General features: G+C 59.7%; 47 protein-coding genes, 1 other RNA gene and 1 riboswitch (2 of these 49 cut by a window edge). Of the genes, 19 read left to right on the top strand and 29 right to left on the bottom strand.

The genetic code is table 11. From position 1 onward, the window contains the following. The 9 genes from aroA to MU551_RS08895 form a co-directional block, all read left to right on the top strand. A protein-coding gene (gene aroA / locus MU551_RS08935) for a 3-phosphoshikimate 1-carboxyvinyltransferase (RefSeq protein WP_247042742.1) crosses the window boundary here: on the top strand, positions 1-349 show its 3' portion. Its footprint begins 1,076 nt before the window's first position; the window shows 349 of its 1,425 coding nt (coding positions 1,077-1,425); the start codon falls outside the window, past its left edge; its stop codon occupies positions 347-349. Next, on the top strand, positions 333-1,448 hold the full coding sequence (gene rsgA / locus MU551_RS08930; protein ID WP_247042735.1) for a ribosome small subunit-dependent GTPase A: 1,116 nt from the start codon (positions 333-335) through the stop codon (positions 1,446-1,448). Before aroA ends, rsgA begins: the two co-directional genes overlap by 17 nt. A gap of 78 nt (positions 1,449-1,526) precedes the next feature. Next, complete coding sequence (hisN, locus tag MU551_RS08925) at positions 1,527-2,339, top strand: histidinol-phosphatase (protein WP_247042733.1); 813 nt, start codon at positions 1,527-1,529, stop codon at positions 2,337-2,339. Positions 2,340-2,501: 162 nt separating this feature from the next. Then, positions 2,502-2,615, top strand: a riboswitch (SAM riboswitch). A gap of 33 nt (positions 2,616-2,648) precedes the next feature. Beyond that, positions 2,649-4,070, top strand: a complete 1,422-nt coding sequence (locus MU551_RS08920) for an aminotransferase class V-fold PLP-dependent enzyme (RefSeq protein ID WP_247042731.1) — start codon at positions 2,649-2,651, stop codon at positions 4,068-4,070. A gap of 58 nt (positions 4,071-4,128) precedes the next feature. Continuing rightward, positions 4,129-4,887, top strand: a complete 759-nt coding sequence (locus tag MU551_RS08915) for a class I SAM-dependent methyltransferase (RefSeq protein WP_247042730.1) — start codon at positions 4,129-4,131, stop codon at positions 4,885-4,887. A gap of 31 nt (positions 4,888-4,918) precedes the next feature. Further along, the gene (locus MU551_RS08910) at positions 4,919-5,632 is read left to right on the top strand and encodes a metal-dependent transcriptional regulator (RefSeq protein ID WP_247042727.1); all 714 of its coding nucleotides are present in this window, start codon (positions 4,919-4,921) and stop codon (positions 5,630-5,632) included. Then, complete coding sequence (locus MU551_RS08905) at positions 5,633-6,067, top strand: fluoride efflux transporter FluC (protein WP_247042726.1); 435 nt, start codon at positions 5,633-5,635, stop codon at positions 6,065-6,067. Further along, entirely contained in the window at positions 6,064-6,435 is a 372-nt protein-coding gene (locus MU551_RS08900) for a fluoride efflux transporter FluC (protein ID WP_247042722.1), read from the top strand. Before MU551_RS08905 ends, MU551_RS08900 begins: the two co-directional genes overlap by 4 nt. Before the next feature lie 42 nt (positions 6,436-6,477). Continuing rightward, positions 6,478-6,846: a hypothetical protein gene (locus MU551_RS08895; protein ID WP_247042720.1), complete on the top strand. Its 369-nt coding sequence runs from the start codon at positions 6,478-6,480 to the stop codon at positions 6,844-6,846. 12 nt (positions 6,847-6,858) lie between these two features. On the opposite strand, the gene MU551_RS08890 is transcribed toward MU551_RS08895, so the two are convergent. The 15 genes from MU551_RS08890 to galE form a co-directional block, all read right to left on the bottom strand. Continuing rightward, complete coding sequence (locus tag MU551_RS08890) at positions 6,859-7,845, bottom strand: S1C family serine protease (protein ID WP_247042718.1); 987 nt, start codon at positions 7,843-7,845, stop codon at positions 6,859-6,861. 229 nt (positions 7,846-8,074) lie between these two features. After that, positions 8,075-8,443, bottom strand: a transfer-messenger RNA (tmRNA) gene (gene ssrA / locus MU551_RS08885). 146 nt (positions 8,444-8,589) lie between these two features. Further along, complete coding sequence (smpB, locus tag MU551_RS08880; protein WP_247042716.1) at positions 8,590-9,060, bottom strand: SsrA-binding protein SmpB; 471 nt, start codon at positions 9,058-9,060, stop codon at positions 8,590-8,592. Positions 9,061-9,198: 138 nt separating this feature from the next. Beyond that, complete coding sequence (locus tag MU551_RS08875; RefSeq protein WP_247042714.1) at positions 9,199-10,584, bottom strand: peptidoglycan DD-metalloendopeptidase family protein; 1,386 nt, start codon at positions 10,582-10,584, stop codon at positions 9,199-9,201. A gap of 26 nt (positions 10,585-10,610) precedes the next feature. Next, entirely contained in the window at positions 10,611-11,522 is a 912-nt protein-coding gene (gene ftsX, locus MU551_RS08870; protein ID WP_247042706.1) for a permease-like cell division protein FtsX, read from the bottom strand. Further along, positions 11,519-12,316, bottom strand: coding sequence for a cell division ATP-binding protein FtsE (gene ftsE / locus MU551_RS08865; protein WP_247042700.1), 798 nt, complete (start codon positions 12,314-12,316; stop codon positions 11,519-11,521). Before ftsE ends, ftsX begins: the two co-directional genes overlap by 4 nt. 187 nt (positions 12,317-12,503) lie before the next feature. Then, on the bottom strand, positions 12,504-13,619 hold the full coding sequence (gene prfB / locus MU551_RS08860) for a peptide chain release factor 2 (protein WP_247042698.1): 1,116 nt from the start codon (positions 13,617-13,619) through the stop codon (positions 12,504-12,506). Positions 13,620-13,683: 64 nt separating this feature from the next. After that, positions 13,684-14,163 carry a pilus assembly protein TadG-related protein gene (locus tag MU551_RS08855; RefSeq protein WP_247042696.1) on the bottom strand — a complete coding sequence of 160 codons (480 nt, stop codon included), beginning with the start codon at positions 14,161-14,163 and terminating at the stop codon, positions 13,684-13,686. Continuing rightward, entirely contained in the window at positions 14,160-14,621 is a 462-nt protein-coding gene (locus MU551_RS08850; protein ID WP_247043162.1) for a hypothetical protein, read from the bottom strand. Before MU551_RS08850 ends, MU551_RS08855 begins: the two co-directional genes overlap by 4 nt. 58 nt (positions 14,622-14,679) lie before the next feature. After that, on the bottom strand, positions 14,680-15,024 hold the full coding sequence (locus tag MU551_RS08845; RefSeq protein WP_247043161.1) for a TadE family protein: 345 nt from the start codon (positions 15,022-15,024) through the stop codon (positions 14,680-14,682). A 104-nt stretch (positions 15,025-15,128) separates the two neighbouring features. After that, on the bottom strand, positions 15,129-15,347 hold the full coding sequence (locus MU551_RS08840; RefSeq protein ID WP_372489833.1) for a hypothetical protein: 219 nt from the start codon (positions 15,345-15,347) through the stop codon (positions 15,129-15,131). Between the two features lie 76 nt (positions 15,348-15,423). Then, positions 15,424-16,365 (bottom strand): type II secretion system F family protein, encoded by a 942-nt coding sequence (locus MU551_RS08835; RefSeq protein WP_247042686.1) that lies wholly within the window; start codon positions 16,363-16,365, stop codon positions 15,424-15,426. Beyond that, positions 16,362-17,219 (bottom strand): type II secretion system F family protein, encoded by an 858-nt coding sequence (locus MU551_RS08830; protein WP_247042685.1) that lies wholly within the window; start codon positions 17,217-17,219, stop codon positions 16,362-16,364. Before MU551_RS08830 ends, MU551_RS08835 begins: the two co-directional genes overlap by 4 nt. Next, positions 17,219-18,442, bottom strand: coding sequence for a TadA family conjugal transfer-associated ATPase (locus MU551_RS08825; protein ID WP_247042683.1), 1,224 nt, complete (start codon positions 18,440-18,442; stop codon positions 17,219-17,221). Before MU551_RS08825 ends, MU551_RS08830 begins: the two co-directional genes overlap by 1 nt. A 156-nt stretch (positions 18,443-18,598) precedes the next feature. Further along, on the bottom strand, positions 18,599-19,618 hold the full coding sequence (gene galE, locus MU551_RS08820) for a UDP-glucose 4-epimerase GalE (protein ID WP_247042681.1): 1,020 nt from the start codon (positions 19,616-19,618) through the stop codon (positions 18,599-18,601). 217 nt (positions 19,619-19,835) lie between these two features. On the opposite strand from galE, the gene MU551_RS08815 reads away from it, so the two are divergent. The 3 genes from MU551_RS08815 (at position 19,836) to MU551_RS08805 (ending at position 24,872) form a co-directional block, all read left to right on the top strand. Continuing rightward, positions 19,836-22,460 carry a GH25 family lysozyme gene (locus tag MU551_RS08815; protein WP_247042680.1) on the top strand — a complete coding sequence of 875 codons (2,625 nt, stop codon included), beginning with the start codon at positions 19,836-19,838 and terminating at the stop codon, positions 22,458-22,460. Between the two features lie 66 nt (positions 22,461-22,526). Next, positions 22,527-23,678 carry a glycosyltransferase family 4 protein gene (locus tag MU551_RS08810; protein WP_247042678.1) on the top strand — a complete coding sequence of 384 codons (1,152 nt, stop codon included), beginning with the start codon at positions 22,527-22,529 and terminating at the stop codon, positions 23,676-23,678. 6 nt (positions 23,679-23,684) lie between these two features. After that, the gene (locus tag MU551_RS08805) at positions 23,685-24,872 is read left to right on the top strand and encodes an MATE family efflux transporter (protein ID WP_247042677.1); all 1,188 of its coding nucleotides are present in this window, start codon (positions 23,685-23,687) and stop codon (positions 24,870-24,872) included. On the opposite strand, the gene MU551_RS08800 is transcribed toward MU551_RS08805, so the two are convergent. From MU551_RS08800 to rfbB, 5 genes are all read right to left on the bottom strand, one after another. Further along, positions 24,862-25,899 carry a glycosyltransferase family protein gene (locus tag MU551_RS08800; protein WP_247042675.1) on the bottom strand — a complete coding sequence of 346 codons (1,038 nt, stop codon included), beginning with the start codon at positions 25,897-25,899 and terminating at the stop codon, positions 24,862-24,864. The two genes, MU551_RS08805 and MU551_RS08800, sit on opposite strands and share 11 nt — an antisense overlap. Next, a complete protein-coding gene (locus MU551_RS08795) occupies positions 25,896-26,252 on the bottom strand; it encodes a DUF2304 domain-containing protein (RefSeq protein ID WP_247042667.1) in 357 nt (118 codons plus the stop codon). The genes MU551_RS08800 and MU551_RS08795 overlap by 4 nt, the downstream gene beginning before the upstream one ends. Before the next feature lie 12 nt (positions 26,253-26,264). Further along, on the bottom strand, positions 26,265-26,903 hold the full coding sequence (locus MU551_RS08790; RefSeq protein ID WP_247042665.1) for a glycosyltransferase family 2 protein: 639 nt from the start codon (positions 26,901-26,903) through the stop codon (positions 26,265-26,267). 75 nt (positions 26,904-26,978) lie between these two features. Then, entirely contained in the window at positions 26,979-28,394 is a 1,416-nt protein-coding gene (locus MU551_RS08785) for a sugar nucleotide-binding protein (protein WP_247042657.1), read from the bottom strand. A 1-nt stretch (position 28,395) separates the two neighbouring features. After that, entirely contained in the window at positions 28,396-29,394 is a 999-nt protein-coding gene (gene rfbB / locus MU551_RS08780) for a dTDP-glucose 4,6-dehydratase (RefSeq protein ID WP_247042655.1), read from the bottom strand. A gap of 57 nt (positions 29,395-29,451) precedes the next feature. On the opposite strand from rfbB, the gene rfbA reads away from it, so the two are divergent. The 5 genes from rfbA (at position 29,452) to MU551_RS08755 (ending at position 37,153) form a co-directional block, all read left to right on the top strand. After that, positions 29,452-30,312, top strand: coding sequence for a glucose-1-phosphate thymidylyltransferase RfbA (gene rfbA, locus MU551_RS08775; protein WP_247042653.1), 861 nt, complete (start codon positions 29,452-29,454; stop codon positions 30,310-30,312). Positions 30,313-30,383: 71 nt separating this feature from the next. After that, positions 30,384-32,384, top strand: coding sequence for a DUF6541 family protein (locus tag MU551_RS08770; RefSeq protein ID WP_247042642.1), 2,001 nt, complete (start codon positions 30,384-30,386; stop codon positions 32,382-32,384). 28 nt (positions 32,385-32,412) lie between these two features. Next, positions 32,413-34,407 carry a DUF6541 family protein gene (locus MU551_RS08765; RefSeq protein WP_247042640.1) on the top strand — a complete coding sequence of 665 codons (1,995 nt, stop codon included), beginning with the start codon at positions 32,413-32,415 and terminating at the stop codon, positions 34,405-34,407. Between the two features lie 363 nt (positions 34,408-34,770). After that, a complete protein-coding gene (locus tag MU551_RS08760; RefSeq protein ID WP_247042638.1) occupies positions 34,771-36,543 on the top strand; it encodes a L,D-transpeptidase family protein in 1,773 nt (590 codons plus the stop codon). A gap of 151 nt (positions 36,544-36,694) precedes the next feature. Next, positions 36,695-37,153, top strand: coding sequence for a hypothetical protein (locus MU551_RS08755; RefSeq protein ID WP_247042631.1), 459 nt, complete (start codon positions 36,695-36,697; stop codon positions 37,151-37,153). A gap of 50 nt (positions 37,154-37,203) precedes the next feature. On the opposite strand, the gene MU551_RS08750 is transcribed toward MU551_RS08755, so the two are convergent. The 5 genes from MU551_RS08750 to glf are packed head-to-tail and all read right to left on the bottom strand — an operon-like array spanning position 37,204 to position 45,320. Then, positions 37,204-40,461 (bottom strand): family 78 glycoside hydrolase catalytic domain, encoded by a 3,258-nt coding sequence (locus tag MU551_RS08750; RefSeq protein WP_247042623.1) that lies wholly within the window; start codon positions 40,459-40,461, stop codon positions 37,204-37,206. A 47-nt stretch (positions 40,462-40,508) separates the two neighbouring features. Further along, on the bottom strand, positions 40,509-41,264 hold the full coding sequence (locus tag MU551_RS08745; protein WP_247042621.1) for an ABC transporter ATP-binding protein: 756 nt from the start codon (positions 41,262-41,264) through the stop codon (positions 40,509-40,511). Between the two features lies 1 nt (position 41,265). After that, positions 41,266-42,147, bottom strand: coding sequence for an ABC transporter permease (locus MU551_RS08740; RefSeq protein ID WP_247042620.1), 882 nt, complete (start codon positions 42,145-42,147; stop codon positions 41,266-41,268). Next, positions 42,148-44,136 (bottom strand): glycosyltransferase, encoded by a 1,989-nt coding sequence (locus MU551_RS08735; RefSeq protein ID WP_247042611.1) that lies wholly within the window; start codon positions 44,134-44,136, stop codon positions 42,148-42,150. Next, entirely contained in the window at positions 44,133-45,320 is a 1,188-nt protein-coding gene (glf, locus tag MU551_RS08730) for a UDP-galactopyranose mutase (protein ID WP_247042609.1), read from the bottom strand. The genes MU551_RS08735 and glf overlap by 4 nt, the downstream gene beginning before the upstream one ends. A gap of 272 nt (positions 45,321-45,592) precedes the next feature. Here glf and MU551_RS08725 point away from each other — a divergent pair, with 272 nt between their 5' ends. Beyond that, complete coding sequence (locus MU551_RS08725; protein WP_247042607.1) at positions 45,593-49,603, top strand: type VII secretion EssC family protein; 4,011 nt, start codon at positions 45,593-45,595, stop codon at positions 49,601-49,603. On the opposite strand, the gene MU551_RS08720 is transcribed toward MU551_RS08725, so the two are convergent. After that, entirely contained in the window at positions 49,598-50,140 is a 543-nt protein-coding gene (locus MU551_RS08720) for a hypothetical protein (protein WP_308198298.1), read from the bottom strand. The two genes, MU551_RS08725 and MU551_RS08720, sit on opposite strands and share 6 nt — an antisense overlap. A gap of 238 nt (positions 50,141-50,378) precedes the next feature. On the opposite strand from MU551_RS08720, the gene MU551_RS08715 reads away from it, so the two are divergent. Then, positions 50,379-50,627, top strand: coding sequence for a WhiB family transcriptional regulator (locus MU551_RS08715; RefSeq protein ID WP_003804966.1), 249 nt, complete (start codon positions 50,379-50,381; stop codon positions 50,625-50,627). Positions 50,628-50,762: 135 nt separating this feature from the next. Here MU551_RS08715 and MU551_RS08710 read toward each other — a convergent pair whose 3' ends face one another. The 3 genes in view from MU551_RS08710 to MU551_RS08700 are tightly spaced (at most 58 nt apart) and all read right to left on the bottom strand, a layout consistent with a single transcriptional unit that may run on beyond the window. Beyond that, a complete protein-coding gene (locus MU551_RS08710) occupies positions 50,763-52,232 on the bottom strand; it encodes a sensor histidine kinase (RefSeq protein ID WP_247042598.1) in 1,470 nt (489 codons plus the stop codon). A gap of 34 nt (positions 52,233-52,266) precedes the next feature. Further along, a complete protein-coding gene (locus MU551_RS08705) occupies positions 52,267-57,114 on the bottom strand; it encodes an NAD-glutamate dehydrogenase (protein ID WP_247042596.1) in 4,848 nt (1,615 codons plus the stop codon). A 58-nt stretch (positions 57,115-57,172) separates the two neighbouring features. After that, positions 57,173-57,671, bottom strand: partial view of a CpaE/TadZ family protein gene (locus MU551_RS08700; RefSeq protein WP_247042594.1) — the end only. 815 nt of this gene lie beyond the right edge of the window; only the last 499 of its 1,314 coding nucleotides appear in the window; its start codon lies off the right edge, out of view — the gene reads right to left on this strand; it ends in the stop codon at positions 57,173-57,175.

Genomic DNA, 57,671 nt, shown 5'->3' with positions numbered 1-57,671 from the left:
CCTGCGGGGCCATGAAACGGATCGCCTTGCTGCCCTGGTCAGCGAGATTAACCGCCTTGGTGGGGACGTAGAGGAAACACCGGACGGTCTGCTCATCCGGCCCGTCCCGCTCCATCCGGGTGTCTTCCACAGTTACGCTGACCACCGCATGGCGACGGCCGGGGCAATTTTGGGCCTCGCAGTACGTGGTGTGGAAGTCGAAGATATAGCCACCACGGCAAAGACCATGCCTGAATTTCCGCAGATGTGGACCGATATGCTGGCACAGGGACCTGACTCCGGCTCCGGCGCGAGCCGTCGACCACGGCACGCCCGAGAAGAGGCTTCCAACGGTGGCACGCAGCACTGAGTCCTGGGATGAGTCCGATGTCCGGATCCGTCCGTCCAAAAAGGGCTCCCGCCCCCGCACCAAGGACCGTCCCAGCCACGACGACGCCGTGACCGGGAGGATCATCACTGTAGACCGGGGCAGGTACACGGCAGTCGTGGGCGAAGATTCCGGGGATGAACGGACAGTGGTGGCCGCCCGCGCCAGGGAGCTTCGCCGCTCCCCGGTGGTGGCTGGCGACTTTGTCTCCCTCGTGGGAGACGTTTCAGGAGAGCCGGATACGCTTGCACGACTCGTCAGGATTCAAGACCGCAAAACCCTGCTGCGCCGGAGTGCGGACGACACCGATCCTATTGAGCGCGCCGTGGTGGCCAATGCGGATCAGCTTGTCATCGTGGTTGCAGCGGCCAATCCGGAGCCGCGGACTGGTTTCATTGATCGCGCGCTCGTTGCAGCGTACGACGCCGGCATCGACCCCCTGCTGCTGGTAACCAAGGCGGACGTCAAGGACCCGGCAGAACTGCTGGCCAACTACCGCCATCTGGATTTTCCCGTCATTATCAGTCGAACCGCGGACTCAGCGGCCTCAGGTATTGATGCCCGCTCGGATGATGGACTGTCGGCCCGGCTGGACCGCGAAGCAGTCGCGCAGCTGCGCCATCACCTTGATGGCAAGGTCACCGTTATGCTCGGTCACTCGGGCGTCGGCAAGTCCACGATGGTGAACGCCCTCACCGGCGCTGAGCGGGCGACGGGAGGAGTGAATGCGGTGACGGGCCGCGGCCGCCACACGTCGTCGTCGGCCCTTGCCTTGAAAGTCACCGGCGCTCCCACGGGGAGCTGGATCATCGACACACCCGGAATCCGGTCCTTCGGCCTCGCCCACGTGGATCCGGACAGGATCCTGCACTCCTTCCCGGACCTAGAGCCTGGGACCGAGGCTTGTGAACGCGGCTGCAAGCACGACACCACAGCCGTCAACTGCGGAGTGGATGCCTGGGTGGCCGAAGGGCATGCCGGTGCTTCGGGCGCCGCACGGCTCGCTTCGCTCCGACGCCTCCTCGGCACAGATCCGCGCATGGAAGCCCAAGAGACCAAGGAGCTCGGCAGCGTCTCCTAAGGACCCGCTGCGGTCATATTGGCGGCGTTGCCACACGGCTTCCCGGCCTGAAGGCCGCCGAGACGGTAGTTTGGAACCATGACCCAACCCGCTTCGAGCTACAACGATGACCTGCGCCTCGCCCACGTCCTGGCAGACTCCGTGGACGACCAGACCATGAGCCGCTTTAAGGCGCTTGACCTTCAGATCGAAACGAAGCCTGATCTGACACCGGTTACAGACGCTGACAAGGCTGCCGAGGAATCCATCCGAGGACAGCTGTCCCGCTCGCGCCCCCGTGACGCCGTCCTCGGTGAGGAGTTCGGAAGCTCAGGGCACGGTTCCCGTCGCTGGATCATCGATCCCATCGACGGAACCAAAAACTTCGTTAGAGGTGTGCCGGTGTGGGCCACCCTCATCGCCCTCGTGGATGAAGGCGAACCCGTCGTTGGCCTTGTCAGTGCGCCCGCGCTGGGCAAACGTTGGTGGGCGGCCAAAGGTGCCGGGGCATACATGGGCCGGTCCCTGGCTGCGGCCACCAGGCTGCGGGTCTCAAACGTTTCGGAACTCTCGGACGCTTCGTTGTCCTACTCCAGCCTTGGTGGCTGGAAGGAGCGTGGGAACCTCAATGAGTTCCTGGGACTGACTGAAGAGGTCTGGAGGACGCGGGCATACGGAGATTTCTGGTCCTATTGCCTCGTTGCAGAGGGGGCAGTGGATATAGCCTGCGAACCCGAACTGAATCTTTACGACATGGCAGCGCTGGTTCCCATCGTGACCGAGGCGGGCGGACGGTTCACGTCGCTGGAGGGGGCCGACGGTCCCTTCGGAGGCAATGCCCTGGCAACCAACTCGATCCTCCACTCCGAAGTGCTCAAGCGGCTCAACCCCGATTTGGACGACCTCTTGTAGGCTAAGCCAGCTGACGAATTATTGACGGCGGAACATCCCACCACGGGTGTTCCGCCGTCGTTTTGTTCGACCAAACGGCCTTTTCTCTACCCGCCGTAACAATCGGCTTAACATTCGGATCAACTTTTTCATGACTCACTGAATGTCTTAAGCTCGATAACAGGTCACGAGTGCCAGCGCTAAACCCCGGTTTGCTGGCCGGCAACCCTCCATTCGCGGTGGGGTGCCCCGGGTGACGACCAGGCCGGTCCGGAACGGACCCGGCAAGCGCGGATCCCTGCTAAGGGGTCCTGTCCCAGTGAGGTCCTCTTGACTACTGCCATTTACTCCCCCGATGCCGCCCCTGACGCTTCTTTTGGCGAACCGCACGCCGGCCTCTCCGTTTCCCGTCGTCCGCTTGCAGCCGTTACGGGTGCGGAAATCCAGGCACCCCTCATCCAGGGCGGACACATCCGCTACGCCAACCTCGACTATGGCGCGTCGGCTCCGGCTCTCTCGGTTGTCTCGGCCTACCTGAACGAGATCCTGCCGTATTACGCGAGTGTCCACCGCGGCGCTGGTTACGCCTCACAGATCAGCACCTCCGTTTATGAGAACTCACGCAGCATTGTGCGCGACTTCGTAGGCGGCCGCTCCGACGATTCCGTGATTTTTACGCGCAACACCACTGATTCCCTGAATCTCCTGGCCGGATGCCTCCCCGTAGCAGCTGGCCAGCACATCGGTGAGGTGCTGTACCTCGACATCGAACACCACGCCAACCTTCTGCCGTGGCAGGGAGTCCCGCACCGCAGTGTCGTCGCAGAGGGCACCCTCGCCGGCACCATCGCGAACCTTCGCGCAGAGCTGGAGCAAGGTGATATCAGCCTGCTTGCCGTCACCGGAGCTTCAAACGTCACCGGTGAAATCCTGCCCATTCGCGAACTGGCCGCGCTGGCGCACGAATTCGGCGCCCGGATCGTCGTTGACGCAGCCCAGCTTGCTCCGCACCGCCGCATCAACATCGCAGCGGACGACGTCGATTACCTCGCCTTTTCGGGTCACAAGCTCTATGCGCCGTTTGGTTCCGGCGTTCTGGTGGGCCGCCCTGACTGGCTCGACGCCGGCACACCCCACCTCGCCGGCGGCGGCGCGGTCCGCGAAGCCAGGCTGGACAGCGTCAGCTGGACAACTGGCCCGGCGCGCCATGAGGGCGGCTCCCCGAACGTTCTGGGCGCCGCGACGCTTGCCAGGGCCACCCAGGTCATTGCTGCTCTGGACCAGGACCTGTGGCACGCCCACGAGTCCGCCATCCGCTCCTTCCTGGTCGAAGGGTTGCAGAAAATTGAAGGCGTCACCGTTCACCAGATCTTCAGTGACACCGATTCCTCCACGGGCACCATCGGGGTCGTGAACTTCTCGGTGGAGGGCTACGACGCGGGCCTTGTGGCGGCGTACTTGTCCGCGGAGCACGGCGTCGGGCTCCGCGACGGCCGTTTCTGCGCCCATCCGCTCCTCAAACGTCTGGGCCTGCCCTCAGGATCGTTGCGGGCGAGCTTCGGCTTGGGCTCCCGTCTCGAGGATGCCCAGCGTCTGCTGGCGGGCATCGAGGAGCTTCGTCGTACGGGCCTCGGCTGGGACTACGTAGTGGATGCCGGACGCTGGGTGCCGGCAAACGACACCCGCACCTACCCGGAATGGGCACCAAACACTCCGGGGACCGCCGGAGCCGCGCCCTGCACGGAAGACTGACCGGCGCTGAAGAGGTAAATTCAAGGGGTAACCAACAGCCGGCCAGAGGAGAGTACGCGTGGCGCGGGGAGGCCCCAAACTTCATCAGCAACGCCGCCGCGAACTGGGAATGGCTTTCCAGGACGGCGGCGAGCACTATGACCGTGTCCGCCCGGATTACCCTCTCGACTCCGTGGACTGGCTGGTGCCGGCCACGGCGCGTGACGTTGCCGACGTCGGGGCCGGAACGGGGAAGTACACCGCGCTGCTGGTCCAACGCGGGCTGCAGGTGACCGCCGTCGATCCTTCCCCGGACATGCTTGAGCAGCTGCGCACGGCGCTGCCGGGAGTCACTGCAATTGAGGCCGCCGCGGAGTCCACCGGCCTCGGGGACGCCGCGTTCGACGTCGTAACTGTCGCCCAGGCATGGCACTGGTGCGATCCCCTGCGCGCCAGCACAGAGGCTGCCCGGATCCTCCGTCCGGAGGGAGTGCTGGGGCTCATCTGGAACCAACTGGACACCTCAGTGCCTTGGGTGCACAGGCTTTCCCGCATCATGCATGCCGGCGACGTCCTCAAACCGCACTTTCGGCCCGTGGTGGGGCCCGAATTCGTCGGGCTGGAAAGCCATCTCACGCGCTGGGAAGACCGGCTGACGCCCGAAGACATCCTCGAACTCACCAAGTCCCGCAGCTATTACCTTGCCGCCTCGAGTGCTGTCCGTGCGAAAGTCACAGCAAATCTCGAGTGGTACCTTCATGAGCACCTGGGCCACCGCCCTGGCGCGGCCGTCGGTCTCCCCTATCTGACCCAGTCCTGGAAGGCTTTTAAGGCGTGAGGCTAGGGGACATAGCGGTAGGCTTGGTTCCGTGAAGACCAGCGCGCCATCCTCCTCCATCGAGGACTACGTCAAGGTCATCTACTCCTTTACGGAGTGGCAGGACAAGCCCATCACTTCCTCGCAACTGGCCCAGCGCCTGGGCGTTGCAAACTCCTCCGTTTCGGAGATGGTCCGGAAGCTCAAGGAACAAGGGCTGGTTGACCATAAGCCCTATAGCGCCATCACCTTGACAGACGATGGGATCCGCCTGGCCCTTTCCATGGTCCGGCGGCACCGGCTGATCGAAACCTACCTCGTGCAGGAGCTGGGCTACAGCTGGGACGAAGTCCATGATGAAGCGGAGCACCTGGAACACGCGGTTTCGGACACCTTTATCGAGCGCATGGCCGAGAAGTTAGGGAACCCGCTCCGCGATCCCCACGGAGATCCCATTCCCGCTGCGGACGGTTCGGTCAAAATGCCGCCAGCCCACCGGCTGAGTGAGCTGGACGAGGGCCACACCGGGAAAATTACCAGGATCAGCGATGAAAACCCTGACCTCCTGCGCTATCTCTCTGCTGAGGAGATTGATCTTGACGCCAACGTCGAAGTAGTCGGCCGGAAACCCTTCGGCGGGCCGCTCGTCGTGAGGATAGGTTCCGGTGACGTGCGCCGCGAGTTTGACCTCGCCGACGAAATCACCTCGGCCCTGTGGGTCCACAGCGAGACCGCTCACGCCGGCTGCCGGCTCCCGGTCCTCTGAATGGGTTCCTATTGGATAAACGCCCTCAAGGCTCCGGGTTGGAAAGCATGGCTCGCAGTCGCTGTCGGAGGCCTGGCAGGAACTGAACTCCGGTACGGGCTGGGTCTGCTGTTCCCCGAGCACCCGGGATCCCTTCCTTGGACAACCCTGGCCATCAATGTAGGCGGCAGCTTTATCCTGGCCCTCCTGACTACATTGTGGATAGCCCGTCCGCGGACATCTTTTTGGCTCAGGGCAGGGCTAGGTCCGGGCATCCTGGGTTCCTTCACCACGTTCTCCGCTGTTGTTTTCGCCCTCGACAGGCAGATCCGCGACGGGCAGCATTCACTGTGGGTTCTCTACCTCGGGCTGTCCCTTATCCTCGGGCTTGGCGCCGCCGCGGCCGGATGGAAGGCCGGTAAGGCCGCCGCTGACTTCACCGGAGGGGCGCAATGACCGCTGCGCTGCTCGTTGGGTTTTTCGGTGTAGCGGGCGCCCTTCTCCGCTTCGCTGTTGACACTTTGTTTGCCCACCGCGCCGCTTCCCGCTCCCATTGGCCCTGGGCTACCTTCCTGGTAAATGTGACGGGCTCCCTCATCATCGGCCTGTCCCTGGGAATCAGCGGCCGGCTGGGGTTGGGTCCCGAGCTGCAGACAGGCTTGGCCACTGGCCTTGCAGGGGGCTTGACCACTTTCAGTTCATGGACGACGGCGACCGTCCGGTTGGTGAGCGAACAGCGCTTTGGAGCTGCTTTCCTGAACATAACCGCCAATCTGCTCGCCGGACTGGCTGCTGCCGGGGTCGGGATTGTCCTGGCTGGCTGAGAAGTGATCGGGACACCCCGGACTCACGTAAAGTTGACTGTGATGATGAGCAGACGCGACGCCGCAATAGCCCTGGACGTTCCCCTTGAAATGGCCCAGCGCCACGGCATTCCCTCCCGGCTTTCGGAGGCGGAGCTGCGTGAAATACTCGACAACCCGCCGCCGTGGCTGGTGCAATCCCGAGCCAACCGAACAGGAAAGCGGCCGGTGTGGGTTCATCTTCAGTGCGATGTCTGTGGATATTCCGAGGCCGCGCGGCCCAAGAAATGGTGGCCGGACTTCACATACGTCAGCTGCGCCCACCACAGCCCGGGTGAGGTGCCGCCACCCGCGCCCGGTTTCGTAAGGAGCGAGTTCGATGGCATCGGGACGCGCTTCGTCGGCATTGCCGACGTCAACCCGTCTGAATAGAACCGAACGGCATCAGCCGGCGTCGGTCATTTCCTCTGGCACCGCAACGAGATGCTGTTCCCTTCCATCCCGGAGTACCACCAGGTCCAGCGGCGCCCCGATCGCCTCAGCAAACATCAGCTTTTGAAGGCTTTCGGCATTGGACACAGACTTCTTGCCCACACTGAGGAGCACGTCAGAGGGCTGCACCCCCGCGCGTTCGGCCGGTGAGTCCGGGAGTACTTCGACGATTCGCAAGCCTTCCCGTTTACCGGTCCTCATGACCGCGCTCACGGGAAGCTGTACGGGCGTGCTGACCAGGCCCAGGTATGCGCGGCGAACCCGGCCATCCGTGAGCAGGGACGAAATGATGCGCCGGGACGTGGCGTTGATCGGGATCGCCAGTCCCAGGCCCGCACCGGCTACGGCGGTATTGATGCCCACAATCCTGCTGTGCGCGTCAGCCAGCGCGCCTCCCGAACTTCCGGAGTTGAGTGCGGCATCTGTCTGAATGACATCTTCAATCACTCGGCGGTTGCGCCCCGCCCAGATGGGTATGGACCGTCCCAGTCCGCTCACGACCCCTGCAGTCACGGAGCCTGCCAAACCCAACGGGTTTCCGACAGCCACTACGAGCTGTCCGACCTTCAAGGTCTCTGCATCCCCGAAATCCGCCGGTGGAGCGGCCGGCGCCCTGCCTCTCACGATGGCGAGGTCGGAGAGACGGTCTGCTCCCACTATTTCGATCTCCGTTTTGCTGCCATCCGTAAAGACTGCCTGGCCAGTCTGCGTGCCGCTGACCACATGGGCATTGGTTAGCAAATACCCGTCCGAGGTGAAGAGGACTGCAGAACCGGCACCGACCCGGAACCTGCCGGATCTTCCTTTACCTGTCATTTCAATGGCGGCCACATGGGGTGTCACTGTCTCTGCCACGCGGATCACAGTGGCGGAGTAGGAATCGAGCGGATCCTCCGATCCCTCGCCCGTGTCCGGATTTGGATGGATAACCGATGCCACAGCGCACCTCCCTAAGACTCGCCTTATCTAATTCAACGACGATCAGGGCTTGCGTAGTCCAGCCCGTTCTACGCCCAAAGTGAAACTCTCCGAAGTGGGCGCTCTCACCGGCGCGCGACCATCCGCAGCATGTATGTCTGCTATCCGGGCAAACAAAAACACCCCGGTCCGAAGACCGGGGTGTTAGCGATGACCCGACGTCCGTAAAGAACGTCTCGACTCATCACATATGTGGAGATGGGGGGAATTGAACCCCCGTCCGATGTCGTGTTGTCAGGGCTTCTCCGGGCGCAGTTTGCGGCGGATTTTCTCGGCCCCAGCTCTCTTGCAAACAAGTAGCTGATCCGGGCCCAGTCATCTAAGAGTCCCGTTTACCCCGATGACGGAGGCAAACAGCAGTGGCTATCTAAATGACGCCAGCATCCGGGGCAATAGCAACCTCGGGCTGACGGACTGTCTTACTGCTTAGGCAGCAAGAGCGAAGTCAGTGCGTTTTGATTCGGCACTTATTGGTTTGCAGACAGCGTTTACGAGATAATTCTGCATCCTCGGCCCGCTTCACCTGTCGCGACTAACATCGTCGAAACCGATCATCCCCATATTTTGTTTTCAAACCCGGTCAGGTTCTTCGCGGAATCCGCTCCGATCTTCCCGGACTACCAATAGTAACGCACCTTTCGTCCGAATGATTCCCGACGGCGGTGCAACGCACCACTGCCTCGGACGAAGCATCCAAGACCAGGACTAGCGGCGGTTCCTGGAGCGCATTTCCCGCAGTGCCTCACGCGTGTCCTGCTGTTCGCGGAGGGTCTGACGCTTGTCGTATTCCTTTTTACCCTTGGCGATAGCAATCTCCACCTTTGCCCGGCCGTCCAGGAAGTACAGCTGGAGCGGCACAATGGTGAACCCCGACTCGCGGATCTTGTGGGAGATCTTGACGAGTTCCTCGCGATGCAACAGGAGCTTACGGCGCCTGCGCGCGGCATGGTTGGTCCAGCTGCCCTGGTGGTACTCCGGGATGTGGATGCCCTCCATCCAGAGTTCGTCGTTATAGAACGTACAGAACCCGTCCACCATGGAGGCATGGCCCTCCCGTAGGGACTTAACCTCTGTTCCCATCAGGGCAATCCCGGCCTCATAGGTATCCAGGACATGGTAATCGTGCCGGGCCTTGCGGTTGGTGGCCACTATCTTGCGGCCACTTTCTTTAGGCACGGTAGAACTCCTCAGATCTAGTATTTTGCACAAACTTCACGGGGTGGGCTGCGGCCCGGGCACCGGCTGCGTAGCGGGCGTGAAGTCCTTCCAGTGTACGGCAGAGCGGACGGGCATTTCAGGTGACGGGATTTGAGCCTAGAGCAGGTTCATGGGGTCCACTGCTGCGCCGTTCAACCACGTTTCGAAGTGCGAATGGCAGCCGGTTGAATTGCCTGTGGTGCCCGAGTAAGCAATGAGCTGACCCTGGCTGACTTGCTGGCCTTCTGACACAACCACGCTGCTGTTGTGGTAATAGATCGTTGTTAGTGAGTTGCCCTGCACCACACCATGCGAAATCTTGACGTGATTGCCGCCGCCGTCGTTTCCCCAGCCGGCTGCAAAAACTGTACCGCCAGCCGCTGCGTACACGGGGGTGCCGCAGCCGGCCCCGAAGTCGATTCCGGTGTGCATATAGCCGCCGGTTCCGTAGAAGTCGACCGTTCCAGGAGGAGTGGCCCGCCAACCAAATCCTGAGGTGATGGGTACTCCCCCGGAGAAAGGAGACCTGAGACCAAAGGCTGACGGTGATCCCTGGACGGGGACGTAGGGCTGGACTACCTGACCCTGGGCCCGCGCAGCAGCGGCAGCGGCTTCGGCGATCCGGCGCTGTTCAGCCTCCCAGGCCTCGCGCAGCTTCCGGTCCCGCTCGGCGATTTCGTTGGCTACTGCGTTCTGTTGGGCCTGTACCTTCGACAACTGCTGCTGGATACCTGGCTTTGCCGCCTGCAGCTCAGCATTGAGCCGCGTGGTGTCAGCGATGAGCTTGTCCACCTGTTCCTTCTTGGCGGCAGCCTCGTCACGGGCAGCTTTTTCCCGCTCCAGGGCAGCGTCTGCCTTGGCTTTAAGATCTTTGATCTCAGCTTCGACCGCTTGCAGGCGCGCTTGCGAATTCACGTTGGTGGCGTTCTGCTGGCTGAGCTTGTCCATAGCGGAGTTTTGACTCCGCATGGCCTGGTCGGCCAGGTCGATCGTGTCGGTCAGGCTTGTCCCGCTGTTCGCGCCCAACAGCAGGGTGAGGTTTGAGGGCACACCGCCCGATTTATAGGCCTGCGTTGCGATCTGTCCGATGAGCTTCTTTGTGTCGGCGATCTTTTTCTTATCGCTCTCCAGTTGCTCAGTGATCTTCGCCTTGTTTTGCTGGGCGAGATCCACCCTCGCGGCAAGTGCCTCAACCTCTTTTACCGCGCTTGCTACCCTGCCCTGTGCTTCAAGCAAGGCCTGCTGCGCCCCCGGAAGCTGTCCTTGATAAATAACCAGTTCTCCAGCTGCCTGCGCTATGCGCGCGTCAACGAACTCCAGCGATTGTTGAACACGGGCCGCCTCAGCTTCCAACGCTGCCTGCTGGTCCTCAAGGTTGTCAGCCAAGGCTGCGGGTGCAGACGTCGCCAGGCTCGAGCACAGTACCAGGGCCAGGGCAGCGCTTATGACGCGAGCTCGGTATCGGGCCTTGGCCGGGATTGAGATTCTGTTCATTGACGTCATGAGCTTTCCTTTGGAGTACGCACAGCCTAAACGCGCAAATATCTGCGTAGGGTCAAGAGAGACGAAATTCCCGCCAAGATTACACCCAGTGCGAAAAGCGCGGGAACCAGGACAAGGGTCTGACCCGGTGAAATGAAAGGCGTGTCCTGAAATTGCTTTGATAAGTCGCCAAGGAAGAAATAGGAGACGGCCCAAAGCGTCCCGGAAGCCAACGCGGCCCCAATAAGGGCCGCGATGACTCCCTCCAGAATGAAGGGAAGTTGGATGACTGTCTTGGAAGCTCCAACCAACCGCATGATTCCCGTTTCACGGCGACGGCTGAAGGCGGACAGCCTGATAGTGGTGGCGATCAGCAGGATGGCGCAAACGATCATAACGGCCGCGATGACGACGGCAACCACGGATGCCCCGTTCATGACCGAGAAAAGCTGCTCGAGGATCTTACGCTGATCGATGACGCTTTCCACCCCTGGTTGGGAGGCAAATGTCTCGCTGATAATTTGATATTTCTCCGGATCCTTCATATTGATCCGGAAAGACGCAGGAAGCTGGTCTGGAGCCACTGAATCGACGATGGGAGAGTTGGAAAACTGCTCTTTGAAATGCCCGTAGGCGTCTTCTTTAGATTCAAACTGGAATTCATTGATGTACTGGGCTACGGCCGGGGACCGAAGCAAAGCTTCCAGGTTTTTCTGTTGCTCGTCAGTCACTGGACCGGAGGCACAGCCCGCAGCGGCGGAACCCTCGTTACACAGAAAGATGGCCACCTGGACTTTGTCGTACCAGTAGCCCTTCATCTGGTTGATCTGTAGTTGCAGCATGCCTGCGGCGCCAACAAAAGTCAGGGATATGAAGGTCACCAGGATGACAGAAATGACCATCGTGAGGTTACGCCGGAGGCCGCTGCCGATTTCGCTGAGGATGAATGCGAGCCTCACTGCATCGCCTCCCCTGAGGATGTGCCATCCGGGCTTACGCGTCCGGGTCCGGCCAGATCATCAATACCGCTGGCGTCCTTGAGCCGCCGCGATTGCCCGACAATCGGAATCATGGAGGTGTACAACGCCTTGGCCTCATCACGGATCACCACGCCGTTCCGGAGTTCCACCACACGCTTACGCATCTCGTTGACGATGTCGTCATCGTGAGTGGCCATCACTACCGTTGTGCCGTTCTGGTTGATCTTGTCCAGAACTCCCATGATTCCCATGGACGTCGTAGGGTCCAGGTTTCCGGTGGGCTCATCGGCCAGCAGGATCCCTGGGCGATTGACGACGGCGCGGGCGATGGCCACGCGCTGCTGCTCACCGCCGGAGAGTTCGTGGGGCATACGGCGCTCTTTGCCTTCCAGGCCCACAGTCTTGAGCACTTCGGGAACAGTCGCCCTGATGACGCTCCTGCTCTTACCGATGACCTGCATGGCAAACGCCACATTGGCGAAGACGTTCTTCTGGGGCAGAAGCCGGAAATCCTGGAAAACGACACCGATCCCGCGGCGAAGCCGGGGAACGCGCCAGCTGGAGATGTTGGCGACGTTCTGGCCCGCCACGTAGACGGCTCCTGACGTCGCACGGTCCTCTTTGAGGACAAGACGCAGGAACGTCGATTTCCCCGATCCGGAGGCGCCTACCAGGAACGCAAATTCACCGCGGTCGATTTCGAGCGTGATCGAATCCAGCGCGGGTCGCGCCTTTTGGTCGTACACCTTGGTGACATTTTCGAATCGGATCATGGCCCTAATTGCCCCGCAGCGCGTGGGCACACGGCTCACTTCTGCCGCCGGTGCACGGGCTTTCGGTTTGGGGGAAGTAGGGCTCCGGCTTCTCGACTATACGCACGGATATTCTGGAATTCCCGGGAATAGCGGGGCGTGTCGCTCGATTCCGACAAGCGGAGGGCCCCGATTGACGGCGGTTAGCCTACTTTTCTGCGTTGCGGTTGTCGGTACGCCAACGGATGCCGGCGTCAATGAAATCGTCGATCTCGCCGTCGAACACGGCAGAGGTGTTGCCCACCTCGTGCTCGGTCCGGAGGTCTTTGACCATCTGGTACGGGTTCAGGACATAGGAGCGCATCTGATCGCCCCACGAGGCCTTGACGTCGCCGGCGAGGGCCTTCTTTTCCGCATCCTCCTGAACCTTCTTCAAGAGGAGCAGCCGCGACTGCAAAACCCGTAGGGCCGCTGCCCGGTTCTGCAGCTGCGACTTTTCGTTCTGCATGGAAACCACGGTGCCGGTAGGAATGTGAGTGAGCCGAACGGCTGAGTCTGTCGTATTAACTGACTGCCCACCTGGACCAGAGGACCGGAAGACGTCGACGCGGATCTCGTTGTCCGGAATCTCGATCGAATCCGTTTGCTCGATCAGGGGGATGACTTCGACTGCTGCAAAGGAGGTCTGCCGGCGGCCCTGGTTATCGAAGGGACTGATGCGCACCAGCCTGTGTGTGCCGGCCTCCACGCTCAGGGTTCCAAACGCATAGGGAGCCTTCACTTCAAAGGTGGCCGACTTCAGGCCTGCTTCCTCCGCATAGGACGTGTCCATGACTGTCGTGGGGTATCCGTGGCGCTCCGCCCAGCGAAGGTACATGCGAAGGAGCATTTCGGCAAAGTCTGCGGCGTCCACTCCCCCCGCGCCGGAGCGAATGGTGACAACAGCTTCACGTTCGTCGTACTCACCCGAGAGGAGGGTGACCACTTCGAGTTCCTTGAGTGCTTTGCGGATGGATTCGAGTTCGGCGGCGGCTTCACCCATCGAGTCGGCGTCGTCCTCGTCCTGTCCCAGCTCTACCAGGACTTCAAGGTCGTCGATTCTGGAAGCCAGCGAGTTCAACCGTTCCAGCTCGGACTGCCGGTGGGAAAGCTTTGAGGTGATCACCTGGGCTGCAGCGGGATCGTCCCACAGATCAGGCTCACCTGCACGTTCACTGAGTTCAGCGATGTCTTCCTTGAGTGCTTCAATATCCGTGACATTCTCAATGGACGTGTAAATGGCGCGAAGAGCGCGGATTTCTGCAGAAAAATCAATTTGAGCCATGGTTCCTCCAGCCTACGCTATCGGCCTCGTCCACCAGCTTTGTGTTGCCTCAGCTCTGCTCTGCTTACCGGGCCAGTCTTGCCCGTGCAGTGGATTCGGCCTGGATTGCAATGCCATCGGGAACCAGGAAGTTGACTATGGGCGGATGGACAGCAGCACTCAGCACGACGACGGCGGTGGACCCGTCAGCGCTCCCGGTTGGCGGCTCGATGGCAAGACCGTCAAACCGGGTGAAGGCGTCATTTTGTGTCAGGTAGTCCATGACGACAGTCCGCACCCTTCCGCCGTTCAGCACGGCTGACGGCGTTCCCGCTTTGGTTTCCATCTGGCCCAGTGTGTAGCTGTCCGCAGCCGCCACCGAAGCCCCGTCAGCCATGGACAGCAGTTTCTTGTGTTCGATGTAAACGGTGGACACTGCCATGACAACCGAGGTGAGGAGAAGCGCCAGCAGGACGTAGCCGATGGTCAGCACCGTAATTTGACCGTCTTCAGGGTCAGGGGAGACGGGGTGCGTGCACTGGTGCTTCCGGCGCTGCCCATTCATCTGAACCTGCCGACGATTTGGGTAGCAGAGCCACTGAGCTCGCTGACAGTAAGCCCGAGTGAGTCGTTGAAGGGAACAAAAGGCAACGGGACGCTCAAATGGACGGTGACCGTAACGGCAGATCCGGCGGCCGAACAGTCGGCTGGTTGGCAAACAGTTTCCATGTGGGCGTTTGCCGCAGGATGTCCATGATCTGCGAGCGCCAGCATCACCGCTTGCTCAGCGGCAATGCGACCGCTTTCCGGATCAGCCTGCGCGACGAACACTTTCGCGGCCTGGTCTGCAGCACCCACTACGGCGAAGGATCCGCCCTGAATCTGGCCGACCGTGATGATGAAGTAGACCAGGGGCACCATCAGAAGTACGGCGAGGAACGTGAACTCGACCACCGCGCTCCCGCGTTCGGTGTCGTCATTTTGTCCGCCGTCGAGCGCCGAATCTTTAATGCACCAGTCCATGATGTACCGGACCGCACGGTCGCTCCGCCTCAGGAAATTCCGTACGTCATTGCTGGTTTCAGGGCTGCAGGGCTGCATGTCCTTTCACCTCCAGTGCTTCCCGGGGTCCGATCAGACCGATCACCGGAAGTGGTGCCTTGACCGTGACTTCAAGTGTCCGCAGCCCTTGGAAAGTGACTTCTGCCGTCGTCACGTCCTGCGCGAAATCCTCGTTTAATGCGCCCTCGATAAGGCTCCCCGTACGGTTTCGTGCATCATCAGCGTTTCTGTCTGCGAGCGTCCCGTATCTTGCTCCCGACGCGGCCGCATCGATGAGAGTGTTACGAACGTGGAGTATCAGTGCCAGTTGAATGATGGCCAGGAAAAACACCGTCAGCAGTCCACCGACCAGGACGAAATCAATCACAGCAGATCCCCGTTCCCGCCAGGAACTGTCCGCGCTCCTGGTGGCGTCCCCGGGCGGAGCGTCCGCAGGCACCAGGCTCCGCAGCCTCAACCCGGGCATCGCTACTTGGCGACCGTGTCCATCGCCTGATTGAACAGGCCTTCAAGCGCGGGTCCGGCGAGCGCCAAAAGCGCGGCCACCAGGACAGCAGACATGAGTGTGATCATCACCCAACCAGGGACGTCGCCGCGTTCCGGATTGTCCACGGCGGGAACTGACCGACGTCGGGATGGTTTCCGGTTGCTGAAGCCGTAACTTGCCACCAGCAGATTCCGGCGCATTTTATCGAGGCTCATAAGGTTTCCATTCTGTGCTGTCTCCGATTGACCCGGGGATCCGGCTCTTTTCCAAACATCCTCAAAGGCCCAGGCTGATTGCTGCGAGGCCTGGGAAAACTGCAAAAACCACTGTCAGCGGAAGCACGCCGAAGACCACCGGGACCATCATGGCGATCTCCTTTTTACCTGCCGCCTCCATCAGGTTGCGTTTGGCAGTGTCGCGTACGTCCTGGGCTTGGGCGCGCAGCACATCAGCCAGTGGCGTGCCCCGCTCCACCGCCACCACGATGCCATCCACGAACCGCACGAGGGGCCCCAAATCGGTTCGGGCCGAAAATTCCTGCAGCGCTTCGACCAGGGGCTTGCCTGCCCTCGTTTCGGCAAGTACCCGGCTGAATTCCTTGGACAATTCCCCGCTGGAGCTGCGGCAAACCCTGTCGAGCGCTCCGGAAGCGCTCTCCCCAGCGCTCACTGCAAGCGCCATCAACTCTGCAAGGCTGGGAAATTCCGCCATCATGCGGGACTCGCGGCTTTTGATTTGGACGCCGAGCCAATAGTCACGAAAAAGGAAGGCGCAAAGAGCGCTTCCCAGAACAGCAACAACGGAAAGGAAAGGAGAAAAGCTGCCATTCACAGCCACCGCGGCCACAAGGCCTGTGGCAATAAGGAACCCGCAGATAGCCCACAGCACCTGCTCCGCCCGAAAGTCCACAGTGGATTTATTGATACCGGCCTGCGTCATTCGACGGCTCAAGACGGACGAAGCCATGTTGAGCCTGTTGAGAGAAGCCAGGCCATCATGAACAAGCGGGCGGAAAATGCGATCCAATAATCCGAACGGAGAGATGCGCTGGCTGTCCGCCAGCAAAAGCCTGGACTCGACATTCTGGGATCTCAGCTGCGGCTCAATGCGTTCCAGAAACGTCGGCGGCCGCATAAAGGGAAGACGAGCCAAAAGCAACCACAGCCCGGCACCAAGCACCGATCCACAAACGAGCGCACTCGCTGACAGCACCGTCATCTCAGAACGCGTTCGTCTTGAGGCAGTGCCCCGATCCGCAGCATGATCGAATAACACACCACAGATACGACGAGGCCGCCTAAAAGCACCGCCGCGCCGAGCGGCGTGTTGTAGGCGGCGACAGCTTCGGGCCGGCTTGCCAACAGCACCATAACAATCCAGGGTGCGGCCACGGCCAACCGTGCCGCATTCACAGTCCAGGATTGTCTGGCTTCCAGCTCGCTGCGCGTTCGCGCACTCTCACGCAGGAACTCGGACAAAGTCCCCAGGAGCCGGCCGAGGTCCGATCCTCCCACGTCGCGTGTGAGCCTGAGGGCCTCAACTATCCGATCTGCGACCGGGTCGGCGAGCCTGTCTTTCAGCCGGTTAAGTGCAGGATCAAACTGGCCACCCGAACGATAATCGGCTCCGAAGTCACGGAAAAGGTGACGGAGTTCTTCGGGTCCCTTATCGCCTAGCTGGATCAAGGCCTCGGGGAGCGACAGTCCTGCCCGGATGGCCGAGCGCAAGTGGTCAACTACATCCGGCCAAAGCTGTCGCAGGACAGCCGTTCGCTTGAGCGCCCGCCACCTGACCAGGGCAACGGGAAACCATCCTCCGAAAAGGCCAAAGCAGCACGAGATCGGCATCGAGCGCGTCACAACGAAGAACACCAAAGCAACGAAAACCGCAAGTCCAAAACAGGTCGTTATCAGCCCAAGCCCTGACACCTTCTCAATCCCTGCATTTCTGAGCAGGTCGTCTAAACGGCTGGCCCTGGGCAGACGTGCCGCCCGCCCTCCGGATTCTTCCCATGCAGACCACCAGACAAGGAACAAACCAGCACCGGCCAGCACCCCCAGAAGCGGTGCCATCAGCTCGCCTCCAACAATGCCGAGACATCGTAGCCGGCACGAGCAAACTTTTCCGCAGAAGGTATCGAGTTGGGCCGCGGCTGAAGCTGGCCGTCGACCACTGCGAAAACCATGGAGGACTCTATGACTCCGTTTTCCACCCTCCGGCCCAAAGACAATATCTCCGTGACCTGCCTCCGGCCATTGGCCTGGCGGCTGCAGTGCACAACAAGGTCGATACAGGACGCCACTGTCGGAACCACAAATGCGCTGGAAATGTTTTCGCCCGCTAATAGTGGCAGCGTGCAGATCTTAGTTACAGCGTCGTGAGCTGAGTTGGCATGGACTGTGCACATTCCAGGAAGCCCTGAATTGAGTGCTATGAGCATGTCCAGGCTTTCTGCCTCCCTGACCTCGCCGACGACCAGCCTGTCCGGCCGCATACGAAGTGCTTCCTTTACCAGACGGCGCAAAGGAATTTCGCCCTCCCCTTCAAGGTTCGGTTGACGGCATTGCAGTCCAACAACATCCCGGAGCGGGAACTGCAGCTCGAAGATCTCCTCCACGGTGATCACGCGTTCACGTGTTCCAATGCTTGCAGCGAGACAGTTGAGCATAGTTGTCTTGCCCGCTTGCGTTGCGCCCGAGACGAGAATGTTCAAGCCGCTTGAAACTGCGGCGCCAAGAAAACGTGCTGACTGGGGAGTCAGGGTGCCAAGATCAACCAGATGCTCCAGTCTGCTTGCCTTGACGATGAACTTTCGGATATTGATAGCCCAATGCCTTCGAGTCACGTCAGGAATTACGACGTGGAGTCGGGATCCATCAGGAAGCGCGGCATCAACAAACGGTGACGACATGTCCAGTCGTCGGCCGGAGCTCTTCAACATCCGCTCGACAAGGTCCTTGACCTGCTGGTCGGAGAGGCTGAGGGATGTCAGCTCCGATTCACCATTGCGCGCCACGAAAATCTCGTTAGGGGCATTGAGCCAGATTTCCTCGATGGTGGGATCGTCCAGCAATGGCTGCAACGTCCCGAAACCGGCTACTGCATCAAATACAAAACGCCTGGCCGTATCCAGAGACCCAATCGGTGGCAACGGTCCCATGAGCGCCCGCTCGTCATAATCAGAGACAGCCGCCTCTACGAGCCTGCGGACTTCGCCCGCCTGCCGCAGCGGGTCCAGTCCCCTTCGGCGAATAAGCTCCCGTACTTCATCCTCGACGATCTGGACCGCGTCCATATATTCCCCAATACGTCTGCCACCCCCGGCTGAGGCAGTGCAATTGGCTTAAAGCTAGAGGAGGCTACACCTGTCAGCCAAGTCACAAGCCGCATCTGTGGAAAACCTCCTCGAAAGGTGCAGTCCCAGAAGGAAGAAGATTTGTCGATTCGGGCGTTAGCCGGCGTCGGAATAGCCCTGAGGATTGTTGCTTTGCCAGCGCCAGTGGTCTTCGCACATATTTTGAAGATTGCGCCGCGCTGACCAGCCCAGATCGGCCAGAGCTGCGGACGGGTCTGCATAGCTGACGGCAGAATCACCGGGGCGCCGTGCGGCGAATTCGTAAGGCACCTGATGCCCGGCTGCCAGGCCGAAGGCCTCAATCACCTCAAGTACAGAAGAGCCTTTGCCGGTCCCGAGGTTCCAGCGGAAAACACCCTTCTTTCCGTCGAGGTAACCGAGGGCAGCCAGGTGCCCGGCGGCCAGGTCCATGACATGAATATAATCCCGCACTCCAGTGCCATCCGGTGTTGAATAGTCGTTGCCGAATACCAGCACTTTCTCCCGGCGGCCAACGGCGACCTGGGCAACAAAAGGCAGCAGATTGTTTGGAACACCTTGCGGGTCTTCCCCTATCAGCCCGGATTCATGCGCACCAACGGGATTGAAGTAACGGAGCAAGGCAATGCTCCATCTCCCGTCCGCGGCGCCCAGATCAGCGAGGATATCCTCAATCTGCTCTTTTGTGCGGCCATATGGATTTGTCGCATCGAGCGGAGCCTTTTCAACGAGCGGAACATCCTCGGAGGCCCCGTAAACCGTCGCTGACGAGCTGAAAACGAGGGTACGCACTCCGGCGGCGTCCATGCTGTGGAGCAGGTTGAGAGTGCCCACAACGTTGTTTTGGTAATACATCAGCGGCTTCTCAACAGACTCGCCCACGGCTTTCAGACCCGCAAAGTGGATAACGGCGTCGAACGCGCCTTCAGCAAAGATCCGGTCGACGGCGCCCGCATCAAGCAAGTCAATCTGCCTGAAGTCGACCGTTTTTCCGGTCAGCTTTTCAACCCTCCTGATCGACTCCGGATTCGAATTCACAAGGTTGTCGAGCACGACGACCTCATGGCCCTCCTCAAGAAGACAGAGCGTCGTGTGGGATCCTATGTACCCGGCGCCGCCGGTAACCAATACCTTCATAGTGACTAGCATAGGTGGCGCCGTCGACGGCCACGAAAACCTCTCGGCGGACAGCAAATGACAAAGCTGAATAGGCCCCAACCCCAACTGCAACTCTGGCACCATAGGGCACAGCAGTGTTAGGGTGAGCGTCCGGACATCACTCGCCCGGGATAGACACTAGAGGCCGGATCCAGCATCCGTGCCTGAAGAGTACGGCGTTGATCCGGAGTAAAGCATGAAATGGATCCCAGTCAGGGCGCAGGATAACCGCAGGGCAGCGACAACGGCCTTCCTCTTGTCGATTGCGCTGTTAGCCGGGGCCTTCACCATGCAGCCGGCTGCCGCCGTCGAACCGGAACCCTCAGCTGCAACTGCCACGCCGACACCAACACCAAGTCCAACATCCACGGCGACACTGAGCGATCCTTCGGCTTCGGGCCCGCCCGATGCATCTCAAACCACCCTGGCCGAGGTGGTCGCCAACGGCGGCGCTGAGATGGGACAACGTTCTGCCCGCGTAACCGGCGCTGTTGTCGATCCGACTGGCCCGAAAAGTACCTTATCGACGGAATCATTGGTCACACAGGGCACCTGGAGTCCGACCTTTGGCGTGCAGGGCCTGGACGTTAGTGCCCACCAGCCCAGCGTCGACTGGCAACATCAATGGAACCTGGGGTCTCGATTCGCGTACGTCAAAGCGACTGAGGGCAACTACTACGCCAGTGAGACGTACGGATCACAATACGCGGGATCACGGAACGTAGGGATGATCCGGGGCGCCTACCATTTCGCCATCCCCAACTGGTCTTCAGGGGCCGACCAGGCACGGTACTTCGTGCGAAACGGTGGCGGTTGGACCCCCGACGGCTACACTCTCCCGCCGGTGCTTGACTTCGAGTTCAACCCCTACCAAGGCCGCACCATCAGCGGGTTCTACTTTGGCAACACCTGTTATGACATGTCGCCGGCGCAGCTCATAGCTTGGGTCCAAGAATTCGGCAACACCGTCCGTTCCATGACCGGCCGGCTTCCTGTTATCTACACCAACACCAATTGGTGGAATCAGTGCACTGGCGGTGCGCAGGGGTTCGGCGACTATCCGCTGTGGGTAGCCGCCTATCCAAATAGTCCAACGAACGACGCCGGCCCCATTCCCTCCAGCTGGAGCAGTTACAGCATCTGGCAATACAGCAGCACCGGCCCGATGGCTGGGGACTCCAACGTTTGGAACGGGTCGTATCAGGATCTGCAGACTTTCGCCCAGAACTTCCAGGAACAGTTCCGCGCCACCGCGGAGTACTGGGGGCTTGGCACCCCTGTCAGCAAAATCGTTTGCGGCCTGGTCAGGGACGGCTGCCTGCAAGACTATGCTTACGCAACTATCTACCGATCCCAAGCGGGGGGTATAAAGGTAGTCGCCGACCCCATCAGGAAAGCCTGGTGGAATATACAAGGTCAGGGAGGCCCGCTGGGCTATCCGGTGTCCCCTCAGACGTGTGGGCTGGTGAGGGCCGGTTGTACGCAGGATTTTGAGTTCGGGTCGATGTACATCACGCCAACAGGCGCCGTTCGTCCTGTTGCAACGCCCGTCCGCAACAAATATTGGTCCCTGGGCGGCCAGAATTCTGTGGGCTACCCCTTAGCGAATGAGATTTGCGGCCTGACGGGCAACGGATGCGCGCAACAGTTTGAAGCCGGGAACATCTACCGCAGCGCCGCTACTTCACCGCGCGCCGTTCTGGGACCGCCCAAAGGGGTATGGGCAGCACTTGGAAACGAGAATGGGGTCCTTGGATACCCGAGCTCGGATTACACCTGTAATCAGATCAGGCAAGGGTGTGTCCAGGACTTCCAGGGGGGAAGCATCTACACATCAGTTGATGGCACCTTTCCTGTCAAGGGACAGACCCGATCCACCTATTGGGCCCTGGGCGGACCGGCGAGCCGGCTCGGATTTCCGGCCGGTTCCGAAATATGTGGGCTGCCGGGCGACGGCTGCCAGCAGAAGTTCCAGTTCGGTTCCATACTCAAGACTTCGGGCGGGAGGATGCTGGCAGTCTCAGGAGAGATCTCCCGGGCCTACGACTCTTTGGGCGGCCCCAAGGGCGTTTTGGGCTACCCGTCATCTGAACAGATCGGCCTTAGCGCCGGCGGCCTCCAACAGGATTTCGACGGGGGAAGCCTTTACTACTCAGCCGCCTCTGGAACGCATTCCGTCCTGCTTAGTGTCAGGACAACCTTCTGGCAGAGCGGGGGCCATGCCGGCCCACTTGGTTTCCCGACGTCGGATCTGCGCGGCGGCCTGATCCGCGGCGGCATGCAGCAGGACTTCCAAGGAGGAAGCCTATATGCGACGCCGAGCAATGGATTGCGCCGCATCCTTGGTCAGGCCAGAACGTTCTACTGGTCCAATGGCGGACAGGGTGGCGAACTTGGCTACCCGACCGGGGATGAAGCGTGCGGCCTCCCGGGGTTAACCTGCCAACAGAACTTTGAGACCGGGCAGATAGTGACTGCGAAGGACGGGCGATTCGTTGTTGCCGGGCGCTTCGGAAGCATGTGGCAGAAGCTTGGCGGGCTCTACAGTTACCTGGGTTCGCCTGTTGACTCAAGGGTGTGCGGCCTGGTCGGCAGCGGTTGCAAACAGAGCTTCCAGACCGGGGCCATCTTCGATTCACCTGCCGCAGGAACGCATGCAACCGGCGGCGCCATCGGGACGCTGTGGGGGGCACATGGCGCGGAGTCAGGCCGTTTGGGCTATCCCACAACAGACCTCCTGTGTTCCGGAGAGGTGTGCACCCAGTCGTTCCAGGGTGGATCCATCCGCTGGACGCCGTCTACGGGGGCTTATTTCGGATAGTAGGCTGGAAGCGTACCCAGAACTGCTGCAGGTCAAGGCTTTCCTGCAGCCGAAAGGACCGACGCTTTGACGAACACCGAACCACTGGCTGATCAGCCGTTCCCTCTTCACGTCGGATTTGTGGTCAACAATTTTCCCCCGCACGTCGGGGGCGTTGAACAGCACGTTTTGGCCTTGGCCAAGGAGCTCGTGAATCTCGGTGCGAAGGTCACTGTTGCCACCCTCGGCCCTGTCCACGGCAGGGAGACGTTCCCCGGTATGGAGATCATTGAAGTGGCGGGAACCCCAGCCATCGGCGGGGTCTTGTCATGGCCATTTCCCGGGGCAACCCGCAAAATGACACGTCTTTTCCGCGACAAGGGAGTGAACGTGATCTCCGTCCACACCCGGTTCTTTCCTTTCACATTCATCGGAATCCGGATTGCCCGCCGCTTGGGGGCTCCTGTAATCCTTACAGAGCACGGCTCAGATTTCGTGCGCGGTGTCTCCCCACTTGTGGCAGCAGGCAGCCGGCTGGTTGATGTTACGTTCGGACGATACAGCCTGCGCCGCGCAAGCCTGGTCCTGGCCATATCATCAGCTACGGAGCCTTTTGTCAGGCGCTTGGCGAACGTACCCAGCACCTTGTTCTTCAACGCTATTCACACTAAGGTCTTCCGCCCTGCCGAACAATCCTTGGAGGCGCCGCGGAAGCTCGTTTTTCTCGGCCGGCTCGTCCCCGGAAAAGGCTGGGAGCGCGTGATAGACGTTGCCTCGGAACTTGCCGATAAATATCCGGACCTTGAGACGCACATTGTCGGCGACGGAACCGATCGGGAACGAGTAGAACAGTATGCGCGTGCCTCCGCAGCAGGGGACAGTATTACCGTTCACGGTTTCATGAATTCCAGCCAGTTCCGGGAAATCCTCAAAGACAGTATTCTCCTAAATCCGACGACCTTGGCTGAAGGGTTCCAAACGACGCTCCTTGAGGCAATTGCGGCGGGAGCATCCGTTGTCAGCACACGTCAGGCCGCTGCGGAGTTCTTAGCCTCACTGGGTGCCCCCGTCATCCTGCGCGATGCTGCTGACGAAGCAGGCTGGGCTGATGCCGTCAAGCAATTGCTCGGGAGCCCCGCACCCCGGATAGACGACTCACTTCTGGAAAAATTCGACTGGGGTGAGAGGGCCCGGGAGTACCAGACTTTGGCATCGGAGCTGGCCCAGGGATCGAGGTAGGAACCCATGCGATCCAAGCTCTCAGTGCTGGCTTCGGTATTTTTTGGCGCCGTCAGCAATTCGGCGGTTCCCATCAGCGCACTCCTCCTGATGAGCCGCGCGGATTTTGGTATTTTTTCTATCGTCTACCTGATCTTCGCTCTCGGATGGTCCCTCGCGCTCTCCCTCGTTTGTGACTCTTGGTCCCGCACCAAGGATCAAGGCGCTGACCGGGACACATTCCGCTGGGTCCAGTTGCAGTTGGCAATCCTCGTTGGACTCGTCGGTGGAACAGTTGCGGGCGGGCTCTTCCAGGACGGCTGGCTGGGCTTTGTGGCTGGTGTTGCAGTCCTCGCCACGCTCTACAGGGTGGGCAGCCGCTATCAGGAGACGGTTTTGGGCGGAGCCGCGAAATCCCTGATGTCGGACGCCACGACAGTCGTTACGCTTGTGGCAGGCGTAGTCATCTTTAGGCTGGCCCTTCTCGACTGGACTCCTGCCATCACGTACGCTTGGGCCCTCAGTGGTCTGGCCGGAAGCGCGTTTTACGGCCTCCGCCCGCGTTCAGCCAGCTACGGCCTACTCACGTGGGTCAAAGTGAGGCGTGAGACCATCAAGCCGTTGCTGGGCGACTCACTGCTGATGGACGCCGGAGCGAGCTGGGCGCCACTAGCGATTGCACCATTCATGAGCGTCACGTCGTATGCCACCTACCGTGCTGTTTCGAGCGTGGCCACACCCGTGCAATTCGTTCTGGATCCCCTGAGGCCGGCCCTCTCAGTCCTCTCTCCGAGGCGCACGTCCAGCGGCAGATGGATCGTCTCCGTCCTGCTTGCCGGCACGTTTATGGCTGCGGTTTGCTGGTCAGTTCTGGTCCTGGTGGTTGGCCCGCTCAAGATCGGCGGAGAGACTCTCGTTGCTCTCGTCGAATTCGCGACGCCCACGTCCGTCTTCGTACTAGCGAACTTCATCGGCCACTTTTACTACATCTCAGCCCGATCCCATGCCAGTCACCGAAGGTTGCTCCAAGGGAGAATCTTCCAAACGATTGTCTCTATTGCACTGCCGTTCGCAGGGCTGGCGGCACTTGGCCTGGCGGGAGCGATTTGGGGTTTTGCAATAGCAGCGTTGTGTTCCGGCCTGCTCTGGCTGCGCCTCGCCGGGCTGGTGGCTCGCGATGGAAGTGTGGCAGAGGCTGCGCCTTCTAGGGCTTGAGGCCGATCGTTTCGCGCCAGACGCTGGCCCAGGCGGCGAAGCTGTACTTCTCCACAACGACCTCATGCGCACGGTTTCCAAGGTCCTTGCGCTCGGTCTCACTGGAACGAATGAAGTCCAGGATGTCTGACTTCCACTGCTCCTGGCTGCTCGGCGCCGCGGCTCCCATTTGATTCAAAACGAGGCGATTCGTGCCGACAGGGCTTCCCATAACCGGCAATGCTGCCGCACCATATTGCAGGATCTTGTACGCGCACTTACCGCGGGTGAACGCGTTGTCGGGCAAGGGCATAATTCCCAGGTCCGCCGAGGCCATGTGCTTTCCGAAGGTGGCCGCAGACCACGGAATCCGCTCTATGATCGCATCCAACGGACCAAAACTGCGGTCCCCTGCGCTGACCACCTGAAGCTTGATCGGGATTTTCCGGTTGACGTCCAACAAGGGCTCCGCGAGTTCCTGCAAGAACGGCTCCGTTGCCGGTGAGCCCATCCAGAGGAGAACCGGCACCTCATTGAGCGCGTAACTGGTCTTCCGGGCATAGTCGTCCGGATTGACACAGCTCGGAATCATGGTCACGGAGGAATTGTGCTTCGCGGACTCCTCAGCCAGCCAATCGTTGCCTGCAATGACGCGGTCGGCGGCCGTGACTGATCGAACCCAGATCTTGTCTTTGGGATAAAGGTTGTAAGGGAACGGGGCCGCGTTGTGGAAAATGGCATCGTCGAAGTCGTACACCGAAAGTGCGGCGTTTCGAAGAAGCTTGGTTTCGATGCCACCGTTGCTCAGCGGTGACGCCTCCCGGCTCAGTAGCAGGGTATCGGTGGAGGCGCACCCCGCCAGCTTCCTGAGCTCCAACTCTGCACGGACAACAGCAGGAATATTCTGGGCGAGGGTAGTGAAGCTGTTGTTCGCTCCCCCGACATAGTCAAAGTTCCGGGAGGGTGAAATCCCCAGATATGTTAACCAGTCATGAATGCGTACCCGGGCGCTGCTGCCGCTGGGGCCATAGGAAGCAACTGTAATCATACGGCGGTTTTTTTCTCCCAAGGCTTTTCAGCTTCGTCGATGGCGATCCGGCGAGCGAGCTTGGTAAGAGCGGTTTCCTGATGGCGGAACCGTTGATACGTCGTCGACATAAAGACGAAGAAGCTGACAATGGTGGCGTAGAGAACCAAGTCAGTGCCACGGCCGACCCCGAATGCGTGGGCGACGTTAGTAAGAATTTCCGGAAAGAAAATTGATAATGCAGCTGCGACGGCGAACGTGAGAAGGAGAATCCGTCGTATGGCCAAATGCCGTGCATTTGAACCACCGCGCATCAACACCAGCGACGCGAGTATAACCGAAAGAACAAGGACGATCTGAACTACGATAATCAAGGAAATCTCACTTTACTTCAGCAGCAGTTCGGCCAGTATGTTTACGGAGTTCAGCAGCGACTGCCCCTTGGCTTTGGAGTAGTCCGTGTAGATTATTTCGACTGGATGCTCGACGTAACGAGGTTGCATCTTGGCGATCTGATGCACGAATTCGGAAGCGTGCGCCATCCGGTTCTGTGTCAGATCTATTCGAGATGCCACGTGCCTGTTGAAAGCCCGGAGGCCGTTATGGGCATCGGACAGGTCCATCCCGGTGGAGATGCGCATCTGGGCAGCTGCTGTCCTGAGGACCAGGCGTTTCGCAGGCGTCAGCTTTGTCCGGTCATCGAGGAACCGGGATCCCAGGACAATGTCCGCTTCACCATTCTGGATCCGTTCCACCATCAGCTGGGCGTCAGAGACACGGTGTTGTCCATCCGCGTCGAACGTTACAACAGTCTCCATCTGCGGATCCTGGAGTGCGTAGGAGATACCTGTCTGAAGCGCGGCGCCCTGACCCAGGTTTATGGGGTGCTGAACGACAGTCGCCCCGGCCGCCGCCGCAACCTCGGGTGAGCCGTCAGAGCTTCCGTCATCGATGCAGACGACGTTCGGGAAAACCGGCAGAAGGCCCTCGATTACGGATCCGACCACCGTGGCCTCGTTGTACATTGGTATAAGTATCCAGGTTCGACTCACGGGTCCAATTATTGCATGACTTCTGAGACCACTTTTCGCGGTGCGCGCCTATCTGTCGGCCGCCAGGTACTCCCTCAGGCGCTTTGCACCCTCCCCGGGGAAGAAGCCTGTGGACTGGATGCGGTCCAGCGACAGCGTACTGTTGCGGGGGCGAGGAGCGGCTTTTGAGCCTTTGAGATAGTCGTCGCTGCTCACTCCGGTGATGCTGTCCCGGCTTCGGCCGCAGAACTCGAAGACGTCACCGGCAATATCAGCCCAACTCTGCGGTGGACCATCACTGCTGAGGTTGTAGGTTCCGAATTCGGACTCCGTGTCGAGAAGGTGCCTGATGCCGGCGGCGATGTCCTGCGTGAAGCTGAGCCTGCCGAACTGATCATTTACAACGCGCGGTTCCACACCGCGTTCTGCGAGGGTGGCCATCGTCCGCACGAAATTGCTTCCCTCGCCGATGACCCAGCTGGTTCGGATGATGTAGTGACGCGGGACCATGCCTGCTGCTGCGTCGCCCGCTGCCTTGGTCTGGCCATAAACACCCAGAGGACTGGGAACCTCGTCCTCGGAGTGCACTTCCTTCGAACCGTCGAAAACATAATCTGAAGAAATATGAACAAGCGTCAATCCGTATTCAATCGCGACGGCGGCCAGCCTGGCGACGCTGCTGACGTTCGTTTGCCAGGCCGCGGCCCGGCCAGCCGGCGTTTCCGCCAGATCAACTGCCGTGTAGGCAGCTGCGTTGATGATGGTCGAGTAGCCCTTCCAATTCCGTGACTTCAGCGCCGATTCATTGGAGATATCCAGGTCCTTGCGCGTTGCAAACTCAACCCGGGGGTCGCCGTCGTAAAGTTCCCGCAGCGCCTTCCCCAATTGTCCGTCCGACCCCAGGACGAGGATCTTTTGTCCAGCCATGGGCTTGACCTCATCCAGGAAGGGATGGTTCTTGTCCTTTTCGGACAGCTCAGCCCGCTCGAGGGGAATGGGCCAGGGAATATCGGCTGTAGCATCAGCCAGATTGAGGAACGTGTACTGGCTCTGGGCCGCCTCGCTCCAATGATCGTTCACCAGATAGGTATAGGCAGTCTTGTCTTCGAGAGTTTGGAATGAATTGCCAACTCCCCGTGGAACAAAGATCGCGCGGCTGGGATCAAGTTCCGTGCAGAAGACCTTGCCGAAGCTCGGTCCTTCGCGCAAGTCCACCCATGCACCGAATATGCGTCCTGCCGCCACGGAAATGAACTTGTCCCAGGGCTCCGCATGGATGCCGCGCGTCGTTCCGGTCTTCTCATTGAAGGAGATGTTGTTCTGGACCGGCGAAAAATCGGGTAACCCCAGGGCCAGCATCTTTTCCCGCTGCCAGTTCTCCTTGAACCAGCCACGGTTGTCGCCGTGCACGGGAAGGTCATAAACAACAACGCCGGGGATGGGTGTTGGGGTTGCCTTGAGTGGTTTTGAAAACTCCAACGTCATCTTATTGGCCCTGCTGCCTGTATTTGGCTTCGGTAGCGGCCTTCTGTGGACGCCACCACGTCTCGTTGTCCCGATACCACCGGATGGTGTCCTCCAGCCCCGACTCGAAATCCGAAAATTGGGGGCTCCAGCCGAGTTCACGCCTCAGCTTGCTTGAGTCGATAGCGTAGCGGAGATCATGACCCGCGCGGTCGACCACGTGATCATAAGCATCAGGGGCCTGCCCCATGTGCTGCAGGATCAGCGCAACAACCTCCAGGTTGTTCTTTTCCCCATCCGCACCGATGAGGTATGTGTCGCCGATGACGCCTTTGTCAATGATGGCCAGCACGGCTGACGAGTGATCATCGGCGTGGATCCAGTCGCGAACGTTCTCACCCTTGCCATAGAGCTTCGGGCGTATTCCATCAATCACGTTCGTGATTTGGCGGGGAATGAACTTCTCGACGTGCTGGTAGGGGCCGTAATTGTTTGAGCAGTTACTGATGGTGGCCCGTAGTCCAAAGGACCTGACCCAAGCGCGGACCAGGAGATCCGATCCGGCCTTCGTGGAGGAGTACGGGCTGGACGGATTATAGGGAGTGTCCTCGTTGAAGCGTTCAGGATCGTCCAGCTCAAGGTCCCCATAGACCTCGTCTGTGGAAATGTGATGGAACCGCTTGTCGTGCTTCCGTGCTGCCTCGATCAGAGTGTACGTCCCGATAATGTTCGTATCCAGAAAGGGCCGGGGATCATGCAATGAGTTGTCATTATGCGATTCGGCGGCATAGTGCACAACAACGTCGTGTTCCGCCACCAATTGGTCCACAAGTGCTGCGTCCGCGATGTCACCTTTCACGAACCGAAAGCGGGAGGCCGGAAGATGCTTGATGGATTCCACATTGCCTGCATACGTAATTTTGTCCAGCACTGTGACGAAGCTGTCTGTGTGGGCCATAACGTAGTGGACAAAATTGGAACCGATGAAGCCGGCGCCGCCTGTGACAAGGAGTTTCTGCATGGGCTAAGCCTACCCACTGGTTTGGCGTAGCCGGGATTGCAGACGATGATAGAGGGCATGCGTGGAATAATCCTGGCCGGTGGCACCGGCTCCCGGCTGCACCCGATCACCCTTGGCGTCAGCAAACAATTGGTGCCGGTGTATGACAAACCGATGATCTACTACCCCCTCTCCACGTTGATGCTGGCAGGGATCAGGGACATCCTGGTCATTACCACTCCCCATGATGCCGAGGCGTTCCACCGGGTCCTCGGCGACGGAGACCAGTTCGGTGTCAACATCAGCTACGCAGTGCAGCCGTCGCCGGACGGCCTTGCCCAGGCCTTCATCCTCGGCAGCGAACATATACAGGATGACTCCGTGGCCTTGGTGCTCGGTGACAACATCTTCTACGGCCCTGGAATGGGCCAGCGGCTCTCACGGTTCCATGACATCGACGGCGGAGCGATTTTTGGTTATCAGGTACGGGATGCGTCCGCCTATGGTGTGGTCGAATTCAGTCCGGACGGAAAAGTGCTTTCCTTGGAGGAAAAGCCAAGCGTTCCGAAGAGCAGCTTCGCCGTGCCAGGCCTGTATTTCTATGACAACGACGTTATTGAAATAGCGAAATCCCTGAAACCCTCCAGCCGGGGTGAACTGGAAATTACTGACGTGAACCGGATCTACATGGAGCAGGACAGGCTCCGCGTGGAAATTCTGCCGCGCGGGACCGCATGGCTGGACACTGGGACGGTCAGCGACTTGAACGACGCCTCTAATTTCGTCCGGACGATCGAGTCGCGTCAGGGACTCAAGGTCGGGGCACCGGAAGAGATCGCCTGGCGGCAAGGTTTCCTGACGGACGAAGAGCTCGCCGTGCGGGCCAAACCCTTGATAAAGAGCGGGTATGGAGAATACTTGCTTTCGCTCATCCGGTAGTGTCCCTGCAGTAAAACAGGCGTCAACTCGGCAGCGGGGATACTTCTAGCAACAGGACAGATCACTAAAAAATGAATTCCAGCTGGCTGGCGGTCTTACTTCCCGCGCTTGTTGCGATAGCCGTGATGTTTGGGCCGGGATACCTCACGGCCCGAATGGCAGGTGGTTCCAAAGCGCTGGCGTGGGGGCTGGGGCCCCTCCTGACCCTGTCAATCGTGGACATTGGTGCTCTCGCTCTCTCGTACGCAGGCATTCCTTGGGCGTGGTGGTCTCTTCTCTTTGTAGCGGTGGCAGTTGCAGCAGCCACCTTCGGCCTGAGCCGGGTCTTCCGCCCCAAGGGCATTCCGCCCCTGGCTAAAGCCGGCGTGCGGAAGAACGGTCTCTGGATCGCCTTGGCTACGGCCATACCAGCCGTCATCATTAGCATCCAACTGATCAATGTATTCCACTCGCCCACAATGATCTCCCAGACAACCGATGGTGTTTTCCACCTGAATGCCGTTCGCTACATGCTTGAGAGCGGCAACGGTTCGGCGTTCGCACCGTCAATAGGTCTTAATGGTGCTCCATCCATCTACCCGGCATCATGGCATTCTGTCGTCGCCATGGTTGCAGGCAGCAGCGGAGCCGGCATAGCTGAATCCGTGAATGCCGTGAACCTGGTGATTGGCGGGTTGGTGTGGCCAAGCGGCGTCATCTTTTTCCTGAGGCAACTTACGGGCAATGGCCGGTTGGTCCTCATTGCTGGTGGAATTCTCACATCGTGCTTCGGCATCTTTCCCTTCCGCATGCTCGATTGGGGGGTCCTGTACCCCAGTTTCCTCTCCATAGCCACGACGCTTCCCGCCGTGGGACTGATCATGATCTATTTCAAGCGTTCCAACAGCGGCGACACTCTACGCACACCCCTGGCTGTGTGGCTCCTGCTCTGCTGCGTTCCCGGCATCTTCCTCACCCAGCCAAGCGGAATGCTGATGATTCTGGCAATCGCCCTGCCGCTCATCCTCTCGGCGGAGAACAGGCTGTTCGACATTCCGCGAGCACTCCGGAAACCCCAGCGGTTCCCTCTTTCGATTCTGCAGGCAAGGCTGCCCGCTAATATCCTGCTGGTTTGCAGCGCTGCAGGGGTATGGGCGCTCCTGCGGCCGGTGCCATTGACCGAGGTCGAGTTCACCGTGCCAACTGAAACCCCCGCGCAAGCAATCGGGGAGCTGCTGTGGGCGGCTCCCCTGAACAGTTTTCCTTCCTTCTTCGTCGCGATCCTGATCGCGATCGGTTTCCTGTCACTGCTGCGCAACAAACGCCAGAGGTGGTTTGCTGTCTCGCACATCATCGTCTCTTTGCTCTTCCTCGCCTCCGCCAGCTTTCCGACGGGGCTGCTGCGCACGTTCCTGACAGGTTCCTGGTACGACGACTACAACAGGGTGGCCGCCTCGCTCGTGCTGACTTGGGCTCCATTGGCAGCCATTGGTGCAGTCAAAGCGCTGGATTTCCTCACGGATGCAGCAGCAGAAAAAATCACATTCGTGCGTTCCAACGACACTCGCTCCAAGCAGCTGATGGTTCTGGGCGCTGTTGTACTACTTGGCGTGACTTTCGCCGGGTCCCAGGCATTTACCGTTGCGGCAGGTATCCGGTCAGCAGGCGCCAACTTCAATATCGACAGGAATGCCCGCATGATGTCCGCTGACGAGCAGGCTCTGTTCGAGAAGCTGCCAAGCATAGTTCCCGCCGGCACCGCTGTCGCAGGCGATCCCTGGGACGGAAGTGCCCTTGCTTACTACGTTTCCGGCACGAAGATGGTTTTTGGGCACATGTTCGTTCCCATGAATCCTGACAGGGAGCTAATAGCGAGGCACCTGAACGAAGCGGCGGTCAATCCGGAGGTTTGTCCGGCGGTCCGCAGGCTGAACGTTCGCTACGTCATCTATTCCTATCAACCGGTATTTGATTTCGGCTATCCGCGGGACGGGCAATATGACGGCCTGCGATATATCCCCTCCTCTAAGGGGTTCTCAAGGGTGGCATCTGTGGGAATAGCAAGCCTCTACGAGGTGAAAGCATGCTGGTGATCAGACCTCAGGCAGGAAACTTTATTAAATGATCTGGATCGGCTTTCTCCCGACGATTGCATCAGCCCTTCTGCTGGCAGTAGTTCCAGGTCTGCTTGTTTCATTGCTCCTTGGTGCCAGAGGCATGGCTGCGTGGGCCTTGGCCGGCCCGGTCGGCATAACGTTAATTTCCGGTTCAGCTGTCATTGCCGGTCTCCTCCAGCTCGAGTTCTCTCTGTGGGCGCTCTTAGTCGCCAGTGCGGCGGCCTGCCTCTTGTCGCTGGCTTTTCGGAACCGCAAACGGGGTGTCAGCAATGTAGCCACCGAGCCTGCACGTGGACGTGCTGCATTAAAGCTGCTGGCAAGAAATCCGCGTGGGCTATGGACCCTCGGTTTCCTCCTTCTTGCGGGGGCGGTGATTTTCTGGCGGATGATCACTATCTTCGGGAACCCTGGAAGTATCTCCCAGACCTTCGATGACATTTATCACCTGAATTCGGTTCGTTACATAGTGGACTCAGGAAATGGATCATCTCTGACGGTGGGCCAACTCGTGGATCCCCAAAACCAGTGGGCTATGTATCCGGCTGCATGGCACGATTACGTTGCTTTGGTGTCGCAGCTGGCCGGATCTGCGATTCCTGAGGCCATTAATGCTGCCAACCTCGTAATTTGTTGTGTACTGTGGCCCGCCGGGGCGGTATTCCTCGTGGACAGCATCGTCGGCGTGAGGACCGCCGCCCGTGCCCTTACAGCGGTAGGGGCGGCAGGTTTCAGTCAGTTCCCCTACCTCATGGTCGACTTCGGTGTCTTGTACCCCACATTGTTGGCGACGGCTGCTCTTCCCGCTGTCCTTGCCGTTCTGATAACGGCGATACGAAATGACCAAGGCCGGGACGGAAAGGCGATACGGCCGTGGATGCTCTTCGCTGTAGCCCTGACCGGATTGATGATGGCCCACCCCTCCTCGCTGCTCGCACTCCTGGCGTTTGGTCTTCCGTGGCTTGCGGTTCGATGGTTCCGCTGGTTCAGTGCCAACCGCGCCGACGGATTCCGGGGCATGCTTTATCCCCTCCTTGCCGCACTTGGTTCTGCCATCTCCATTTATTTCATTTGGAAGTACATGCGGCCCGACCCGGCAAGCGCGACGTGGGCGGCACATCAAACCCTCGCAAGGGCATTCGGCGAGGCGCTCACGGGTGCAGCAATGGGCCGCCCCATGCCCATCTTCTTTTCGGTTCTGGTGATTGTCGGGCTTTATTCAGCCTATCGGGATCGCAAGTTTGGCCGGGCAACGGCGAGCTTTGTCATCGGCATTGGGCTTTATGTCGTTGTCAGTGGAATGGCCTTTGGCCGATTCCGCTCATTCGTTGCCGGCGGGTGGTACAACGACAGCTACCGTATCGCTGCCCTCATGCCCATTGTGACCCTGCCTCTGGCAGTAGTCGGGGGGCTCTGGCTGCTGTCACAACTGCGTTCATACGCTTTGCGCGACAAGAGGCTCCGGCTGCTCCGCTTAGATCGTACACATGGAGCGAGCCTGCTGCTCCCGCTCGTTCTGCTGGCTGGCACTGTCGCAGTAACCCAGTTCCGCACCGTAGGTATTGAGGTCGGGAACGCCGCCCGGAACTTTCAGCTCAGAACCGATTCGCCGCTGCTTTCAACCGACGAACACGACTTGCTCCTGCAGGTCCCGCAGTTTGTTCCAGAGGGTGAAACGGTCATAGGCTCCCCTTGGACAGGGGCTTCCCTTGTTTATGCCTACACAGGTCGCCCTGCCCTCCTGCCCCACACCCAAGGCACTCCCGGACCAGACGCTGAAATCGTTATGAAGCGATTAAACAGGGTGGATTCAGATCCCGCCGTGTGTGAAGCGCTGCGGAGAATAAACAGCAGGCATGTGCTCGACTTCGGCGACAATGAGGTGCACGGCGGCGCGCACAAGTACCCCGGCTTGGAAAACCTCGATGCGGCTCCGGGGATTGAGCAAGTCGCCAGGGTTGGCAAGGCAATTCTTTACCGGGTTTCGGCCTGCGACGAATAGAACGTGATGGCCCGAAAACATTTCGCCAAAGAGAATGCATGGCGCGGAAAATTGAGGGTCCATAAAGCCCTTTCCGCCGTTACACTATGAATTGCTGCGTCGGCTCCCGACGGAAGTTGAATCAGCAGTAGGCGCCCTACGCGTGTAAGTCTTTTGGGGGAGATTTTGGCAAATTTAGGAAGCATTACTGCAAGGTCCGCCTTCAGTTTGTTGTTTGTGCTGGGTCTGATGTGCACGTCCATGGGTTTCGCTGAAGCGAACCAGGCACCACCTGAACCGAAACTGTCAAAAGACGAATTGTCTGCCACGACGCCCGCTGCGCCTTCAGCGACACCATCGGCCGACCCGACGGCGACTGAGCCCGTGACGAAGACTCCAGCGCCAATGCTTTCGGCTGATCCGACAGCTGTCCCGGGTACCTTCGCAGCGCCGGTCGTCACGCCTACTGCCGCACCCGAAAAGACAACATCGGACGCCGGGGAACCACTGACAACACAGGCTGCGGACGTGGCGCCGCCACCAGGCTCGGAATCCAGCATTGAGTCATTGTGGTCCTCGCTCGGTGGAGCGGCAGGAACCCTGGGCCCCGCAACGGCCGAAATCCAGTGTGGCTTGGCCGACGACGGCTGCCTCCGGACGTTCCAAAAGGGCGACATCTATTGGGTCTCAGCTGTGGGCGCCAATCCTGTCTGGGGTGCCAACCGGGTCGCGTACCTGAGCCACGGCGCCCAGGCAGGCGGACTGCGCTACCCCACCGGCGCCGAAACCTGCGGCCTCCGCGACGGCGGCTGCACCCAGACGTTCCAAGGCGGCCAGCTCTTCTGGTCACCCGCCACGGGATCCGTCCCTGTCTGGGGCGCCAACCGGGTCGCATACCTCAACCACGGCGCCCAGGCAGGCGGACTGCGCTACCCCACCGGCGCCGAAACCTGCGGCCTCCGCGACGGCGGCTGCACCCAGACGTTCCAAGGCGGCCAGCTCTTCTGGTCACCCGCCACAGGATCCGTCCCTGTCTGGGGCGCCAACCGGGTCGCATACCTCAACCACGGCGCCCAGGCAGGCGGACTGCGCTACCCCACCGGCGCCGAAACCTGCGCCCTCCGCGACGGCGGCTGCACCCAGAGCTTCCAAGGCGGCCAGCTCTACTGGTCACCCGCCACAGGATCCGTCCCTGTCTGGGGCGCCAACCGGGTCGCATACCTCAACCACGGCGCCCAGGCAGGCGGACTGCGCTACCCCACCGGCGCCGAAACCTGCGGACTCCGCAACGGGGGCTGCACCCAGTCCTTCCAAGGCGGAAAACTGTTCTGGTCACCCGCCGCCGGCTCCCACCCCATCTGGGGGGCGATCGGAGGGACCTGGCTTGCCCGTGGCGGCCCCGCTGGCTCGTTGGGTTATCCCACCGAGACAGAGAAGTGCTGGGCAACCGGCTGCCAGCAGTGGTTCGAAAATGGCTCAATGGGCTGGAGTCCCACTGCGGGAGCAAAGATCTACATCTCGCCCAGCGGCTACTGCGAAGCCATCAACCGCGGATCGGTGAACTATGGAACGGGCGGGGCCCAGCGCGTCACCTTCGCGATTGCAGAGGGTTATGCTGTTAGCCCAGTAACGTCCGTTACGTGTGTTAACTCAGGCGGCCGCTATGTTTACGAATGGTCCACGTGGGCCCAGGCAGGTGAGTCCGGCTTCGCCCGCCCCGGCGTCCCCTCCGGCCCGACGATTAACAAGTATTCTCCAACCGGTTCGTATACCGTGACAGATGCCTTCGGCTTGGGCAATCCTGGAACAGCGCTCAATTATCAGACGCTCAATCAGTTCTCACGGTGGGGCGGTCGACTGAACGCTAATTACAACAAGTACTTTGAGTCGAGCGCGGACATTTTCCCGGATGAGAACATGTGGTATTACGCAACAAGGCCATCCCACGACTACCGGCAGGGCGTGGTCATTAATTACAACCGGCCGCCGGATTCCGCAATCGTGATGGACGCTGGTTTTGCCATTTTTCTCCATGCCAACCGGGCACCGAGCTGGGGCTGCATCGCCATGAATGAGGGTGACGTCGTTCGTTTCATGACACGCTCCGTTCCAGGTGACCGTATCGTTATGGGAGTTGTCGCAGATGTCTTTCGGTAGGCCAACGCATGGCTGGATGCATGCAACGCCCCCCGCCCTACTGGCGGCTCTGATATGCCTGACTTCCTGCACCGACCCGACCCAAATTCCCCAGACACCCTCATCCTCGGCCTCTACGAAGCCTCCGGATGTCGCGCGTGACGGTCGAACCGTGGTGCCCAGTTCAAAAGTGACCGCCTGCGAGGTCATCGGGCCGCCGGAAATAGGAGAGGCGCTGGGCGCCCGTGCCTCCACGCTGCAGCCAGGACAGCCCTCTGGCGTTCAGGATTCAGCCGGAGTCACAAAGGAATCTTGCATCTACCCCCTTGATCAGAGCGGCAACACGACCAACGCCGTTGTCGCTGAAGTTTCCACATACCCGTCGGCTGAGTTGCTGGCGGGCAGCTACCACTTCGAATTGATGATGGAGCCGGAAGACGTGACTGGTCTCGGTGATCGGGCCAAATTCGCGATGAACAGCCTCAGCGGCACCAACGAGTATGTCCTGGCAGTCGTGTCCGGAAACAAGGTGTTCCGCTTTCTTATTGCCGTCCCTGCCTCTGCCCCTGATTGGGACAGAACCTCAGGCAAGGCCGCCGTCGAATCCCTCGCCCGGAAAGCCGATATCTGATCACAGACAGACTGCCTCACCACCCAGGCGGTCCGGATGGCGCGAAGACTTCACTGGCTTACGATCTTGAACTCGTAGTGCCCGGATCCAAGCTCCACTATGACCTCGGCACCCACTTCGGAAAGCACCTTTACGTCCGTGTCTGGCAGCTCGGATCCGCCTTCGGTAACTTCCGCTGCCCTATCGGCAGGCAGATGTACCGTGGCCGTGGTATTCGCCGGTACAGAGACAGACATATCCAGCACATCCCCCGCCAGACGCCAGCTCGACTCAATCCGTCCGTAAACAGAGTCAAAATGAGCCGATGCCTGGCTAAGCCCGCCTCCAACTTTTGGCGCTATAACAAAACGTTTGTACCCAGGGGAGGATGGGGATATGCCAGCGATATTTTGGTACATCCAGGCCCCAACGGCGCCGTATGCGTAGTGGTTATAGGAGTTCAAGCGGGGATCGCCCAAGTCACCGTTGGGTTTCACCCCATCCCAACGCTCCCACATGGTCGTGGCACCCTGTTCGACTTCATATCCCCACGAGGGATAGGTGGTCTGGTTAAGGACTCTATAGGCAATGTCCTGGTGTCCGGACCTGCTCAGTGCCTCCAGCAGCCACGGCGTTCCCAGGAATCCGGTGGAGAGGTGATCGTCACGCAGCTTCACCAGGGATACCAGGCGACTGCCTGCTGGCGCCAGAAGTTCTTCCGGCATCAGGTCCATCCCGATAGCGATGGCATATGCGCCCTGGCTCTCGTGGACCAGGGAGCCGTCGCCCTTGACATACAGACGCACGAAGTTGCTCTTGGCCTTCTCGGCCTCAGAAGCAAACGAAAGACTATCCTGCGTCTCACCGATTGCCTCCGCCATCTCCCCCAGCAACCTCGCAGTGTAGGCGAAATAAGCCGTGCCAATCAATCCCGCGTCGGTCGGATCGTCCAGATTAAGCCAGTCCCCGTACGGACCGTGTACAACTGCCCCTGATGGATTGACGGAATTCAGCCGGTACTCCATGAACTTCTTCATCATCGCGTAGTTGTCGCGGATGACGTTCAGATTCCCGTAGGTTTGCCAGAGGGAATAGGGAACTGTCACAGCGGCGTCGGACCATCCGGCACCTCCTGCGAAGCAGCCACAGAGGCTAGGTGCTGTGCCAGGAAAGTCTCCACCGGGCAGTTGAGCATCACGAAGGTCGCCCAGCCACTTGCTGAGGAAGTTCAGCGCATTGGTGTTGTATGTCGCCGTGGGGGCAAATACCCCAATGTCCCCAGTCCAGCCAAGCCTCTCGTCCCTTGCTGGTGTGTCCATGGGAATCGACAGGAAGTTCCCGCGCTGGCTCCAGGTGATATTGCTCTGGAGTTGGTTCAGCATCCCGCTGGAAGTTGAAAGCGAACCCGTGTCTGACGGAATGCTGCTCCACACCTGGCCGGAAACCTGATCTGCCGACGGCGGCTCATCAGTCCCGGTGATCTCGGCATATCTGAACCCATGAAAGGTGAACTTCGGGGTGAAATCCACCTCGCCGTCCGGCCCGAAAGTGTATCGGTCCGTGGCCTTCGCGCTGCGGAGATTTGCTGTGTACAGCGTCCCGTCCTTGTTCAGCATTTCACCATAGCGAATCCGGATTGTCTGACCGGGCTTGCCACGCAGCTTGGTGGTAAGCACACCCACCATGTTCTGCCCCATGTCATAAATCCACTGACCCGGTGCCGGCTCCGTGCGTCCGATGGGCTGCAGTTCCTGGACATTCTGTACCGGTGCGTCGGGCTGGGGTTCCAGTGCTGCGCCTGCTGGTGAGGCCACGATTTCTGCTGCTCGGACCGTGGGGTTGTTGAAGCCCACGTCTTGCCAGCCTTGGGGCATTCTGCGTTCGTCAAAGGTCTCGCCCATGATCAGATCAGCCTGAACCAATGGTCCGGGAAGCATCTGCCAGGTGGAATCTGTGGAAAGAGTCTGATGCGTCCCATCAGCGAAATCAATTCGGAGTTGGCCCAGGAAAGAGGGCCTCGAACCGTAAAGCATCGATCCGAATCCGCCAACGTTCCCGCTGTACCACCCATCACCCAACATTGCGGACAGGACATTGCCGCCTTCTTTGACCAGGCCTGTGACGTCATAGGTCTGATAGTGAATCCGTTTGGAATAGTCCGTCCAGCCAGGCGCCAGCCTGCGGTCCCCCACTACCTGTCCGTTGATGCTGACCTCGTAAAGGCCACGTGCCGTGGCATACAATCTGGCGGACACCACCCGTTGGCCGGCGTTGAACTCTTTCCGGAGCAGTGGCAGGGGCGGCCGGGGATCATGCAGGACGTCCAGCGGTGCCGCGAGTTTGAGCAGACCGCCTTCCGTAGTTGCTTCAGTGAAGGGGGCAGGGCCCGAATTGAAGTCCGATTCCAACAAAGTATTCCCGTTGTCGGACGTGACCACGATGTTGCGGATGGACGCAGTCTCCGGTCCCTGATGCAGCGTGGCCTGCCGAAACCCGACGTATCCCTCGCCGTAGGAAGCATCCTCAAGACGGTCAATTTCAGTACCGTCAAGCTTCGTGACAAACGAACTGCCTTTTGCTTCAACTGTTAAATTGTGAAAGGACAAGCGAAGCGATTCGCTCGTCACGAATTGTGAGATGTCCTTCTCCCGCAGAACTGAGTAGGAACTGTATTTCTTGATATGGGCACGAAGCTTGGGAGTTCCGTCGGCTACCGAAAGCTGCCACATGTATCCGTTGTTCAGATCCTTTGAGCGCAGGTACAACCCCATGGCAATATCGTCCAGTCTGAAGTCAACGCTGACCCGGTAATCCCGCCATTGGGACAGGTCCGCGCCTGGGTCCGCACCCCCAATCCACTGCCCATTCCAGCCGTCGGCCGGCAATGCCGTTTCAAACCAGGCAGCTTCGCTCCAACCGCTCTGGCGGCCGGCGGAGTCCCAGATCCGCACCTGCCAGTAGTAGCGGTGCTGCGATGCCAACTCGGGTCCGGCGTATGCGATGTTGACCTGTTCTGAAGATTCGATTCGGCCGGACTTCCACTGGTCAGCGCTTTCCAGACGATCTTCGGTGGTTGCAACCCGCACCTCATAAGCCGATTGGACAGTGTTCCGGGAGGACGCTTCACTTTGCCAGCTCAGGGCAGCGTCCTTCATCGGGATGCCAAGCGGCAAGGCAGAGCCGTTGGTCCTTAGGGAAACGACGTGCAGGGATTTGACGTCCACCAGCATGCCGGCAATCAAGGCGACGGCGACCAAAATGGCCGCTGCTCCGCACAGCCACACGATAGCTTTCCGCTTGCCGAGTGCTCTGAGCAGCCCTCCCAGCAACGTAACTCCTTTTGGTCGGGTGTGTCGGTCAGTTCCCAAACTGGGGATCAGTGAGGCTCAGCCGAACGGCTCCTGAGCTCCGCTACGACGTCGTGCACTTCACCGTCCAGGATGATCTTGCCATGCTCCAGAAGCACACCGCGTTCGCAGACGGTCGAAACAAGATCAAGGTCGTGGCTCACGACAAAGAGCGTTTTGCCCTTCTCGGCGAGCTCCTTGATTTTTGCGATGCACTTTCTTTGGAACGGTTCGTCTCCGACGGCCAGAATTTCATCGATGAGAAACACTTCCGGATCGGTGTGCACGGCGATGGAAAAGGCCAGGCGCAAGTACATACCCGAGGAATAGAACTTGACCTCCGTATCGATGAATTCCCCGATCTCTGAGAACTCAACGATGGAATCGAACATTTCGTCAATCTGCTTCTCGGTCATGCCGAGAATGGCACCGTTGAGGTACACATTATCCCGGCCGCTGAGGTCATGATGGAATCCGGCGCCCACCTCGATGAGGCCGGCCACGCGACCGCGCGTCAGCACGGAGCCGCCGTCCGGTTGAAGAACACCTGAAATCAGCTTGAGCAGCGTTGACTTTCCTGATCCGTTCAGTCCAAGGAGGGCAACCGTCTCGCCCTGCCGGACTTCCAAGGACACTTCGTCCAGCGCAAGGAACTTCTTGGATAGGTCCCCTTTCCTGCCCTTGATCAGCCAAACCACGGCCTCTTTCATGGAGCGCGTGTGGCGCAGTACGAACTGTTTGCGCAGATTGGAACAACTGATGGCGACGTGGCCCAGTGCAGTCATATCAAAGCTCCTGAGCAAAGTGGACGGCGAGGCGGCGGAACATGAACTGTCCGATGAACAGCACAATGAACGAAATCAGAAACGCTAGGGGAAGCCAGATGGTAACCAGATCGGGGGGCATGGAGGCCGTGGCCATCTGATCGTCCTTCAATGTCGGATACCAGAAGGCATAGTGGAAGGCTTCCACTGCAACCGTCATGGGATTGAGCTGATAGATCCAGTACCAGGGACCCATAACACGCTCCACCATGGTCCATACGTAAAGCACCGGGGATGCCCAGGTGACAACCATGAGGATCATGTCCACAATGTTTTCCGAGTCCCGGAAGTAGACGTTCGCTGCCCCGAAGACGAGTCCAAGCCCTGTGGCCAAAACAGCGACGAGGATAAAAGCGAGGAGGGCGGCAGTCAGCTGCAGAATGGATGGTGACCAGCCGCCTATAAGGCAGGCTCCAACAAGCACTACAAGCTGGGGCAGGAAATGCGCGGCGGACACCCAAACTGTCGCAACCGGGAACAGCTCCCGCGGAAGATAGATTTTCCGGATGAGATCCCGGTTATCCACAATGGACCTGGTCGCATTTCCCAGAGACTCCGTGAAGAAATTCACCAGCACGATTCCGGCGAAGAGGTAGATGGCGTAATTCGGGGTGCCGCGCTGAAGGTTCAGGAAGATGCCCAAAGCCACAAAATAGATCAAAAACTGCATCAGCGGCTTGACATAGGACCACAGCAGCCCCAGCACCGATCCCCGGTAACGGACCTTGATTTCCTTCCGCACCAACAGCTTTAGCAGGAAGCGGTGATCATAAACGTCAAGCAACCCCCGGCCCTTTCCAGGCCGCGTCAGTTCATCGGGGATATCCACCATGGTGACCGCCATCTACTTCATATCCTCGGCGCCGGCCTCGAACGTTTTTTTCCATGATTCGATTGAAGTGACGTCAGCGACAGCATTCCTGTACTGATCAGCAAGCCGGTCCCACTCCCGGTAAATCCTGGCGTGAAGTGCTGTTGCCTCTGTGAGCATTGATTTGAGTTTCTTCGGGTCCCGCCGGTACCAGGAAGCACCTGTGCCCTCTGCGTTGGATACTACTACGCTGTCGTAGTGCGCCAAGCGGAACCATCGGTTGTCACGATGGGCGAGGAAGCCCTGGGGTGTCGCTGCGCTTTCCGGATCCGGCGCCTTGACCAACTGACGGGCCACGGTCTTGATGGCCCAGGGAACAAGGTCCTTCTTGCTCGGCATTCCAATGGGAGCCCCACCCAAGGGACCCCTGCCGATTTTTGGCGCCGGGAAATCATCAACGTCTTCTTTCAGCTGCGCGTCGGTGTACTGCGACTTCAGCGCGTTAATTTCCGGCAGTTTCGTGCCCAATACCTTGTGAAGATCCTGCGGTCCCTTGAAGATGTCCCTGAGGGCCTCAATCCGTCCATGCTGGGTGAAGTACTGCATGGATACGAGGTGCTTGACGTCAGCCTGTACAGACTCCCTAAGAAGCCGCCCGCCCTTCTTGTAGGGACTGTGGATCAGCGTGGTGATAAGCCTGTTCCGTTCATGGAAGTACGCTTGCCAGCCGACAAGATCGTCTTTGTCGAGCCACGAAACATGCCAAACGGCTGCCCCCGGAAATGAAACAGTGGCAAATCCCGCTTCCCTCGCGCGCAGGCCGTATTCGGCATCGTCCCATTTGATGAAGAAAGGAAGTGAGAGGCCTATCTCCTTAATGACCTGCGTCGGGATGAGGCACATCCACCAGCCGTTATAGTCCACATCCACACGCCGATGGAGCCAGGCTGTCTGGCGGAGATTGCCTACGCTGAAGTCGTGCCGCACTTCCATGTCCGCATGGGGCGCTGCGGGAACGAAGCGGAACGGGTCCACAACTTCACCAAAGGTGTGCAGGACGCTGCGGCTGTAAAGATCGAACATGTGTCCGCCAACAATCGTCGGCTTGCGGCAGCGGTCAGCAAATGCCAAGAGCCGGACGATGCTCTCCGGTTCCACCACAATGTCGTCATCGAGGAGGAGGACGTAGTCGCTCCCGTTGTCCACGGCTTCGTACATGCCGCGGGCGAAACCCCCGGAACCACCCAGATTTGCCTGATTGATAACGCGCAGCTGGCTGCCAAGGGCGTCCCTTACCTCCGCGAAGCCTTCCTGATCCTGAACCTTTTGCGTGCCTTGGTCGACAATAAGAATCTCCTTGACGTTCTGCAGGACGTCACGGTTTTCCGCCAGGATCCGCGCATTGTTGAGGCAGAAATCAGGCTTATTCATGGTAGTAATCTGGAGCGTGACCTGCCCCGGGCGCGCCACCTCCCCCGCACCCTGCCACTCGGCACTTTCGAGAACGAGTTCACTGGAGCTTGAGGCCAAATCGAACCAGTACCAGCCGCCGTCGCCGAACGGCTTCAACGAAAGGTCAAATACGGAGGTGGAAGACCCCTCCACGTGCTTGCCATCGACCCGCTGCAGGGAGCCCCGGGCGTTGGATTTGTAGACCGTAACGGTACCGGTCCCACTGGTCTCCACCTTGAGGCGGATGTCCCGAACAGAAGTCCAGCGTCGCCAATAGCTCGCGGGGAACGCATTGAAGTATGTTCCAAAAGACAGCTGCTCCCCTACCCGCACGCGGACTGAACGACGGGTCAGGAAGTCTTCAAAGTGCGCTTGTGGCCCACCCGAACTGATCATCTGCAGTTTGTCTTCAAGCAATTTGGGGGAACGCGCCAGCTCGTCATTCTCCCGCAGCCGGATGCCGCTTGCGCTTCCCGCGTCTACGTACAGAGGGGCAGTGTCCATCTGGTCAGCGGAAGGAAGGATTACCCGCTGAAGAGTGTTCCAGCCTTCCAAGTCTGCGTTGCTCATGCGTCCACTCCTCCGCTTTCAAACTTGGTCCCGGCTTCAAAGTGCGGCCGGATCTGGTTGTCAAACATGCTGAGCGCCGACCCGATGGCCATGTGCATATCCAAGTACTTGTAGGTACCAAGACGGCCGCCGAAAAGGACTCCAGGTTCGGCTGCGGCGAGGTCACGGTACTTCAGCAACCTGTCCCGGTCCGCCGCCGTGTTGATGGGGTAATAGGGTTCATCGCCCTTTTCAGCCGCACGGGAAAACTCCCTCATAATGACTGTTTTTTCTGTCTGGTACTCACGCTCGGGGTGAAAATGGCGCGGCTCGATGATACGGGTGAATGCGACGTCGTCGTCGTTGTAGTTGACCACCGACGTTCCTTGGAAATCGCCGACGTCGAGCACTTCCTCCTCGAAGTCGATGGTCCGCCACGAGAGGTCACCCTCGGAGTAGTCGAAGTATCGGTCGACAGGGCCTGTATAAACAACCGGGGTAGTGCCAACTACCCCTTTCTTGTTGTACTCCTGCGATTCATCAAAAAAGTCAGTGTTAAGCAGGACATCGATGTTCGGGTGATCAGCCATTTTCTCAATCCAAGCTGTATAGCCGTCCGTCGGCAGACCCTCATAGGTGTCATTGAAGTACCGGTTGTCGTAGTTGTACCGGACCGGAAGCCGCGAAATGATCCCGGCGGGCAGGTCCTTGGGATCCGTCTGCCATTGCTTGCCGGTGTAATGCTTGATGAATGCTTCATACAGGGGGCGTCCGATGAGCTGGATGCCCTTGTCATTGAGGTTCTTGGGGTTGGTGCCTGCGAGCTCGCCTGCTTGTTCCCGGATAAGGTCCCTTGCCTGCCCTGGGGTGAGGTTCGACCGGAAAAACTGGTTGATCGTTGCCAGGTTGATGGGGAGGGAATATACCTCCCCATTATGGACGCCGTAGACCTTATGAACATAGTTTGTGAAAGACGTAAAGCGATTCACATACTCCCACACCCGCTCATTTGAGGTGTGGAAAAGGTGCGCGCCATAACGGTGGACCTCGATGCCTGTCTCAGGATCTTTCTCGCTGTACGCATTGCCGCCAATATGGTGGCGGCGGTCGATTACAGCGACCTTCAAGCCCAGCTCCGTAGCGGCCCGTTCTGCGATAGTCAGTCCGAAAAAGCCGGAGCCAACGATGACGAGGTCAGCGGTCACAAAATCTCCTGGTTCGAAAGCGGGCAGCCCAAAGCGGTGCATTGGCTGCTGCTCTAGCCTACCCGAGGGCGGAACAGTAGTCGTGTTGAGCGCAAGGTCCCGGAGCAGCAGGGCTACCGGGCTGCAGGGCAGAATATTCTCAGGACGCCGAACCGGCCAGCTTCATCGTCCTGTTTTCAAGTGGTTGTCCACATAGGGCAGCCGGCGCCTCATCTCTCCTGCTCAGGGCCCATAACGTGGATCACATCATCGTTATATAAGCGAGGGAGACCATGAGGTTCGAATGTACATTGGCCCGGTCCCCGGACCCCGGGACGCGGCCCGGTGAGGACGGAGACTGTGTAGAACTGACAATCTCAGCACCGCCGGGATGCAGCGGACTGGAGCTGCAGGACGCCGTCTCCCGGAAGTATGGCACGCTTGCCCTCACTGCTGGAGGGTCTCCAATTGCAGGCATGATCGTTGGTGTTCCGCCACTTGTCTCGGGGGTTGTCCTGGTGGACGGAACTATCTCACCGCCCTTTTCCAGGAACCCGGAAAGGTCGTCCTCCGGTTTGATGCTGGCGATCCATGGCGGCCCCGGTGCAGGCGCTGTTGTGCCGCTGGGCCGGGGTTCCGTCCGCATTGGCCGTAGCGGCACAGAGATCCTCATCGCCGATGCCGAGATGTCCCGGGAGCATGCCCGGTTGGAGGTGTCAGAGGCAAACGTCACCATCACCGACCTCGGCAGTGTGAACGGAACAACCGTCGATGACAAGAGGGTGAAGAGCTCGCCGGTTTCCACCGACTCGGTAATACGCTGCGGCCACTCAACGCTAAGCATCGTCTTCGGCGGCTCCCTTACGGAACAACGCATTGATGCTGCAGCAGCTGGCAGCAATGTTGCCGAGCCCTTGATTGTAGGAAGGAAAGCCGAAACCGGAAGCCGCGGGACGTTGATCCTCTCTGCCGGCCTCCCAATTGCCATCGGAGTAGGCCTCGCCTTGATTACAGGTATGTGGATGTTTCTGGCATTTACTGCAGTCTCAGCCGTTTCCGTCCTGGTGCCCCTCATGTCCGGCAGGAGTCAGCGCCGCGAGCTGCAAAGGGCAGTTCATGCTGCCGTGAAAGAAGACCAGGACCGACGACGGCGGTCCGCGCCTTCAGCTGCCGACCTTGTTCTCCAAACACGGTTCTCCAGTCCCCAGGTAATGCCCGCACCGGTCGGGAATGACGGCATCTGGCTACGGCTTGGACTGGCCACTCAACCCGCAAATGTACGGACTGACCCAATTGACCCCGGATTTCGCCCGCCCCTACTGGAAGCTGTCGCGGTAAGGCTTGAACCGGGTCCCGGAACGCGCCGTGTGCAAGGGCCTGACGAAGCCGTGGCGGGTCTTGTCAGGTCCGTGATCATGCAGCTCGCAGCCTTTCCCCTTGGCAGCGGAACCCGCGTGCTGATCCTGGGTGCAGCCAGGGAACTCCCCCTCGCTGCCCGGTTTCTCGCACAGGTCTCCCTGATGACGGGGGCTGCTGCCTGTTTGGCCCGTCTTTCTGATGGTCCAGGTCAGGGATTCCTTCATGGAGTGCTGATCATTCTGGAAGATATCCGCTGTTCAGGCGACATTGACACAGTCGTTTCCGTGGCAGTGACTAACGGTTGGCAAGTTTTTCAGTGTTCCGGCGCAGGCAGCGAACTTTCGAAGGACATGGATGGCCCGCATATCGATTTAAGCGGAGGCATGGCTCGGTTGACGAGTGCCGCAGGCAGCTTTGATTTTGTAGCGGACCGCGTTTCTGCTGTGGTTTTCGATAACTTCTGCCGACAGCTCGCCTCCAGCCAGCCACGGGATAATGCTGCCCGGCAACGTGTACCGGAAACGTGTTCGCTGGGAGATGTGCTTACGCTCTCGGATGCCGAACTTGCCCGGCGCTGGGACGAATCCCGGGGAAAGCCAGGTCTCCCCGTCAGCCTTGGCGTGGGAGCCTTCGGTCCGCGCCTCTTTGACCTGCAGGCAGACGGCCCGCACCTGCTGGTAGCCGGTACCACCGGTTCAGGTAAGTCCGAACTGCTCCGCAGCCTGACGGTTTCCCTTGCCTTGTCGTTTCCGCCCGAACGCGTCAACTTCCTCTTCGTGGATTTTAAGGGCGGTTCCGGGCTCGGGCCACTGACCGGGTTGCCGCATTGCGTCGGCTTGCTGACGGATCTGTCTCAGCATGAACTTCATCGATTTCTAGTCTCCATGCGTGCGGAAATTCGCCGCCGTGAAGAACTCCTCGCCCGGGCTGAAACCCCTGATCTCGCAAGCTACCGGGCCGCAACCACCGGAAAGATGCAGGACTTACCCCATCTGGTGCTGGTTATTGACGAGTTCAGAATGCTGGTCGAGGACGCTCCGGAAGCACTTCGCGAACTCATGAGAATTGCTGCCATCGGCCGGTCCCTCGGCCTGCACCTCATCATGGCCACCCAGCGCCCACAAGGTGCGATTACAGCTGATATCCGCGCGAATGTAACCACCAGCATCGCTCTGCGGGTGCAGTCAGAACTGGAATCAGCCGACATCATCAACTCAGGTGCGGCTGCCAGGATCCCGGTGGGGCACCCTGGCCGGGCCTTCCTTGCCCGCGGAACTGACCCACCCGAAGAATTCCAGACGGCTGCGCTGACGGGAACGACAGCTCCGGTTGGCTGCGACCTGACTGTCGCAACAACCCTTGATGTCCTAGCCGCGCCCGGCTCGGTTCCAGGGCAGCGCGATACTGCAAAAGTATCGATCACTCCGGCGGACGCCGCCGCTCCACTCATCCGCCAGGCTTGTTCCCTCTGGACAAATCTTGGTGGTGCGCCCGTCCGTGCACCGGTGATGCCGGCGCTACCTGAATTTCTTCCGTTCCCGGGTCCGGACCCCGGCTGCCTGGTGGAGCTCGGGTGGGTTGACTTTCCCGAACAGCAGATAGTTACAGCCCTGAAATGGGATCCCTCGGTTGACGGTCATCTTGGGCTGGTGGGAACGACGTCAGCAGGTACGGACGATGCGATGCACCTGATCCTGCGACAAATGCTGGAGATCCCAAGGGAAGCGCATTTTTACGTTCTGGACTCCGCCGGCTCATTGAGTGAAATGTCCGAGCTGCCATGCGTGGGTGCAGTGGCCGGCCTTCATGAACTTCGTCGCGGAGTCCGCGTGCTGGAACGCGTTGCCCACGAGATGTCTGTCCGCTTGAGCAATCAGGGCGACGGCGCAAATCCTCCTCTTATCCTCGTCGTCTCAGGTTGGGGCTCCTGGGTCTCCGCGCTCCGCGCCGGTCCGCTGGTCTGGGCTGAAGACCTGCTGGAGAACATCGTCAGGGACGGCATGAAAGCCAATGTCACGGTCCTCATTTCCGGAGATCGCGAACTCGTGACAGCGCGGTTTTTTTCATCACTTCCGAACAGGTGCTTCTTCCCTACAGGTTCCAGCGAGGAAGGCCGCCTCGCATGGCCGCGCCTCCCTGCTGTGCCCCCGGTAAAAGGCAGAGCCATCGCTTTTGGGTCCCTTGTTAAGGGGAGTCCGTCCATGGTCCAATTCTTCGCTCCACCGGAGAATGCCCTGAGGCTTCAAGCACCGGTTCCAACCCCAAAAACAACACCGTTCAGAGTGGAGCGCCTCCCTGTCTCCGTTGATGGGAGAGCCATCAGAGACCGGTATGAGGCCGCTGCATCCCGGCGAAGCGCTCCCACCGGACCTGCGCCAAGGCGACGGAACCATACGCTCCTGATAGGAGTAGGTGGAGATGAGCTGGAGCCCATAACCCTGGATCTTCCCAAGGGCGGCGTCCTCGCCGTGCTGGGTGGCCCATCGGCCGGCAAAAGTACATTTCTGCAGGCTCTCCCTGAAATGAACCCGGGGGAAGCCGCCTGGCTATGCCCGGAGCGGGATGCAGATTTGGGTTCTTACTGGTCCAGTCTGGCCGCGGAGGCTACATCGGGAGGACTCACCCCCGGTGCTATAGCCCTTGTAGATGACGCGGACCGGTTGTCGCCGGCAGCACACAACAGCCTGCTGGACCTAAACACACTGGGCGTGACAATAATCCTGGCTGCTGGCTTCAGCTCAACCATCGCCCAACGCGTGCCCCTAATGCTGCAGGCACGCAGCCACGGCTCAGGGGTACTGATTTGTCCCAGGAGCGTTCTTGACGGTGACTTCTTCGGCGTGCGTTTCGATCTGGAGGCGCGCCCGCCAGCAGGCCGTGCCGCAGTCATCTCCGGCGGTAATGCGGTCCTGACTCAACTCGGAGCTTTGGCTCCCCGACTATAAAGCGGGAGGTCCCCCGCCGGTACGTGAAGCAAAGCTGACCACGCGTTTGTCGAACAGCAGCACAATAGCTGTGGCAGCCGGGACCAGCATCAGAAGTCCAACCACCGTGAGGCCGCCGGTCAAAGCGGGAAATCCAAGGGTAAGGACGAAGAGTTGGGCAAGGAACGCACCTGCCCTCGGCCAGCGAAAAGCGCGGAACAGAAAGTAGGCCATGGCGTAGAGCCAGGCTGAAAAAACGAGTAGGAGGACAAGGAGGAACACAGCGCTCCAGAAGGAGCCGGTGGGGGCTCCACTGACCAACCCTATGATGAACCAGACTGCCGCCACCAGCAGGGCAGTTGCCTCTGCAGCCAGTATGCTGCTGAGGATGGCGATCCCCACCGGGCGCGTGAGCCTGCTGCCGGCTGCAGCGCCGTCGTTGCTCACGGGGCGGCGGTGGATTCCGGCGTTGCTGTTCATGCCGGGCTTGCTGTTCATGCCGGCATCGCGGGCGTCCCCGGAAGCATCTTCTGGTGGTTCCAGTGGAGGTCTTGACACATTGGCACAATACCGGACATAGTCACTAACTGTGAGGGCCCCTGAACAATGTGATGCATCGCTCACGCCGAACAGGCACTTCCGTCATCAAACCCCCTTGTTTACACAGCGTTAACATGACAGGCTTATTCGAGATGACCAAGGGGGCCCGATTGGGCCCCTTTCCTTTGTTGCCTTTAGTGAATATTTTCACAAAGCGCACTCAACGAGTTTCCCAGGAATGGAGTGACTGATCAGCATGGATTGGCGTAACCGCGCAGCGTGCCTCGATAAGGACCCGGAGCTGTTTTTCCCCGTAGGCAACACCGGCCCTGCCCTCCTGCAGATCGAGGAGGCCAAGAGTGTCTGCCGCCGGTGCCCCGTGGTGGACACCTGTCTCCAGTGGGCCTTGGAGTCGGGTCAGGACGCCGGTGTCTGGGGTGGGATGAGTGAAGATGAGCGCCGCGCGCTCAAACGACGTGCTGCGCGCGCTCGCCGGGCTTCCTAGCAGCACAAGCAAAATAAGAGAGGCCGCGGACGTCACCGTCCGCGGCCTCTCTCGTTAATCCCCTGCGACCCCGTTCATCCCCCGCAACCGGGGCCGGCACGCCACCATCGGCTGGCAGCATCAGGCAAAAGCGCCCTATCGCCGGATAAGGCTGAGCACAATCTGGACCGCAGTACCCCCACCATCACGTCGTTGCCATTGGATTGTGCCTCCCAACTCACTCATCACGAGGGTTCTGACTATCTGCAGGCCCAAGCCTTCGGTATGGGGCGTTTCCGGTAGACCCACACCGTCGTCCGCGACGGTTACGGTCAGCAATTCCTCACCGTCGTCCCCTTCTGAGCGATCGGCGAGCAACCATACGGTGCCCGTTCTCCCCTCCAGTCCATGTTCGACCGCGTTGGTGACAAGTTCGTTGATTACCAAGGCCAAGGGTGTCGCGAAGTCGCTCGGCAATTCACCAAACATGCCAGCGCGTTCGGTGCGTACCTGCTGGGAAGGCGAAGCCACTTCGGCCGAGAGCCGGAATTGGCGACCGATCAATTCGTCGAAGTCGACACTCTGCGTTAGGCCTTGGGACAACGTCTCGTGGACGAGGGCGATGGTGGCTACCCGGCGCATCGCCTGTTCAAGCCCCTGCTTAGCCTCGTCACTGACCATTCGACGGGATTGCATCCTGAGGAGGGCAGCAACAGTCTGCAGATTATTCTTGACCCGGTGATGGATCTCACGGATCGTCGCGTCCTTGGTGACAAGCTCCATTTCACGGCGGCGCAATTCGGACACGTCGCGGCACAGGACGAGGGCTCCGAACCTCTGCTGTTCGTCCCGCAGCGGGATGGCCCGGAGCGAAAGACTCACTCCGCGGGATTCAATCTCACTGCGCCAAGGCATGCGCCCCGTAACGACCAGGGGCAAGGTTTCATCCACCATCCGACGGTCCTTGAGCAAGCCCGCCGTTACCTCTGCGAGCGATCGCCCTTCCAAGGATTCGCCATCGCCCAGACGCCGGAAGGCGGACACCCCGTTCGGACTGGCGTACTGGACGATTCCGTCCGCATCCAGCCTGATGAGGCCGTCACCAACTCTGGGCGCGCCGCGACGGGAACCAGTGGGCGACGCGAAATCGGGCCAGAGACCCAAGGTACCCATCCTCAGCAGGTCGTAGGCACACTGGCGGTAGGTCAGTTCCAGCCTTGAGGGCATTCTGGAACTGGACAGATCCATGTGGGAGGTGACCACGGCGAGTGTTCGGCCATTGCGGACCATCGGGACGGCCTCGACACGGAGGGCCATGTCGCTGCTCCAGTTGGTCTCGCTGGAGCGCTCAATTGTCCGACTCTCCCACGCCTTATCCACCAGCGGCTGCAAATCCGACCGGATCCCCTCCCCCACGAAGTCGGCGTGAAACACCGTATGCGTGGTGGAGGGGCGTACATGCGCAAGCGCAATGTATCCGTGTTCGGGATGCGGAAACCACAATGCAAGGTCAGCGAAGGCCAAGTCGGCAACCATCTGCCAGTCGCCCACCAGGAGGTGCAGCCACTCGGCATCTCCCGGCCCAAAATCAGCATGCTCCCTGATAGGGTCCGTAAAGATTGCCACTGCACCTCCATTTTGCGACGCTCTGGCTGCTGCCCTAGCGTCGGACGATTGACCTCAAGAGCCTCAATGCTACCGACAGGGAGGCCATATCGTCGGCTTCAAGGGCATTGACCTCGTCGAACATGCTCTTTGCCCTCCCCAACTGCTCGGCGTTCAGTCCTTCCCACGTCTTCAGGCGGTCTTCAGCAGGAACACCACTGGCAGTGGATTCCAGCACAGCCGTCGTCATGTCTGAGACTGTTGAATAAAGATCGTCACGCAGGGCGGCGCGGGCAAGGGCCTGCCAACGGTCTTCCCTGGGCAGCTTCGTGATCCGCTCGAGCAGCGAATCGATGTGGAACCGGTTGAAAACCGTGTAGTAGACGTGTGCGATGCTCTCCACCGGCTCCGGATTGCCATGGGCGATTTTTGCAATGTCCAGCAATACAAAGCTCTCGAACAGTTCAGCCCACCTGTGAGACAGGTCTTCAGGAAGTCCCCATGCGCGGGCCTTTTCAAGCCATGCAGCCACCCGTGCGTGATCATCACCACGCAAATAATCGAGCAGGCGCGCGCGCATCGGATCCATAAGAGGCTTGAACTCCGCGACGGTGTCAGCAATCGGCCTGGTGGCGTTCCCCTGGGTCAATACCCAGCGGACAGCCCTGTCGAGCAACCTTCGGATATCCAGGTGGACAGCACTCCAGTGTTCCGTGGGGAACGATGCCGGAAGGGCGTTGAGCTCCGCCACCATATTGTCCAGTTCGTATACTTCCCTCAAGGCTACAAAGGCCTTTGCCACATTGACCTCGCTGGCGGAAGTCTCCTCCATCACCCGGAAGGCGAACGTGATTCCGCCCATGTTGATCATGTCATTGGCGATTACTGTCGCTATGATCTCCCGGCGCAGCGGGTGGCTGTCCAGCTCGGCGTCGAACCTTTCCCGCAACTGACGGGGGAAGTACTCCCGCAAGGTCCTGCGGAACCATGGATCGTCTGCGAGATCACTTTCCCGCAGAGCCGTAGCCAGTTCGATCTTGGCGTACGCCGAGAGCACCGAGAGCTCAGGAGAAGTAAGTCCCTGGCCCTGCTCCAGCCGCTCCCGGAGTGTTTGTGTCGTGGGAAGGGCTTCGAGCTTCCGCTTCAGGTAACCGGATTTCTCCATCCAGTCCATCAGCCGCTCGTAGCTAGGGCTCCACTCCGCTACGCGGATTCTGTCGTTGAGCAGCAGAATGTTCTGGTCAATGTTGTCCTCAAGAACCAGCCGGCCGACTTCCTCCGTCATGCTTGCCAGGAATTCGGCGCGCTCGCCGGAGGTGAGTTTGCCTGCCGCTACCATTCTGTCGACAAAGATCTTGATGTTGACCTCGTGGTCTGAGCAGTCTACTCCCGCCGAGTTATCGATCGCATCCGTGTTGAGGATGACCCCCTGCAAAGCAGCCTCAATACGGCCGCGCTGGGTCAACCCCAGATTGCCGCCTTCACCCACCACCTTGACACGCAACTCACGTCCGTCAACACGGATGGAGTCATTGGCTTTGTCGCCAACTTCAGCATTCGTCTCGGTGCTGGCCTTGACGTACGTTCCGATTCCGCCGTTGTACAGAAGGTCGGCCGGAGCCAGCAGGATCGCACGCAGCAGCTCCGGGGGGCTCATTTGGGTAATGCCCTCCGGAATGCCCAGTGCAACCCGCACTTGCTCCGAAACCGGGATGGATTTCAGCTGGCGGGGATAGACCCCGCCGCCTTCACTGATCAGCGATTTGTCGTAGTCCTCCCAGGATGAACGCGGCAGCGCGAACAGCCGTTGCCGTTCATCGAATGAAACAGATTCGTCAGGGTTCGGATCGAGGAAAATATGCCGGTGATCAAAGGCCGCCAGGAGTCGGATGTGCCGGGAAAGCAGCATCCCGTTGCCAAAGACATCCCCCGACATATCACCCACTCCGACGACGGTAAATGGCTCGGATTGTGTATCCAGGTCCAGTTCGCTGAAGTGACGCTTAACTGATTCCCAGGCGCCTCTCGCCGTAATTCCCATGGCCTTGTGGTCGTAGCCCACAGAACCACCGGAGGCGAAGGCATCCCCCAGCCAGAAGCCGTATTCGGCGGCAAGTCCGTTGGCAATGTCGGAGAAGGTCGCTGTGCCCTTATCCGCCGCGACCACCAAGTAGGAGTCATCACCGTCATGGCGCACTACCCCGGCGGGCGGCACCAATTCCTCGCCCGCAGGGGTGGCAACGAGATTGTCTGTGATGTCCAACAGGCCGCGGATGAATGTCTTGTAGCTCTCCACACCCTCAGTCATCCAGGCGGCCCGGTCTTCGGCCGGGTTGGGCAGTTGTTTGGCGTAGAAGCCACCCTTCGCTCCAGTGGGAACAATGACTGCGTTCTTGACCGTCTGTGCCTTGACGAGGCCGAGGATTTCAGTGCGGAAGTCCTCCCGGCGATCGGACCAGCGGAGACCGCCTCGTGCAACCTTCCCGAACCGGAGATGTACGCCCTCGACACGCGGGGAGTACACCCAGATTTCAAACATCGGCCGGGGAAACGGCAGACCCTCGATGCCGGCCGGATTGAGCTTGAAGCTCAGGTACGGCTTGTTCTGGAAGAAGTTGGTCCTCAGGGTCGACTCGATCAGGTTCTTAAAGGTCCGCAGCACCCGGTCCGCGTCCAGGGTGGCCACCTGCTCAATGGAGGCAGCCAGTTCCCCGCGCAGCTGTTCCTGTCTTGTCCCGCGCTCTTCCTCCGTCAATGAGGGGTCGAACCGGGCAGTAAACAGGGCACTCAACGCTCGTGTAACTTCGGGGTTCGCCAGGAGTGTGTCAGCCATGAATTCGAAGGAGTTGGTGTTACCCATTTGCCTCATGTATCTGGCGTACGAGCGAAGAACCACGATCTGGCGCCACGGCATGCCTTCCCGGAGGACGAGTCGGTCAAAGCTGTCAGATTCGGCTGAACCGGAAACGGCTGCGCCGAAGGATTCGGCAAGAAGCTCTCCTGTGGCCAGAGGATCCACCCGCTGAGGGTATTTGAGCCCGAGGTCGTAGAGGAAGAAGTCGCGTTTGTCGGCCGTCTCGATCTCGAACGGCCGTTCATCCAGCACTTCCAGGCCCAGGTTGTGGAAGTACGGAAGGATCTGGCTCAGGCTCTTCGGATCAAGCATGTAAAGCTTGACGCGTGCGTCCTCCTCCAGAGTCGCTCCGGCGCCATCAGGAAGGTAGACGTGGACGCCGGGACGTTCCGGCCCGCCAGTCTCTTTGGCTGCCGCGCTGTACTTCTCGAACCTTGCAATATCCTGCAGCGCGTCTTCGACCTCGTAGTCGACGCGGTAGGTCGCCGGGAAGGCCTCGGCCCAGAGTTCAGCGAGTTCCTTGCCCCCTCCATCCGGTGAGGAATCACGAAGCACTTCAGTGATTCCTTCGCTCCATGAGCGGGTTGCGCGTACAAGACGTTTTTCCAGTTCCTGGGAGTTGACGTTCGTGACATCGGCGTCCTTGGGCAAACGGATCCGGAAGAAAAGCCGGGCAAGCGCAGATTCCGTCATGCGGGCTTCATAGTCAATCGACTCGGCGTGGAATGTCTCGCGGAGCTCATCTTCGATACGGAGCCGGACGTTGGTGGTGTACCTGTCGCGCGGAAGGAATACGACCGCAGACATGAACCTGCCGTAGATGTCGGGCCTGAGGAAAAGACGGGTCCGGCGCCGTTCCTGCAGGCGCTGGATGCTGATTGCAGTCGCAGCGAGATCGGGAACCTCGATCTGGAACAGTTCGTCACGGGGGTAAGTTTCAAGGATCCCAAGGAGGTCCTTGCCAGAGTGCGAATCGGGTGGAAAACCTGCGATGCGAAGGACTGCCTCAACCTTCTCCCGCACGATTGGGATATCCCTGACTGACCCTGCATAGGCGCTGGTGGCGAAAAGGCCGATGAAGCGCTGCTCGCCATTGACGTTGCCGGCGGCATCGAAACTCTTGACGCCGATGTAGTCAAGGTACGCGGGGCGGTGCACGGTTGACCTGGAGTTGGCCTTAGTGATCACAAGGGCACGCTTCTCCCGGGCCTTTTTCCGGCCGGCATCCGTCAGGTGCTGGACCTGCCGGCTGTCGGAACTGGCGCGCAGAAGGCCAAGCCCGCTGTCTTCCCGAAGTTCAAGCACATCCTCGCCGTCCTCGTCGACGAGGTCGTATTCGCGGTAGCCCAGGAAGGTGAAGTTCCCCTCGTCCAACCAGCGCAGAAGATCCTGAGCCTGTCGGAGTTCGGTGATTTGGGCCGGATTGGCTACCTTGTCCAAATCGGCAGCTATCTGGAGTGCTTTGTTCCGCATCTTGGGCCAGTCTTCAACCGCGGCCCGGACGTTTCCAAGGATGCGCCTGAGCCCATCTTCCAGAAGAACCCGGCTCTCCTCCCCCAGCCTGTCAATCTCGACGGCAATCCAGGACTCCATGTGCGAGGCGTTGTCGCCTTCTGCAATGAGATGGGAAAGACTCGGCATAGTAGCCGTATCCCCGCTGGAGAGACCAACTGTCGAAGGAACTTTGTCTACCTTAACCAGCTCACCGGTAACCCGGTTGCGTGTGACGACGAACAGCGGATGGACCACCAAATGGATGGCGGACTTTTGACGGACAATTTCGGCATTCACAGAGTCCACCAGAAACGGCATGTCATCAGTCACGATGTAGACGACGCAGTTGTCACCCTCATCATGGATAGAGACGTTCACGTGGCCCGGCCGTCGGCTTTGCGCCACGGCCCGGTGCGTCTCCGCCCGGGTTGAGAGGACTTCTGGCTGGTAAGCCTTGAAATCCTCTTCTGCCAAGTGCTCGTAGTAGTCCCCCAGGTATCCTTCCAAGGCCGCGACGGTCAAGGATTGATCCTCCACACTGGATCCAGACGACATATATGAAACGCCTCCATCAGAAGTTCACGGCTGCACCTTTGCAGCCCTCAAGCCGAGCCTAATCCTTAACCCTTCCCCTTGCTGTGGAAGAAAATACAGACGAACGGCGTTTTCCCTGGACTCGTGCACAAACCAATTCAGCGATCGAGTGGCGAAGTGCCGATTCTGGAGCGGCCTCAAGCAGCAGGGCCCCCGAAAGGAGCGCTGCATCTCCGGCTCCCGCATCCGCTGGAAGAAAGGCTTCTATCCGCAGAGACGGACCGTATCTGTCCCAGGCTTCCCGTAGTTGGCGCTCCGGAGACCTGCCAACCACTGAGGCCCTCACCTTGTTCAGCACCACTTTCGGGGAGGCATTCGGCACTGCGTGCTCGAGGTCGGATAACGCGCGCACCAGCCGGGGCACTCCTACAGGGTCTGCGGCTCCAATCGCAAAGACAGTATCTGCCAACTCAAGGCTGCGCAGCGTGGCCGCGTTCCGCCTGGGCGCAACCGTGTCAAAGCTGAGTTCTTCGTCGGCCTCCAGACAGAACCCGGCATCAATGACGATGACGTCGGCA

Origin of the sequence: Arthrobacter rhizosphaerae, assembly GCF_023062595.1 — a bacterium.
GTDB lineage: Bacteria > Actinomycetota > Actinomycetes > Actinomycetales > Micrococcaceae > Arthrobacter > Arthrobacter rhizosphaerae.
This window is presented reverse-complemented; position numbering and strand designations above follow the sequence as displayed.

Excerpts from the sequence above, each read along its gene's own strand:
- MU551_RS08715 (WP_003804966.1), top strand. The coding sequence starts at position 50,379 with ATGGATTGGCGTAACCGCGCAGCGTGCCTCGATAAGGACCCGGAGCTG.
- MU551_RS08850 (WP_247043162.1), bottom strand. The coding sequence starts at position 14,621 with ATGGACTGGTGCATTAAAGATTCGGCGCTCGACGGCGGACAAAATGAC.
- MU551_RS08900 (WP_247042722.1), top strand. The coding sequence starts at position 6,064 with ATGACCGCTGCGCTGCTCGTTGGGTTTTTCGGTGTAGCGGGCGCCCTT.
- MU551_RS08725 (WP_247042607.1), top strand. The coding sequence starts at position 45,593 with ATGAGGTTCGAATGTACATTGGCCCGGTCCCCGGACCCCGGGACGCGG.
- rfbB (WP_247042655.1), bottom strand. The coding sequence starts at position 29,394 with ATGCAGAAACTCCTTGTCACAGGCGGCGCCGGCTTCATCGGTTCCAAT.
- MU551_RS08785 (WP_247042657.1), bottom strand. The coding sequence starts at position 28,394 with ATGACGTTGGAGTTTTCAAAACCACTCAAGGCAACCCCAACACCCATC.
- MU551_RS08800 (WP_247042675.1), bottom strand. The coding sequence starts at position 25,899 with ATGATTACAGTTGCTTCCTATGGCCCCAGCGGCAGCAGCGCCCGGGTA.
- rfbA (WP_247042653.1), top strand. The coding sequence starts at position 29,452 with ATGCGTGGAATAATCCTGGCCGGTGGCACCGGCTCCCGGCTGCACCCG.
- hisN (WP_247042733.1), top strand. The coding sequence starts at position 1,527 with ATGACCCAACCCGCTTCGAGCTACAACGATGACCTGCGCCTCGCCCAC.
- MU551_RS08825 (WP_247042683.1), bottom strand. The coding sequence starts at position 18,442 with ATGGACGCGGTCCAGATCGTCGAGGATGAAGTACGGGAGCTTATTCGC.
- MU551_RS08765 (WP_247042640.1), top strand. The coding sequence starts at position 32,413 with ATGATCTGGATCGGCTTTCTCCCGACGATTGCATCAGCCCTTCTGCTG.
- MU551_RS08830 (WP_247042685.1), bottom strand. The coding sequence starts at position 17,219 with ATGGCACCGCTTCTGGGGGTGCTGGCCGGTGCTGGTTTGTTCCTTGTC.
- ftsE (WP_247042700.1), bottom strand. The coding sequence starts at position 12,316 with ATGATCCGATTCGAAAATGTCACCAAGGTGTACGACCAAAAGGCGCGA.
- MU551_RS08875 (WP_247042714.1), bottom strand. The coding sequence starts at position 10,584 with ATGACGTCAATGAACAGAATCTCAATCCCGGCCAAGGCCCGATACCGA.
- MU551_RS08905 (WP_247042726.1), top strand. The coding sequence starts at position 5,633 with ATGGGTTCCTATTGGATAAACGCCCTCAAGGCTCCGGGTTGGAAAGCA.
- MU551_RS08735 (WP_247042611.1), bottom strand. The coding sequence starts at position 44,136 with ATGAGCAACGCAGACTTGGAAGGCTGGAACACTCTTCAGCGGGTAATC.
- MU551_RS08790 (WP_247042665.1), bottom strand. The coding sequence starts at position 26,903 with ATGTACAACGAGGCCACGGTGGTCGGATCCGTAATCGAGGGCCTTCTG.
- MU551_RS08855 (WP_247042696.1), bottom strand. The coding sequence starts at position 14,163 with ATGAATGGGCAGCGCCGGAAGCACCAGTGCACGCACCCCGTCTCCCCT.
- MU551_RS08770 (WP_247042642.1), top strand. The coding sequence starts at position 30,384 with ATGAATTCCAGCTGGCTGGCGGTCTTACTTCCCGCGCTTGTTGCGATA.
- MU551_RS08740 (WP_247042620.1), bottom strand. The coding sequence starts at position 42,147 with ATGGCGGTCACCATGGTGGATATCCCCGATGAACTGACGCGGCCTGGA.
- MU551_RS08705 (WP_247042596.1), bottom strand. The coding sequence starts at position 57,114 with ATGTCGTCTGGATCCAGTGTGGAGGATCAATCCTTGACCGTCGCGGCC.
- MU551_RS08745 (WP_247042621.1), bottom strand. The coding sequence starts at position 41,264 with ATGACTGCACTGGGCCACGTCGCCATCAGTTGTTCCAATCTGCGCAAA.
- MU551_RS08805 (WP_247042677.1), top strand. The coding sequence starts at position 23,685 with ATGCGATCCAAGCTCTCAGTGCTGGCTTCGGTATTTTTTGGCGCCGTC.
- MU551_RS08835 (WP_247042686.1), bottom strand. The coding sequence starts at position 16,365 with ATGACGGTGCTGTCAGCGAGTGCGCTCGTTTGTGGATCGGTGCTTGGT.
- galE (WP_247042681.1), bottom strand. The coding sequence starts at position 19,618 with ATGAAGGTATTGGTTACCGGCGGCGCCGGGTACATAGGATCCCACACG.
- MU551_RS08840 (WP_372489833.1), bottom strand. The coding sequence starts at position 15,347 with ATGCGCCGGAATCTGCTGGTGGCAAGTTACGGCTTCAGCAACCGGAAA.
- prfB (WP_247042698.1), bottom strand. The coding sequence starts at position 13,619 with ATGGCTCAAATTGATTTTTCTGCAGAAATCCGCGCTCTTCGCGCCATT.
- MU551_RS08815 (WP_247042680.1), top strand. The coding sequence starts at position 19,836 with ATGAAATGGATCCCAGTCAGGGCGCAGGATAACCGCAGGGCAGCGACA.
- MU551_RS08895 (WP_247042720.1), top strand. The coding sequence starts at position 6,478 with ATGATGAGCAGACGCGACGCCGCAATAGCCCTGGACGTTCCCCTTGAA.